Genomic DNA, 56,454 nt, shown 5'->3' on the forward strand with positions numbered 1-56,454 from the left:
CCGCCTTCAAACGGTGACGAGCGCACCGGAACGGAGGTCGCCTGAAACACCCCAATCCACAGGTCTTGACAATTTCTCCTCGCTGCGCACCACGGTTACTTACAACAACGTTCTGCCTAATATTGGCCCGGTTGACAAGAGCCTGGCTGTGAGTAGTGACAATGACTTGCTGAGTTTCGGCAATCCCTTGCAGTACGGCGCGAACTTCGTGCACTGCGCCTGGATGCAGGTGTGATTCGGGTTCTTCGACCGCAACGATCAGTTTTCCCTCGGGCCGACTCCTTGAGCGAGTCCATTCCAACGTTAGCGCCAGAGCAGCCAGGCTCTGTATTCCATCTCCTTTAGTGCCGATCGAGGTACTCACCCCGTCGTCGATCTGAATATCTTCGAGGATGGCGGATCGGGTTAGATCACGGACCTGTAGCGACACGCTCTGAAACGGGTTAGGGTCGCCATTAGTACATCCTCGACTTCCGCCACTGCGGCTTGGTCTAGCTCTCTAATCCGCGCGATCAGGTCTTCATACTCCACACTTCGCAACACTGATCGGCGGCGAGCAGCAAGGATTTCCTCTGCGATTGCCTTTGCGGTTTCGCCTGTGCGAACCGCCGGAATGTGCAAGATGGTAACCCGATCAGCGACGAACGATGCGATCTCTCTAGCTCTCTTGTCGTGGCTTCCTTTGCCTTGCTTCAGGATCGTCAGGGAAGTTTTAGTCCTGCTAAGAGTTACTTGAATCGGAAGGCGCTGATTGGTGGAGATTCCCGTCGCCGTCTTAAACTCCGCCTGTTCCTTCTCATCGAGTTCGAACTCGAGAAGAATGACAGTGCTTTGCGAAGCGCCGCGCCGACCGCGGGCAAACAGCGGATAGTCGCGTTCCCAGTCGTAGTCCAGCCCGCTGCCACGTTCCGGGCCGCGTGCGGCCCGTGCGCGTTGAGTAGACCTTGCCGTTTGGAAATATCGTGTAGGCACGGCCTTGTCTGTGATCAGCAGCTCGGGAATCCTTGACCATGTCTCGATGATGTTCATAGCAAGGACCGCAGCACGCAACAAATTGGACTTGCCCTGATTGTTCGGGCCGATCAAGACTGTAAAATCACCGACAGAGAAGTCTGCGGCCCGATCGATGCTGCGAAACTTCCTGACAGACACCCGACTCAGCTTCAATCTCTCGACCTTTCAGATGAAGAAGCTTCGACGCTCTCCTGCGCGAAGTTGGGTGTGACAGTAGTACGCAATTGGCACAAAGAGTCATTAGTTCATTGCGGCGATCCACCAGTCCCCATTAGCGAGGGCGAGTGTAGTTACCGATCAGCCGGACAAGTGCTCGCCGCTTCCCGCAACACCGGTACCGATGGCTCGTCCACTGCGAGACCGTACCCACGCAGCACCTCGATGAACTGCATCGCATACTGACAGTGAAACGCCGCGTTCGGCGGCATCCACAGGGCCGGCTCGGCATCACCCTTGTCCTGGTTCGTCGGCCCGTCGACTGCCACGAGATTGGCCGGGTCGTTGGCGAACCGGACCCGCATCTCATCGGTCCAGTTACGAGCGCCCTGGTCCCAGGCGTACGCCAACGGAACAATGTGCTCGATCTGGACTGCCGCGCCGGTCTGAGCTCCACGCACAAACGGAATCGTCTTACTCGTGTACGGATCACGCAACACACCAGTCGCGACCGCAGTCGGGCAGCGACTGATCGCCACGTACGTCTTGTCGATCAGGTCGCGATCGAGAATGTCGTTACGGGTGTCGCAACCATTGCGACCACCGGGTGCGCTGTTGTCATCGGTCCACGACTCCCCGAATGCGTCCCGCCGGTAGTCGCCGCTGCGCATCCGGACAGGGACCTGTGCCACCCCAGCGAGAACATCGACGCCCGGCGCGACGGTGGGCACATCCGCCTCGGCCACGTACGCCGCCGTCTGTTCGACCGATGTCGACACCGTCTGGTACGCGACGAGAACCGCGAGCGCCGCAGCGACCGCTGCCCCCACCAGACGTTTCTGCTTCATTGGACGCTGACAGTCAGCGGCATGGCATCGACGCCCAGAACAGGGAAAACATCGAATCTGTGCGTGTGAGTTGCGGATAACGTGTGGTCGATCTGTACTTCGGGTGAGGTATCGGGTCCGCGGCGGAACTTCACGGTCTTCCCGGAGTACGGGTCGTGCAGCGTGCCGGCGAGCACGGCACATCCGTTCGAGCCGGGCTTGAGTTCTACGTCGACCAGATCTCGCCGCAGGATGTCGTTGCGGGTGTCGCAGCCGTTACGTCCTCCGGGGACCGCGACGTCGTCGCTCCACGCTTGCCCGAACAGGCGGCGGTCGTAACCGGTCTTGGGTGCCCGCCCTTTGATCGACAAGCCGGCGAGCTTGGCCAGCGGCTCCGACACCGGCACGTGGGTAGGAACGGATGCACTCGACGTCGGCGACTCAGGCGGTGGTGAGGACGACGACGGAGTTGCCGCCGCCGTCGACGTCGTCGCCACGGCGGACACTCGATCGGGTTCGGTTTCAGCACACGCGACCAGCGACAGCCCGAGGGCCACAACGGCGATCACCATCGAAGTTGCCCTACCTGCGCGAATCATTGCCCCCTCGCTCGCCCTCGAGCGCCCATGGTAGCCACGCTCGCCGCGATACCTGTCACCTGACAGAAACATTCGCGATCCATTGTTAACCGTCGCGCCGCGATCGGTTACGTCGCTGCAACCATCACCGCGGTGAAAAGCCGAAAACTGTCACTCGACAGAAACGCCCACCCCGGGAGAGTCAGTGACCAGCACCGCCACCATGTCCGCCACCGCCACCACCGCCGGCGCACGAGAACACGCCCGCGCCCAACACGGGCGCACGACGGAGTTCATGCGCCACGTCCCGGCGTCGACCTCACCGACAGCGCCCGAGGAGGTACCCGCCGAAAACCTTGTCTGGTCGGAAACCATTGCGCCGGGCGGATATACCACCGCAACCCTGGCGCGTGGGACTCGCATCCGCCTCGCCGACATCACCGGCGACGCATGCGCGCATCTGTTGCTGCATCGGGCCGACGCTCCGCAGGAACGCCTCAACGTCGCCGACACCGTCAAGGTGCCGTGGCAGGCCTACCTGGGCGCCGGTCACCCGCTGCTCAGCGGCTTCGGTCGCGTGCTGGCCACCATCGTCTCCGACACCTCCGGACACCACGACGCGCTGACCGGAACCAGCACCCGCACAGGCAATCTCGAACGGTACGGGGCGGCCGCGCCGGAATCCGGCTCCCCCGCCGGCCGCGAGTTGTTCACACTGGCGGCGTTGAAGCATGGCCTCGACGCCCGCGACCTACCGCCATCGATCTCGTTCTTCAAGGGTGTGCGCGTCAAAGGCGACGGCACCTTCGATTGGCTCGGCAGCGCCGGCCCGGCCACGAGCGTGGACCTGCTGCTGCACGTCGACGCAATTGTCCTGCTGGCCAACACGGCTCATCCGCTTGACCCGCGACCGACGTTCACGTGTTCTCCGCTGCTGATGCACGCCTGGTCCGCGGCGGCCGATCTGGACCGGCTGGGTGATCTCGTCGGCCCGCTGGGACCCGAGCACCGTCAAGCCATCGCCAACACCGACGCCGACCTCGCCGCGAGAGGACAACTGTGAGCACCACCATCGCCGAGCCCCTGGCCACCGGAGCAACCATCCTCGATCAGCACGTGGCCGCCCGTGCCGCCTGGTCGACGGTCGTCGCCGCGGGTGACGTGCTGACCATCGTCGACCTCGACGGCAACCAGGCCGTCGACTGCCTGCTCTACGCCGCCGACGACACCCGCGTCCGCTACAGCGCACCCGAAACCATTCGCCGCCAGGGCCGCATCACGCTGACCACCGGATCGGTGCTGCGCGCCGACACCGGCGACGCCCTGATGACCGTCGTCGCCGACGAGGTCGGCGCACACGACACCCTCGGCGGCGCCTGCTCCAAGGAGTCGAACACGCTGCGCTACGGCCAGCACACGCGCGCCCAGCACGGCTGCATGGAGAACTTCCTACTCGAAGGCTCCCGCTGGGGCCTGGGCGCCCGGGACCTGGCCAGCAACATCAACTGGTTCATGAACGTGCCCGTCGATCCCGATGGCGCGCTGGGCATCGTCGACGGGCTGTCGGCGCCGGGCAAGCGGGTGGCGCTGCGCGCAGAGGTGGACACGCTGGTCCTGGTGTCCAACTGCCCGCAGATCAACAACCCGTGCAACGCTTTCGACCCGACACCGGTCCGCATGATCGTGACCCGGCCGGCGGTGGCGGCATGAGCACCCTGCTGGTCGCCAACCGTGGCGAGATCGCCGTCCGCCTGATCCGCGCCGCCCGCGAACTCGGTCTGCGCACGGTCGCGGTGTTCTCCGACGCCGACCGCGGCGCCCCGCACGTCCACCTCGCCGACGACGCCGTGCGCATCGGCCCGGCCGCACCCCGTGACAGCTATCTGCGCATCGATGCGCTGCTGGCCGCGGCTGCCCAGGCCGGGGCGACCGTGATCCACCCGGGCTACGGATTCCTCTCGGAGGACGCCGAATTCGCCATGGCGGTCGAGGCCGCCGGCATCATGTTCGCCGGACCGACCCCGGAGCAGTTGCGTTGCTTCGGCACCAAACACACCGCCCGCGCCGCCGCCCGCACCGCGGGTGTGCCGATCTTCCCCGGCTCCGAACTCCTCGACAGCGTCGACGAGGCGGTCGCCTGCGCCGAGCACATCGGCTATCCCGTCATGCTCAAGGCGACCGGGGGCGGTGGCGGTATCGGCATGCAGGTCTGCCGCACCGCCGACGATCTGCGGACGGCTTACCAGCGCGTGGTCGCACAGGCCGAACGCAGCTTCGGTTCGGCCGGCGTCTTCCTCGAGCGCTACGTCGATAACGCTCGCCACGTCGAGGTGCAGATCTTCGGTGACGGCACCGGACGCGTGGTCAGCCTCGGCGATCGCGACTGCTCGCTGCAACGCCGCCACCAGAAGGTGCTCGAAGAAGCCCCTGCCCCAGCACTTCCCGACGACGTCCGCGAACAACTGCACTCCTCGTCGCGCGCACTGGCCGCCACCGTCGGCTACCGGTCGGCCGGCACCGTCGAGTTCGTCTACGACCCGGTGCGCGGCGAGGCGTCGTTCCTCGAAGTCAATGCCCGCCTGCAGGTCGAGCACCCCGTCACCGAAGCCGTCACCGGCGTCGACCTGGCCTGCTGGATGCTGCGTCTGGCCACAGGTGACACCTCCATGCTCGACGCCCATCCCGATGGCGTCGTGCCCACCTCCGGGCATGCGGTCGAAGCCCGCGTCTACGCCGAGGATCCGTCCCGCGACTATCGGCCCAGCACCGGCACGCTCACTTCGGTTCGATTCCCCACCGACGTGCGCGTCGACACCTGGGTGGCCGACGGCACGGAGGTCACCGCGTCGTACGACCCGCTGCTGGCCAAGGTCGTCACCGTCGGCACCGACCGTGACGACGCATGGAACCGGCTGCGCGACGCGTTGGCGCAGACCGAGATCCACGGCATCGAGGTCAACACCGGACTACTCTGCGCCGCAACCGAACACGACGATGTGCGGGCGGCGCGGCACAGCACCGCCACCTTGGCCGGCATCACCGACCCGCGCCCGCGGATCACCGTGGAGCGCCCAGGCCTGATGACCACGGTGCAGGACGTGCCCGGGCGGGTCGGGTTGTGGCAGGTCGGGGTGCCGCCCAGCGGTCCGATGGACGACCTGTCGTTCCGGCTCGGCAACCGCGCGCTCGGCAACGCCGAAGACGCCACGGGCCTGGAGTGCACCGCTTCCGGCCCGGCGCTGCGCGTGACGCACCCGACCACCGTGTGCATCACCGGCGCCGAGTGCCTGGTCACCGTCGACGGCGTCCCGGTGCCGATGTGGGAGCCCGTGGAGGTGCCTGCCGGCGCGGTCCTCGACGTCGGTGACGCCGCGGCGGGGCTGCGGACCTACATCCTGTTCGCCGACGGTCTGGATGTGCCGCGCTACCTCGGCAGCGCCTCGACGTTCACGCTGGGCCGCTTCGGCGGCCACGGAGGCCGCGCGCTGGTCACCGGAGATGTGCTGCGCACCAATGTGTCCGACGCCACGACCCGCGCCGGTTCCGGGCCCGTACCGCCCGAGATCCGGCCGGCACTGACCAGCGAGTGGGAACTGGCGGTCACCGAGGGCCCGCACGGCGCACCGGAGTTCTTCACCCGCGACGACATGGACACGCTGTTCGAGGCGCGCTACCGGGTGCACTTCAACTCCGCACGCACCGGGGTACGGCTGGAAGGGCCCCGCCCCGAGTGGGCGCGCCCCGACGGCGGGGAAGCCGGTCTGCATCCGTCCAACATCCACGACAACGCCTACAGCGTGGGCGCGTTGGACTTCACCGGCGACACCCCGATCCTGCTCGGTCCCGACGGCCCGAGCCTGGGTGGGTTCGTCTGTCCGGTCACCGTGATCGCCGCGCAACGCTGGAAGCTGGGTCAGTTGCGCCCAGGCGACACCGTGCGGTTCGTTCCGGTGCGCAGCGCCGATGCCCCGTCCCGCCGTGACCTCGGGCGCAGCCGCGGTGCGGCCGCCGTACACGTGCCGCGATCCGGCGACGGCGACGATGGTGTGCTCGCCCGCCGAGCGGGCATGGACGGCGCCCCGAATGTGACCTACCGGCGCAGCGGCGACGACAACGTGCTCGTCGAATACGGCGACATCGTCTTGGATCTCGCGCTGCGCGCCCGGGTGCATGCGTTGCACACCCGCCTCGACGGTGCGGCGCCGGGCATTCTCGATCTCACGCCGGGCATCCGCTCGCTGCAGGTGCACGTCGACCCGGACGTGTTGCCGATCCCCCGGCTGCTGGGTCTGCTGTCCGACATCGAGGACGAGCTGCCCGCGTCCTCGGAGCTGGTGGTGCCGAGCCGGCTGGTGCGGCTTCCGCTGAGCTGGGACGACCCGGCCACCCGGGAGGCGATCGCCCGCTACACCTCCGGGGTGCGCGACGACGCCCCGTGGTGTCCATCGAACATCGAATTCATCCGGCGTATCAACGGATTGGCGACCGAGCAGGATGTGCAGGACACGGTCTTCGGCGCGCAGTACCTGACACTGGGCCTCGGCGACGTCTACCTCGGCGCTCCGGTGGCCACGCCGCTGGATCCGCGGCATCGGCTGGTCACCACGAAGTACAACCCCGCGCGCACCTGGACGGCGGAGAATTCCGTCGGTATCGGTGGTGCGTACCTGTGCATCTACGGGATGGAAGGCCCCGGCGGCTATCAGTTCGTCGGGCGGACGACCCAGGTGTGGAGTCGTTACCGGCACACGCCGCCGTTCGAACCCGGAAGCCCCTGGCTGCTGAGGTTTTTCGACCGCATCTCGTGGTATCCGGTGTCCGCCGAGGAACTGCTCGAAATGCGCGCCGACATCGCGGCGGGCCGCGGGTCGCTCGACATCACTGACGGCACCTTCTCGCTGGCCGAGCACGAACGGTTCCTGGCCGAGAACGCTGACGACATCGCTGCCTTCCGTGCGCAGCAGAGCGCCGCGTTCGCCGAGGAACGCGCCGCGTGGGCTGCCGCCGGGGAGTTCGACCGCGCTGAGCGGGCCGCATCGAATGCGGTGGCGAGCACCGACGATCTGGTTCTCGACGAGGGCGACCAGCGGGTCGATGCGCCGTTCGCGTCGAGCGTGTGGAAGGTCGACGTCGCGGTGGGTGATCAGGTCGTGGCCGGGCAGCCCCTGTTGGCGTTGGAGGCGATGAAGATGGAAACCGTGCTGCGGGCACCGTCCGACGGTGTGGTGACCCAGATCCTCGTGTCGGCCGGCCACCAGGTCGACCCCGGCACGCCGCTGGTGATCGTCGGAGACCGTTCATGAGCGCCGTCGACCGGGTGCGCGCGGCGTACGCGCGCATCGAGGAGGTCGATCGCCCCGAGATCTGGATCGCGCTGCGGCCGTTGGCCGAGGTGGTCTCCGAGGCCGAGGCGGTCGACGCCGCCGTCGCCTCGGGAGCAGAGCTGCCGCTGGCCGGGCTTCTGGCCGCGGTGAAAAACAACATCGACGTGGCCGGCATCCCGACCACCGCGGGGTGCCCGACCTACGCGACGACTCCCGCAACCGAGGACGCGACCGTGGTCGCGCGACTACGTGCCGCCGGCGCCGTGGTCATCGGCGCCACCAACCTCGACCAGTTCGCCACCGGGCTGGTCGGCACCCGCAGCCCGTACGGTGGGGTGCGGGACGCGCGCCGACCCGACCACATCTCCGGCGGCTCGAGCTCGGGCTCCGCAGTCGCGGTGGCGCTGGAGCTGGTCGACCTCGCCCTGGGCACCGACACCGCCGGCTCCGGCCGGGTCCCGGCCGCCCTGCAGGGCATCGTCGGCATCAAACCCACCGTCGGCGTGGTCCCGACCGACGGAGTGGTACCTGCATGCCGGTCCTACGACTGCGTGACGGTGTTCTCCCGCGACGTCGCCACCGCCGACCTGGCGATGGGCGTCATGGCCGGCGGGGCGCGCCCCTTCCCCGTCGACGCATCGCTGGCCGCACCGGAAACACCGCGCGTCGCGGTACCGCGTGACCTGCCCGCTCTCAACCCGGACTGGGTACCGACGTTCCGGGCCGTCTGTGATCGACTGCGGGACAGTGGAGCTGAGCTGGTCGAGATCGACCTGGGCCCGTTCCTGGCCGCTGCCCGACTTCTCTACGACGGCGGGCTGGTGGCCGAGCGCCACGACGCGGTGGGCGAGTTCATCGATGCGCACCGCGGCGCCGACGACACCTTGGATCCGACCGTGACCGCGATCATCTCCGCGGCCGGCGCCGTGCCCGCAACGCAACTGCTGGCCGACCGCACCCGGCTCGCCGAGCTCACCGACGCGGCGATGGCCGAACTCGGCGACTGCGACGCGCTGCTGATTCCCACGACGACCGAGCATCCGCGCATCGTCGAGGTGGCGGCCGACCCGATCGGGGTGAACTCGCGGCTGGGCACCTACACCAACTTCTGCAACCTGATGGACCTGTGCGCCGTCGCGGTGCCGTGCGGAACTGCCTCCGACGGTGCGCAATTCGGCGTCAGCGTCGTCGCCCGCGCCGGCGCGGATGCGGTGGCGCTCGACGTGGCCCGCACGTTGACCGACGCCGTCGGAGACGGCCTGGCCACCGAACCATGGCCCGTGCGCGCCGGTCTCGCCGCCACCCGTCTGCTCGTCGTCGGTGCACACCTGCGGGGCCAGCCGTTGGCGTGGCAGCTCGAACAACGCGGCGCCCGCTGGTTGGGTGACGCGCAGACCGCTGCGCTGTACCGGATGGTCCACCTGGACACCGATCCGCCGAAGCCTGGACTGGCGCGCGTCGGTACCGAGGTTGGGATGTCCATCCGCGGTGAAATGTGGCTGATCGGTACCGCGATGCTCGGCGACTTCCTGGCCGCGCTGCCGGCGCCGATGTCGCTGGGCCGGGTCACCCTGGCCGACGGCACCGAGGTCGTCGGCTTCGGCTGTGCGCTGGACGCATGGACCGCCGGCACCGACATCTCCCACCACGGCGGCTGGCCCGGCTTCCTGCGCCGGACCTCACCAGGCGTGGGTGTCGGCCGCCCCGAGGTGACGCGGCGGTGCTGGCGGCGCAGCGCGCTGGCGATACCGGGCCGCGCCGTCGACACCGCCACCGACGTCGAATGGCTGCAGGGCGACGAACTGTACGTCGACCTGCGTACACCCGCAGACCTGCCGGCCGTCACGGCGACGTCCCTGTCCACACTCACTCGCAGTGACCTGCTGGCGCTGTGCCGGAACGAGGCGTTCGCCGGACGGCTTCGCGTCGACGGCGACGAGTTCACCTGGATACGCACCGTCGACCTGCATCCCCGCGAGCCACTGCCAGACCGCGGCCGCCTGCACCGCGCCGGCGCCGTCGTCGTCGAAACCGGAATCGGCCGTGAGTATCACGAGGATTGGATCGAGAGCACCGCCTCAACCTCGGACGAGCACTGGGAAGTCACGCTGGGCGACGACACCGGTCGCGTCGCCATCCTGCTACGGGTCGGTGACCGGTTCGCGTATGCCCGCAGTCGCTGTCCGTCAACGCCTTTCGACGGCGGCCCTCTTGCAGACATAGTCACGCACGCCGATCTCGACCACGCCAGGGCGCTGCTCGACGTCGAGGTCTCCCTGGGCACAGTCGAAGCCACCATCTGGCGGATCACGCGCTCGACGCTGCCGTTCCGGGTCGGCGACGACCTCGCACCCGAGCGTGCCGGCGGTGACGTGACCCTCGGCGACCGCACACCGGACGGCCACGCGGTGCGAAGGCACTGGCTCGTTACCCATGACCACTCCGCGCAGTTGTTGGCCCGATAGGAACTCCGATGACCCACTCCCGAGATTTCACCGATGTGCCCGTCCTGGACATCAGTGCGCTGCTCGACGATTCCGACCGGGGGTACGACGACGCCGTCTCTGCGCTCGGCGACGCCGCCCGCAACGTCGGCTTCGCCCAGATCGTCGGGCACGGAATTGATCCCGCGCTGTTCGACACACTGCTCGACCACACGCGTGCGTTCTTCGCTCTCCCCGACGAGGACAAGCAGCGTGTCTACATCGGCCGGTCCACCAACCACCGCGGGTACGTACCGCCCGGCGAGGAGGTGTTCTCCGGCGGCACCGCCGACGCCAAGGAGGCGTTCGACGTGTCCATCGACCTGCCTGCCGATGATCCCCGCTATCTGGCCGGTCACCCGTTGCTCGGACCGAACCAGTGGCCTGATCTGCCGGGGTTCCGCAAGGCTGTGATGGATTGGTACGACGCGGTATTCGCGCTGTCGCGTCGCCTCCTGCGAGCGTTCGCAGTCGCCCTGGGTGAACCCGAGGACCGGTTCGATCGCCACGTCACGACGCCGCCGTCGCAGCTGCGCCTGATCCACTACCCCTACGACCCGGACGCTGTGGACCGGCCCGGGATCGGAGCACACACCGACTACGAGTGCTTCACCCTCCTGCGGCCGACCGCGCCGGGTCTCGAGGTCCTCAACGCCGCGGGCGACTGGGTCGACGTACCACTCATCGATGACGCGTTCGTGCTGAACATCGGTGACCTGCTGGAGATCTGGACCAACGGCGAGTTCGTCGCGACCACTCACCGCGTCCGCAAGGTCACCGCCGAGCGGTTCTCGTTCCCACTGTTCGTCAACGTCGACCACGACACCGAGGTTGCGCCGTTGCCCGCGTTCGTCGCCAACGGCAGTCCGACCAGACCCCCCGTGGTCGCCGGTGAGCACCTGTTCGCCCAGACCGCCCAGAGCTTCCGTTACCTCAAACAACGCGTCGCGCGAGGGGAGGTGAGCCTGCCCGACGGCGCCCAACCCCTGTCCACCTTCGGCCGGAAGCTGGTCGGCAACAGCTGATCTCACCGACCCTCCGGCAACGACGCCGGCACTCCCCCTGTTTCCTTCGTCCTCTGGAGTTCCGCCATGATCCTGACCGGCGTTGCCGTCTTCCTCGTCATCCTCACCGTGAGCGGCCTGATATCGATGCGCCGTGTCCGCGGTGACTCCGCCAACTACCTCGTCGCCGGACGGACCCTGCCCGCGGTGCTGGTCGCCGCGGTGCTGATCGCCCAGCCCGTCGACTCCAACGCCACCATCGGCAACGCCGACCTGTCGGCGGCGTTCGGGTTCTGGGCGGGTGCGGCACTACCCATCGGAATTGCGTTGTGTCTGCTGCTGATGGGGCTGTTCTTCGCCAAACGTCTGCGCGCCACGCACGCAGTCACCCTGCCCGAGTTCTTCCGCAACAGGTTCGGACCGGGTATCGAGGTGGTCTCGTCCTGGCTGACCGTCGGCAGCTTCGTGATCCTGCTGGCCGGCAACCTCGTCGCGATCGGGTTCCTGCTCGAACGCTTCCTCGGGGTGTCCTACACCGTCGGGGTGCTGTTGACGATGCCGCTGGCCCTGCTCTACACGATCACCGGGGGCATGTTCGCCAGCGTCTACACCGGAGTGGCACAGGTCGTGGTCAACGTGATCGCCGTGGCCGCGCTGGTCGCCTGGGTGGCGACGACCCACGGGTTCAGCGCCCCGGAGGGCATGGGTATCGGCAACCTCGAGCAGCTGACCGCGGCCGACTCCGGTGCGGTGATCAACTGGGCGACGATCATCGCGCTCGGGTTGGGCAACCTGGTGGCCATCGACCTGATGCAGCGGGTGTTCTCGGCGTCGAGTCCCGGTGCCGCGCAGCGGGCGTGCTTCGCCGCCGCCGGGGGTGTCCTGCTGCTGTGCCTGCCGTTGTCGTTCGTCGCGTTGGCGGCCGTCGGCATCGTCGGCGACGCCGCCGGTGACGGTCCGATCCTCTACACGCTGCTCGGCGAGTACGCACCGACCTGGCTGGCGATCCTCGTCATCTCCGGTCTTTTGGCCGCCACCCTGACCACCGTCAGCGGGATCCTGCTGTCGACGGCATCGGTGTTGGTGCGCAACGTGTTCCGTGTCGACGAGGGCGCCCCGGTGATGACCCGCCGGATCCTGACCGCCACGCGCTGGGCCACCCTGCCCATCGCGGCCGCGGCGGCGGTGGTGGCGTTGCGCGTTCCGCAGACCGGCATCCTGCTGACCTTGTCGTTCGACCTGCTGCTGGCCAGCCTGGTGGCGCCCTTCGTCCTCGGGCTGTACTGGTCGCGAGGCGGAACCGCGGCCGCCGTCGCGGCGATCGTGGTCGGTATCGGGGTGCGGCTGACCTTCTTCGTGCTGACACCGACGATCTACGGCGTCGACAACACGCTGCTGTATGTGGCCAACGACGTCGTCTCCAGCGCCGTCGACGGCTGGAGCACCTTCGCCGCCGGAGCGGCCTCGCTGCTGGCCTATGTGCTGGTCGCTCTGCGCACCACCCGGGTGCAGACGCCGGCGCCGGCCGCCGATGCGCCGGAAGCCGACCTCGTCCCGGTCCGGCCCTGACGAATCGGAGTCCCGTCGTGGTGGCGCACGTGCCGAAGTCTGCGTGGCAGGATCGGCACGTGCGCACCCCGACCACCGGTCGCCCTCGGCTCGAGCGCCGCAAACGTCCGGGCGCCACCGCTCGCGACGAGGTCCTCGACGCCGCGGCCGAACTGTTCACCACGCTCGGGGTGGCGGCGACGTCGACGCGCCAGATCGCCGAAGCCGTCGGAATACGTCAGGCCTCGCTGTATCACCACTTCCGCACCAAGGACGACATTCTCGCCGCACTGCTCAGCGGTACGGTGCTCTCCTCGTTGGCGGCGGCGCAGCGGCTACGGGAGCGTCCCGAATCGCCCACTGTGCTGCTGCACGCGCTGGCACTGGTGGACTGCCGACTGCTCTGGGACAGCCCCTGGAACCTCGGCATCCTCTACCTGCTGCCGGAGGTGCGGACGCCCCGGTTCGACGAATTCCACCGGCAGCGAGGCGAACTGCGTGAGGTGTACCGCGAGTTGGCCCAGCGCGTCGTTGCCGATCTGGGATCCGCACCGGCTGACACCCTCGACGTCGCGGCCGACCCCGACGTGGTGTTCCGTCTCGTCGAAACGCTGCCGAACCTGCGAGCCGACGGACTCGGCGACGCCGACCAACCACAGCGGACAGCGGACCTGGCGTTGCACGCGCTGGGGTGGCGGGGCGATTGGACAGCGCTACGCGCGTCGTCCGCGGCCCTCGTCGTCGACGGAACTGCCCTCGACCTCGAAGCCGGGCACTGAGTCCTCCGACACCTCGGTCCGGTGCGCTTCGACCCTGCCGACCTGATCGGCGAGTTCCAGACCTGCACCCGCATAGACGTTGAACGCGATGTCGACCCCGTTGTCCCGGGCCCACTGCACCTCGTCGTCGTAACGGGCGACCGCGGCGACCGTTCCGCTGAAACCGGACTCGCGCAGACAATCCAGCGCGCGGACATTGGCTCCGTGGTGCGGCATGGCCAGCACCGCCATCCGCACCGAATCCGAACGCCGCAGTCGGTTCCAGAAGTCCAGATCGGTGGCGTCTCCCTCCACTACCCGCAGTCCCTTGTCGGCATGACGCCGGATCAGCAGTCCGTCGTAGTCGACGCCGACGACCCGTAATCCGTAGAACTCGGTCAACCGCTGGTACGCGGCGGACCCGACACGTCCCATCCCGATCACCACGACCTCGGCGTCCCCGGCGTCGACAGGCCGTTCCTCGGGCTGCAACCGGTTCTCGTTCTGCGCGGGCAACCGCGCTGCGATCTTCTCCACCATCAGGTGGCTGCGGCCGTTGACCAGCGCTGCGGCCACGAAACTCAACGCCACCGCGATCGACATCTCCACCAGCCACGCCTCGGCCAGCAGCCCGACCGACACACCCACCGAGACCACGATCAACCCGAACTCGGAGTAGTTCATCAGGCTCAGGCCCGTGAGGATCGCGGTGCGGTGGCGCAGCCGCATCAGCGACAGCAGCACGACGTACCAGATCGCCTTGAACGGCAACAGCAACAGCATGACCAGAGCGACCGTGACGGTGGGCACGTCGGGCAGCCCCGTCAGCCCGATCGACACGAAGAACCCGACCAGCAACAACTCCTTGATGTGGAACAGCGAGCGGGCGAGCTCGGCCGACGCCGGGTGGGAGGCCAGGAGCACTCCGATGATCAGCGCACCGAGATCGCCCTTGAGACCCACCGCGGAGAACAGCGCATAGCCGGGGACCAACGCCATCACGATGCCGAACAACGACTGCATCTCGCCGTGGCCCAACCGGTTCCAGATCATCCTGACGACCTTCGTCAGCGGCCACACCCCGATGAGTGCGAACGCCCACGGGCTGGGCAGATGACCGCTGGTGGCGGTGAGGAACACCACCGCGACGATGTCCTGCATCACCAGGATGCCGATGGCGAGGCGACCGTAGAGTGCATGCGATTCGCCGCGTTCCTCGAGCAGCTTGACCACGAACACGGTGCTGGAGAACGACAGCGCGAAGGCCAGCAGGGCGATCGTCTGCACGCTCTGGCCGATCAACATGGACAGTCCGGCCACCGCAGCCAGCCACAGCGCGCATCCACCGAGGACGACACTGAGCATCAGGTGGGCCGAGGTGGTCAGCCATACCTCGCGGCGCAGCAGGATCCGGACGTCGAGCTTCAGACCGATCGCGAAAAGTAGCAGCGTGACACCCAGGTCGGCCAGCACGTCGAGTTGCGGCATCTCCTCGACGTTGATCGCGTTGAGGACGAAACCGGCGGCCAGGAACCCGACCAGCGGAGGCAAGCGTAATGCGAGCGCGACGCCACCCAGCCCGAACGTGATGACGAGGTAAATGGCGACGACGGTCGCTGTCATGTGGCCCCCTGTCCCGGGTCCGCTGCCCTCGCGCGTCATTATGCGCGCCGACCGGTCACTACAGTGCGGTCATGAGCCTGGTCACCTACGACTGCACCGATCACATCGCGACGATCACCCTGAACCGACCGGAGGCACGCAACGCCATCAACGGCGCGGTGCGGCAGGAGCTCAACGCGGCGTGGGAGCGCTTTCGCGACGACGAGGACGCGTGGGTCGGGATTCTGACCGCGAACGGCAGCGTGTTCTGTGCCGGTGGCGACCTGCGCGACGGTGAGGGTGTCGTCGGCACGTTCGGCGGTACGTTCTGGGAGAAGCCGACCATCAACAGTTTCGAGAGCGGGATGGAGCTGTTCAAGCCCACCATCGCCGCGGTGCAGGGGCCCTGCATCGGCTACGGATTGACCGGAGTGCTGTTCTGCGACTTCGTGATCGCCAGCACCGAGGCGACGTTCTCCTACCCGGAGGTCAAACTCGGCACGCCCACCATCGTCGGCGCCATCCGCCTGCCTCCGCGAATCGGCTGGGCCAATGCGATGGAGCTGCTGCTCACCGGGCAGCCCATGAGCGCCGAACGCGCGAAGGAAGTGGGGTTGGTGTGGCGCCTGGTCGAGCCGGAGGACCTGTTGCCGGCGGCACGGGAGTGGGCCCGCACTCTCACCGCGGGCGCTCCCCTGGCGCAACGCGCGACCAAGGAGGTGGCGTGGCGGACCGCCGACATGGGCTGGATCGAGTCGGTCCGGTTCGGGGAGACGATGCGCAAAGTGGTCGGCGCGACCGAGGATGTCGCCGAGGGGATTCAGGCGTGGCGGGACAAGCGCGCGCCACACTGGCGGGGCCGCTGAGTCACGGACTTCGGCGTAATCAGCCCCCGCCGCCCGCCGGTGAGGCATCGTGCGGATATGGCCAATCAGAAGATCCCGAACCCGAAAGACATCAAGGCCGCCGCACAGGCCGCGGTCGACTCTGCGCAGGCGGCCGCGAACGCCGCGATGCGGATTCCCCCGGCATCGGTGCAACTGGCCGCTGAACTTCCCGATCTGATCGAGAACCTGGCCGTCGCCACCGAACGCCTCAACGCGGCGATCGACCGCGCTGAGCGCTATTTTGCACTCGCCGACCCGATGATCCGCACCATGGACGCGCTCCTACCGCAGTTGGAGTCGCTGGTCGCGACAGGCAACGAGGTGTTCAAGGTCGCGGCGTCGATGCCCGGGGTGTCGACGTTGGGGCGGCTGGCCGGGCGGGGCGCCCCGCCACCGTCGGAGCCCCCCGCAGCCAAGCCGCGCAGACCGAAACGTTAGTCGCCCTGGCTGCGATTCCACTCCACCCAGCCGACACCGGAGCGTCCGTCGGCCGTCGTGACAGTGCCCCAGGCCCTCGGGAAGCGACTCAAGCGTCCGTCGGGGGATGTCAGCAACACCGGAGCGTGTCCACGCACCTCGAATGTGGCATCGAAATCTCCTGGTGCACAGGCTAGTTGGAGCTGAACCGGCAGCTCTGCGTCGAACGTGGACGCCGGGGTCACCGTCTGCAGCTCGACGAGCGGTTCGCCGCTCTTCTGCAGATAGCCGACCGACAGCGCCGGGATGCCGGGGATCTGGATCTGAACCGCGTGCTCGTGCGTGCCGTCGTCGAGATGCAGGGCGCTCCACACCCAGTCCATCGACCACCAGTCGCGTGACGCCCACGAGTGGTCCCGTTGGCCCACGACCTCGTCGAGGTCGAACCGTTTGCCGTCCACGGTGACGAAACCGGACACCACACAGGGGATTTCGTAGCGCGGAGAGACCCGGTACTGGTACGGGGTGCCGACCGTGCGCCAGGTCAGGTCCATGGTGGCCTCGACGGGTCGCCCCGTTCCGCCACGTAGCAACTCGGCGGGGTCGTCGAACGCCTGACCGCGCCCGGTGACGGTGACCCGGAACGTCTGCAGCGGCTCGGTGACCTCGAAGGTCATGTCGATCGCGTCCCCGCGGGTGCGCGTGTGGTCGGCGGGCAGCGGCGCCTCGAACTCCAGCAGGGCGACGGTCGGCATGTCCGGTCCGCACAGCAGCGCGTTGATCCATGCGTGCCCCTGGTTGGGGATCAGGCCCAGACGGATCCAGCCCCCGAGGTCCTGGCCGGCGTCGACGAAGTCGAAGTACCAGCTCTCGCTCCACAACGGTTCGTCGGTCGGTTCGTGGCGCCCTTCGTCCTCCGGGGTGGGTTGCAGCGGCTCGGGGGTCGACGGTTCGGGGAGGATGGCCAACGCGTCGAGGTCGAGCACCTGCTGACAGTGCCGTTGCAACATCGCCATGAACATCTCGTCGCCGCGTTCGGTGCGCTCGACCAACATCGACGACACGATCGACATCAGGACACCGAAGAAGGTCTGCCGACGGACACCCTCGCGGACGTCGTCGAGGCTCACCCCCGAATCCGGGCCGAGCGCCTCGTGGTAGGCCGCCAGCAGTGAGTCGAACTGCTCGCGGCGGTCTTCGATGCGCAGTGCGCATCCGAGGAAGTACGCGACGTCGCTGAAGGCGGGTCCCCAGGTGACCGTCTGCCAGTCCAGCACCGTCAGCGGCTGGTCGGAGCCCTCGGTGCCGAACAGCATGTTGTCCAGACGGAAGTCTCCGTGGATCAAACCGCGGGGCGCGTCCGGGTCGTCCTGGGCGGCCATGTAGGCGTCGAACACCTCGATGTAGCGCTCGCAGACCATGCGGTGTTCCGGTGCGACCCGGTCCTGGTAGCGGTCGATGAAGCCTGCGTAGAGGGCGGTGATCAGGTCCTGGTTGACCGGTGCCTCGCGGTTGATCCAGTCGGCACCTTCCAACGAGTCGTTACCCAGCAGACGACCGTGGATGAGCCCGAGTTGGGTCAGCGCCAGCCGCGCCTGCTCCGGGCTGGCGCCGCGGATCTCGTCGCCGGTCACCGCCGGGGCGGCGTCGGAGAGCACCAGGTCGAATGCGGCGCTCTCGGCGTCGTAGGCCGCGTGGTAGCAGTGCGCCACCGGACCGTCGAGACCCGGGGCGATGTCGGTGTAGAAGCGCACCTCGCGTTCGTAGAGTCCCATCGACGCACCGGTCTGGCGGCTGGCACCGTCGGCCGCGGCGATCTTGAGGACCACCGAGGCGGGTCCGCTCTCCTGGTCGGCGTACCGCAGCGCCACGCGATAGCACTCGCTCATCTGACCGGTGCCGATGCGGTTGACGGTGTAGTCGGAGACCGTGCCCTGACCGATCACCGCGGTGAGCCACTCGGCGCTCAGGTCGTCGACACGTTGGATGAGAGGGGGACGTAACGAGGAAGACACGCGGCCAACGTATAGCAACGCTGCCCCCGCGCGAGCACGATCCCCGGAAAAAGTTGACGCCCGTCAAAATATGCCCGGGAACGCGCTCCCACCCGGCAGGGTGACGATGCGCCGAAAACCGGGTATGCGGCGACCGGCGCGGCGGCGGACCGCGTCGTCACAGACCGGAGAGGCAGATGAAGGTACTGATCACCGGGGGAACCGGATTCGTCGGCGCGTGGACCGCCAAGGCGGCACAGGACGCCGGACACCAGGTCCGGTTCCTGGTACGCAACGCCGGACGGCTGGAGGCCAGCGCCGGAGATCTCGGGGTCGACATCAGCGACCATGTGATCGGCGACATCGCCGACGCGTCGTCGACGAAGACCGCGCTCGAGGGTTGTGACGGCGTCATCCACTGCGCCGCCATGGTGTCCACGGATCCGAATCGTGCCGACGAGATGCTGTACACCAACCTCGAGGGCGCCCGCAACGTGCTCGGCGGCGCCGTGGCCGCGGGACTGGACCCGATCGTGCACGTCTCCAGCTTCACCGCGCTGTTCCGGCCCGACCTCGACACCCTGCATGCGGACCTTCCCGTCGTCGGCGGCAGCGACGGGTACGGACGATCCAAGGCCGCCGTCGAGGCCTACGCCCGCGGCTTGCAGGACGCCGGTGCCCCCGTGACGATCACCTATCCGGGCATGGTCCTCGGCCCGCCGGCCGGCGAGCAGTTCGGGGAGGCCGCCGAGGGCGTCGAGGCGTCGGTGAAGATGCGTGGGGTCCCGGGTCGCAGCGCCGCGTGGATCGTCATCGACGTCCGCGACCTGGCCGACTTGCACGTCGCGCTGCTCGAACCGGGCCGCGGACCGCGCCGATACATGGCCGGCGGGCAACGGGTCACGGTGGACGAACTCGCCAAGATCATCGGCGCGGCCGCGGGGCACACGCTGTGGCCGATCCCCGTGCCTGACTCCGCGCTGCGTAGCGCCGGCCGGCTGATGGATGTCGTGGGCGGCTACCTGCCGTTCGACACCCCCATCGACTCGGCTGCGATGCAGTACTACACCCAGATGCCGGCATCGGACGACTCACCCAGTCGACGCGACCTGGGTGTCACCCAGCGCGACCCGGCCGAGACCATCGCCGACACCGTCGAGGGGCTGCGGCGCGTCGGGCGGCTCTGACACGTTTTGACCCCCACCACCCCGGGTAAGGGGTCTGACGATGACGACGCAACCAGAAGAAAAGCACAACTCGCTGACCGTGGAGCGGGAGACCTCGGCTCCGCGGCAGCGGGTCTGGGACGTGATCGCCGACGGCTGGACCTATTCGCAGTGGGTCGTCGGCAACAGCCGCATGCGTGCCGTCGACCCGAAATGGCCGGAGCCGGGCAGCACCATCCATCACTCCATCGGAGTGTGGCCGGCGGTCATCAACGACAGCACGGTGGTGGATTCCTGCACGCCGGGAAGCGAAATCGTGCTGATCGCCAACGGCCGGCCGTTCGGCAAAGCCCGCATCACCCTACGGTTGCACGATCTGCCCGACGGGGGCTGCCGCATCGAGATGTCGGAGATCCCGATCACCCCGCCGATGAGCTGGCTACCCCACTCGGCGTCGTTGGCACTCGTGTTTCCCCGCAACCGGGAGACCACCTGGCGACTGGCGGCGATGGCCGAAAAGCGCCCGGACGCGCCCGTCTAGAACATCACGGCAACCCGCGGTTCGGTGTCTGGTTGGCCACACCGTGCCGTAAGGGCGTATTCGATTGCGCCGCAGTCGATTCCTGGACCCGCGAGCCGCCAGGAGTGGATTGCACGCCGGGCGCCCGTTGCGGGTCACCGCCGGAGGGTTCGGCACCAGCCTCCAACTCGCGCTGCCGGGCCTCGAGGATCTCGAGCACCGGGACGCGCGCGGCATGGCCGGCCTCGTGGGTCAGTACCGCCGTGAGCTGCTCCTCGGTCAGCGCTCTGATGCGATGTTGCAGATCGCCGAGCGTGAGTTGGTCGTAATCGGGGATCGGCAGTTCCTGGGATTCCGTCATGTCTGCGCTTTCTATTCCACGACCTGGTAGAAGGGTTCACCGTCTTCCGGAGTGCCACCGACCTGTCCGCGATGGACACCCGGATCCTGCGCTGCAGCGTCGGCGCCGACGGCCGGGTCATCGGTGGCTTCGGGTGTCACGTCCGGAACCTCCTCGGCAAGGCGTTCGTCGAGCGTCTCGCCCTGCCGCTGTTCCTGCGAGGACATGCCGTACTTGTCTGCGCCGCTCCAGTCCTCCGGCGGGTCGACGACCTCGTCCCCGTCAGCGTGCCGTACGTCGTCGGGATCGGTCGATTCCATGGGGCTGAGCATGTCGTCGGCGCCCCCCAGATCGTTGGCGGTGGTGTCACCGGCATCATCGGTACTCATCGCGTCCTCTCCTCGGGTCTCGATAGGAAGCCATAGCCGTCTCGGCCATGACCGAAACGCGGGTGTGAGCTCATCGGCGACGGCTGCGCCACAGCCGCACAGCGACACCGGCCACCAGCACCCACGGCGCGAAGACGACGAGCGGATCCATCCACGTGTGTTTGACGTCGGTACGACCCCGACCCATCCGCGACGACACCCCGCTGCGGCTGATCTCCGCTTTGACCCCTGTCTCGGAGATCAGGTTGTCGGGCCTGCCCTTCGCCAAGGCCATGACCCGTTGTTCGGTGACGTCGACACGATCGGCGTAGAGCAGGATCAGCCAGTGCGCGGCCCGCCCCTCACTGAAACGACGGTAGGCCAGCCGACGGATCAGACCCGACAGGCCGCGCAGCGGCTGAGCCGTCCCGAAAGCCGGCGTCAGGAAGCGGTGCTCGATCGAACGCTCCCGTGGCCGCGACTCCGGTTGCCGCTCAGGGAAATCCCAGTGCGCGCCGGACTCCAGGTCGTGCCGGAGCTTGGGAACCGAGGGACGGTCGGCGGGGTCGAGGTCGGCGCCCCAGCCGGGGATCGTCGCCCGCAGGTGTTCGCGGTCGGGTACCGGAGGACGCATGGCGGTGTAGGTGGGGACGTTGGCCGACGGTGTGCTCATGGGAAGCCCTCCTGTGACTCAGTTCGGGTCGACGACGATGACCGGCTTGATGCAGTTGTCCAGCTTGGCCGAGAACATGTGGTAGCCCTCGGCGACCTCGTCGAGTGGAATATGGTGGGTGACAATGTCACTCGGTGTGAGATAGCCCTGCTGGATGTGGGTCAGCAGACGCGGCCACTGGCGCTTCACCGGGCACTGGTTCATGTTGATGGTCAGGCCCTTGTTCATCGCGTCGCCGAACTTGACCGCGCTGAACATCGGACCGTAGGCGCCGACCACCGAGATCGTGCCGCCTTTGCGGGCCGAATCGATCGCCCAGTTCAGCGCAATCGGCGAGCCGCCCTGCAACTTGAGTTTGGTCGAGGTGACGTGCATCAGCAGGTTGCCGTCGGCCTCCGCGCCCACCGCGTCGATGACCACATCGGCGCCCAGGTATCCGGTCGCCTTCTTCATCTCCACCACGATGTCGTCGCATTCGGTGAAGTTGTAGGTCTCGGCATGCGCGAACGACGCCGCCTTCTCCAGCCGGAAGTCGATGTGGTCGATCACGATCACCCGCCCGGCACCCATCAGCCAGGCCGACTTCGCCGCGTAGAGCCCCACCGGCCCGGCGCCGAAGACGACCACGGTGTCTCCTTCGACGATGTCACCCAGCTGTGCCCCGAAGTAGCCGGTGGGCAACGCGTCGGTGAGCATCAGCGCGTCGTCGTCGTCGAGCCAGTCTGGGATCGGCACAGGGCCGACGTCGGCGAACGGCACCCGTACGAACTCGGCCTGGCCACCGTCGTACCCGCCGCAGGTGTGCGAGTAGCCGTAGATCCCGCCCACGGCTGTGGCGTTGGGATTGACGTTGTGACAGTTGGAGTACAGGCCCCGCGCACAGAAGTAGCACGATCCGCAGAAGATGTTGAACGGCACCATGACCCGATCACCCGGTTGCAGCTTCTGCACCGACGGGCCGACCTCGTGCACCACACCGATGAACTCGTGACCAAAGGTGTGGCCGACCCGGGTGTCGGGCATGAGCCCGTGATACAGGTGCAGATCCGAGCCGCAGATCGCGGCGCGCTGGACCCGCACGATCGCATCATTGGGATGCTCGATGTGCGGAATGTCTTTCTCTTCGAGCCGGATCCGATACGGACCGCGGTAGGTCATCGCCTTCATGGCCGTCCTCCTTTACCCACCGACGGGGCGGGGCGCCGTGCCGCCCCCAGCCGGCGTCCCGCCCCTCGCAGTGGTTGGTCAGGTCTTGTCCGGGTCGATGGCGTCCTTGAGCTTGCCCATGACGCCCTTCTCGGTGCCGAACGCCGGCGGGCGGGGTTCGCCCATGTTGCCGTCGTAGGTCACGTACAGCTTCGGGTCCGGCGGCGGACCCGACTGCAGATCACCCAAGGGCTGGGGGTCGGCCAGGAACTTGCCGGTGTGCCGGCCGTCCTTCAGCGGGCCGTGCGCCCAACGCCCCTTGTCGGCGTCCGTTCCGTCGGACAGGTGCCACAGTGTGCTGGCGTGCTCCTCGAACTCCTCGTCGAAGAGGTCGTCGGGTGCCACCACGCCCTCCAGGCCGTCGGCCTGCAGTTCCTCGATCGCGGCCAGCCACATGTTCTGGTGGTAGGTGTCGCGCGCAAGGTTGAACTTCAGCATCGCCTTCACACCGGGGTCGTCGGTCATGTGCCACAGCCGTGCGGTCTGCACCCGGCCCTGCGCTTCCGCGGCGACGTTGGCATAGAAGTCGGCGAGCAGATTGCCGGAGGCCACAACGAATTTGCCGTTCCAGGGCGAACCCTGGCTGTCCGACAGCGTCGGTGCGCCACCGGAGATGATCGCCTGCTGCGGGTCCATCCCGCCCATGACCGCCGCGACGACCGGGTCGCCGAGTGCGTTCTCGGTGGCGTCGGTGGCCGGCGCGCCCTCGAGCAGCTGCGCGATCATCGTCGCGATCATCTCCACGTGGCCCATCTCCTCGGTGGCCACGTCCATGATGAGGTCCTTGTACTTGCCCTTCATCCGACAGTTCCAGCCCTGCATCAGGTACTGCATCGTGACGGTCATCTCGCCGAACGCGCCGCCGAGCAACTCCTGCAACTTGCGGGCGTAGACGGGGTCGGGCTTTTCGGGCTTGACGTCGAATTGCATGTAATCGGTGTGACGGAACATCGAAACTCCAGATCGCTGGCTTAATTGTTGGACAGGCCGGCCGTTCCCGGTGGCATCTGCTCAGCGCACCGGCACGGTCGGAGGTACCCACAGGAGAACGCTTAAACCGGAATGCCTCAGGTTTTCTGACAAGGTCATTTCGCGTTTCGACCCTCCGCACGCGGGTATCGCCGCCGCACCTGTCACTGCGACGAGACGAGACCGATGAACGTGACCACACCTGCTGCCCCACCGGTCGCACTTGTGACCACCGAACTGCGCGACGCCGCGGATGCGGGCGGCGCATCACCTCGGCGGCCACCGATCCGACCGCTGAGCGCCTCAACGCCCTCTATGACGAATATCGGGAGAACCCTTGCACCGCAGCATGGTTCAACGGTCAGGTGATCGCTGCCGATCTGTCGCGGCCGCACACCACGCTGTGGGCGATGAGGGCGGCCGAACTCGGGGTCCGGTCCATCCTGACGACTGCGCTGCGCACAGCCGACCACCTGCTGGGGACCGTGCTGGTGTACTCGACCGGCAGCGCGGTCTACGGTCCGGACGACGCGGACACGTTACAGATGTTCGCGCAGTCCACGGCCCTGCGCATCGATCGGTGCATGCTACGGGGTCTCACTCGTAGTTGATCATGCCCGGCCCGAAGTTGCGGGCGGAGAATTCGATCTGCGCGGCGGGATTGGCGACCGCGGTCGTCATCCCGGAACCGAACGCCCCGCGACTGTCGTACAGCGTCGAGGTGCCTACGGCGATGCCGTCGGCGGCATGGTGACTGTCGGCCTGGATCCCGATCCACTCGTCGACCGGGAGCCTCGAGAAGGCCACGGTGAGATCTCCGTTGATGTAGCCCACTCCGCCGGTACCGAGGTTGGTGACCAGGCTGGTCGCCTCCGCGAGCATCGCCGCCCTCACGAAGGCCGAGTTCCTCTGTCCGGCAACCACTTCGATGCTGTCGTTGAAGAATCGTTTGCGGGAGACGTTCTGATGCTCGCCGGGTGAGCGCGTCCACCCCACGGCGTCGCTGCCGACGAACGGCAGCACCGAGTCGTCGGGTTCCGGCGCCGGCGGGAAGCGCTCGTCGTTGCGCCACAACTCCCCCGGCGGCGCGGCCGACCGGCGGTACCGGAGCAGCGTGGCCCGCGCGACCAGCGTCCCGCGCTGCACGATGTCGCACTGGGTGGACCGCACCCGTCGACCGTCCCGGACCTGGACGACCTCGACGGTGGTGTGCGCGTTGCGGGCGGCCCGCAACAGATCCACCGTCAGTCGCGCGGGATGGAATTCAGGGCTGTCGCCCTCGGACTCCAGTACGCGCGCCGCCAGGCCCACCACCGCGGGACCGTTGAGATGATCTGAGCCCCAGTGACTCTGCGCGTAGGCCGTGGGCATGAACCCGTCGTCGACGGAGGTGAAGTGCGCCACGCTCTCCATGTGCAATCCGTCCGCCGATCCGATTCCCGCCCGATCGTAAGATACGCAGAAGGCCGGTCGGCGAGCCGGGTGACCGTACGGTACGGCTCAGCGGTTGAGCTGCCAGATGCGGGTGGACAGCGCCGTTGCGAAGGCGCACCACAGCGGGTAGGGCGCCAGCGCCGCCCCGGCGGCGGGGTTGACCGCCGCGGCGCGGCGCGCGAGATCGGCGCTGCTGGCCGCGAGGACACCGGCCGCCACCGCCGACGTCCCGAGTCGGCGCCGATTGAAGAACAGCCACGACCAGCTCGCGTTGAGCACGAGGTTGAGGATCAGGGCGCGCCGATAGGACGTCGCCTCCTCGGCTCGGCCGCGCTCCTCGAGCGTGGACGCCGACACCACGGCGATGTCGGTGTAGAGGATCGGCCACACGATCGGGAACGCCTGCCTGGGCGGTTGGAAACTCGGCTTGCGCAGTCTGGCATACCAGAGCGACTGCGAGTCCTTGCTGGCCAGGCCACCTGCCACGGAGGTCGCGAGGGCAGCGAGGCCGGTCTTGGCCAGGGTCGACGAGCGCATGAGACGTCCTTACTCCGAACTACGTTGTCCGCGCACCCGCTGCCATACCCTGATCCGCGCCGCGTGAACCGGCCCCGCTGCGTCGTCCCACTGAGAAGCACCACCAAAATGGTTGTCGGACAATCGTGTTCACCTACGGTGTCGCGCAGGCCACATCGGCTGGTCGCTGCGGGTGAGGTCTCCCGATTTCCGCGCCGGGACCGCCCGGACGCATAATCGGACAGAACGGAAGACAAGCTAAGGATTGGGGTGGGAGTGCGCGACACCACGACCGCTCCTGTCGACGACGCCCCGGTTGCCACGGGCGCGCGCAGCCGGCTCCTGGTGATCGGGCTGAGCATCGTCGTCCTGACGGTCGCTGTGCTGCAGACCGCCGTGGTACCGGTGCTCGGGGTGATCGCCGATCAGATCGGGACCTCGATGGTCGCGGTCAGTTGGGCGGTCACGGCGAACCTGCTGGCCGCCGCAGCGGCGACCCCGTTGATCGGTCGGCTGGCCGACCTGTACCGCAAGAAATATGTGCTGCTGGGCGTGCTGCTCGTGGTGCTCATCGGTTCGGTGCTGGCCGCCACCACCACGTCGCTCCCGCTGCTGATCTTCGCCCGGGTGCTGCAAGCCGCGTCGTTCGCCCTCTATCCGATCGGCATCGCGATCCTGCGCGAGGAGTTGAGTCCGGATCGGATCGTGTCAGCCATGGCGGTCCTGTCCGGCACCCTCGGGTTCGGCGGCGGGACCGGCCTGGTGGTGGTGGGGTTGCTCATGGCCGACGGGGCCGACTATCACCGGGTGTTCTGGCTGACCACGGTGTTCACGTTGGTGGTCATCGCGATCGTGGTGTTCCTCGTGCCGAACCGGCCCCGCACGGCGCGCGGGACCATCGACTGGCTGGGCGCGGTGGGTCTGGCGGTCGGGCTGTCGTCGGTACTGCTGGCGGTGAGTCAGGGCACCACATGGGGCTGGGACTCACCCCGCACCCTGCTCAGCTTCTTCGGCGGCGTGCTCGTCCTGGTCGGCTGGTGGCAATGGGAGCGACGCTGCGCACGTCCGCTGGTGTCCACCCGAATGCTGACCCGGCGCACCATGCTGTTCACCAACCTCGCGACCATCTTCGTGGGCATGGGGCTGTACTTCGCGTTCCTGGGGCTGACCCAGTTCGTGCAGATGGCCCCGGAGACCGCCGGATACGGTTTCGGCGCGTCCGTTCTGCAGGCCAGCGTCATCTACCTGTTGCCCGGTGCGGTCACCGGGTTCCTCATCGCGTTGGTCAGCGGGAGGTTCATCGACCGCTTCGGTGCCCGGCCGGTGCTGATCGTGGCCGCGTTCACCGGGATGGCAGGCTTCCTGCTGATCGCGTTCGTGCACGCCGCCCCGTGGCAGGTGATCCTGGCCAACGTCCTGGCCAACGCTTACATCAGCCTCGGATACGGGGCGTTGCCCGCGCTGGTCGTCGCCGACAGCGACCCGGGCGAGACCGGCGTGGCAACCGGGATGAACGCGATCGCCCGGACGGTGGGCAGCTCGACCGCCGCCGCGGTGGTCGCGCTGCTACTGGGTCGCACGACCGCCGCAGGAACCCCGCCGCAGAGCAGCTTCGTGCTGATCTTCGGCCTCGGTGCGGTCACCGCGGTGTTCGTGATCGGCCTCATCGCCGCGTCGAAACCGCGCCCCGGAACGCCTCGTCCCGCACCGTCGGATGAGGCTCGCTACGAGTCCCGCGCGATGAACCACGAGTGGGGCTGACGCACACCTTCAGGACAAAGAGGCGAGATTGCGCACCGAACGCTCGACATCGCCGCGGATGACCCGCGCGACCACCCCGCCGACCGGGGTCGACAGCAGACCCCCGGTGAGCTCGGCGATCACCCGGAACGACGATCCGTCCTCACCGGAGGGCTCCACCTGCATGGTCAACGCGATGCAGACCCCGCCGCGACCGTTGCCGACCAGTTCGATCTCCTTGGGTTCGTCGTAGCGCGTGACGCGCCAGTGGATGACGTTGCGGAACCCCTTGACCTTGATCAGCGACGCGACCTGGGTGTCGACGTCGATCTCGTCGGGCACCTGACTCTTCCACCCACCGAAGATCGTCAGCCACTCGTCGAAGCGCTTCAGATCCGAGGCGAGCGCCCACGCGCGTTCCGGGCTCAGAGACGACGACACCGAGACATCAACTGTGGCCATGGGTGTCCACTACCCCACTGACTCGCCGCCGTAAACGACCCGCGAAAAGACCGTCGGGTTGTCGCGCGCGATCGCGCATGACAGCGCACAATAGGCGAACGATTCCATCGTTGAAATCTGAATTCGTCACGGAATCGCTTGCGCGAGCCGGCGTGATCCGCGAAGGTTTAGCCACAGCCATGACGGCTGCACCCGAGGAGGCCCCGCCCTGACCGGCACACGAACCACCGCTGTAGACCACACGGCGGATGCGGAGACCACCCGCGCCCAGGGCGGTCCGGTGATCGAGATCGACCACGTCACCAAACGGTTCGGAGATTACGTCGCGGTGGCCGACGCCGACTTCACGATCGGCTCCGGTGAGTTCTTCTCCATGCTGGGACCGTCCGGGTGCGGCAAGACCACGACGCTGCGGATGATCGCCGGGTTCGAAACACCGACCGAGGGCGCGATCCGCCTCGAGGGCGTCGACGTGTCCAAGACCCCGCCGAACAAGCGCAACGTCAACACCGTCTTCCAGCACTACGCGCTGTTCCCGCACATGACGGTGTGGGACAACGTCGCCTACGGTCCGCGCAGCAGGAAGAAGTCGTCCCGCCTCGATGCCGGCACGATCCGCAAGCGGGTCGACGAACTGCTCGAGATCGTGCGCCTGACCGACTTCGCCGAACGCAAACCGGCTCAGCTCTCAGGCGGTCAGCAACAACGGGTCGCGCTGGCACGGGCGTTGGTGAACTACCCGAGCGCACTACTGCTGGACGAGCCGCTCGGCGCCCTCGACCTGAAACTGCGCCACCTCATGCAGTTCGAGCTCAAACGCATCCAGCGCGAGATCGGCATCACCTTCATCTACGTCACCCACGACCAAGAAGAAGCCCTCACGATGAGCGACCGCATCGCGGTCATGAACGCCGGCAACGTCGAACAGATCGGCAGCCCCACCGAGATCTACGACCGGCCGTCCACCGTGTTCGTCGCCGGCTTCATCGGCCAGGCCAACCTGTGGCCGGGCCGCCAGACCGGACGTGCCAACCGCGACTTCGTCGAGGTGGAGGTGCTCGGTACGACATTGAAGGCGCGTCCCGGCGACACCACGATCGAACCGGGTGGGCACGCCACGTTGATGGTCCGCCCGGAGCGGGTGTTCGTGTCGATGGACGCACCGACCGGCGATCGCGTCGCCGTGCGGGCGACGGTCACCGACCTGACCTTCCAGGGTCCGGTGGTGCGGCTGTCGCTGGCCGCGCCGGACGACTCGACGGTGATCGCCCACATCGGGCCGGAGGAGGACCTGCCGTTGCTGCGGCCCGGGGACGAGGTGCACGTCAGCTGGTCGCCCGACGCCTCTCTGGTATTGCCCGGCGCCGACATCCCCACCACCGAGGACCTCGAAGAGATGCTCGACGACGCGTGACCATCTCGCTGCCGCCCACTTCCCGGAGCCGACGAAAGGCACAGCCGCATGTCCCCTGAATTCGATCCCCGCCTGCTGGCGCGCCTGACCGCCAACCGCACCTCGCGCCGCCGCTTCCTGGGCGGGAGCGTCGCAGCCGCCGCCGGGCTGACACTCGGATCGACGATGCTCAGCGCCTGCGCATCCGACAGCGGGACATCGGAATCCACGACGTCGGAGGGCGGACCGGCCGACGGGACGCTGCGGGTGTCGAACTGGCCGCTGTACATGGCCGAGGGATTCGTCGCCGCGTTCCAGACCGCCTCCGGGATCACGGTGGATTACAAGGAGGATTTCAACGACAACGAACAGTGGTTCGCCAAGGCCAAAGAACCACTGTCGCGTCGGCAGGACATCGGCGCGGACCTGGTGGTGCCGACGGAGTTCATGGCGGTGCGCCTGCACCAGCTGGGCTGGCTCAACGAGATCAGCGACGACCGTGTGCCGAACAAGAAGAACCTGCGTCCGGATCTGCTCGACGCCGGAGTGGATCCCGGCCGGAAATTCAGCGCGCCGTACCTGTCCGGACTGGTCGGCCTCGCGTACAACCGGGCCGCGACGGGCCGCGACATCACCAGCATCGACGATCTGTGGGATCCCGCCTTCAAGGGTCGGGTCAGCCTGCTGTCCGACACCCAGGACGGTCTGGGGATGGTCATGCTGTCTCAGGGCAACTCTCCGGAGGACCCGACCAGCGAGACGGTGGCCCGAGCCGTCGACCTGATTCGGGAGCAGAACGACCGGGGCCAGATCCGCCGGTTCACCGGCAACGACTACGCCGACGATCTGGCGGCGGGCAACATCGCTGTGGCGCAGGCATATTCGGGTGATGTCGTGCAGCTGCAGGCCGACAACCCGGATCTGCAGTTCATCGTTCCGCAGTCGGGTGGGACGTGGTTCCTCGACACCATGGTCATCCCGTACACCACCGAGAACCAGAAGGCCGCCGAAGCCTGGATGGACTACGTGTACGACCGTGCCAACTACGCGAAACTGGTGGCCTTCACCCAGTTCGTGCCGGTGCTGTCGGAGATGACCGACGAGCTGGCGAAGATCGACCCGGCCGCGGCGGGCAACCCGCTGATCAACCCGCCCGCCGACGTGCTGGACCGCACCAAGAGTTGGGCGGCGCTGACCGACGAGCAGACGCAGGAGTACAACACCGCGTACGCCGCCGTCACGGGCGGCTGACGCAGATGGCGGGGGTGGCCGGCAGCAGCCGTCGGCGCAGCAGGATCGCTCCGTACCTGATGGTCCTGCCCGCGCTGATCTATCTGACGGTCTTCTTCGTCGTGCCGTTCGTCACGCTCGCGCGCACGTCACTGTCGGAGGCCGCCGGGTCGGTGTACATGCCGACGTTGACCTTCGCCTGGGACTTCGGCAACTACCTCGACGCGTTCAGCACCTACCGCGACCAGATCCTGCGGTCGTTCGGCTATGCCTTCGCCGCGACGGTGCTGTGCCTGCTGCTCGCGTTCCCGCTGGCCTACGTGATCGCGTTCAAGGCCGGGCGCTTCAAGAACCTGATCCTCGGCCTGGTCATCCTGCCGTTCTTCGTGACGTTCCTGATCCGCACCATCGCCTGGAAGACGATCCTGGCCGACGAGGGCTGGCTGGTCGGCGCGCTGGGCACCGTCGGTCTGCTGCCCGAGGAAGGACGGTTGTTGTCCACGAGTTGGGCGGTGATCGGCGGGCTGACCTACAACTGGATCATCTTCATGATCCTGCCGCTCTACGTGAGCCTGGAGAAGATCGACCCACGGCTGCTCGACGCCTCCAGAGATCTGTACTCGTCGTCGCCGCGCGCGTTCGGGAAGGTGGTCCTGCCGCTGGCGATGCCCGGGGTGCTGGCGGGCAGCCTGCTGGTGTTCATCCCGGCGGTCGGCGACTTCATCAACGCCGACTATCTGGGCAGCACGCAGACCACGATGATCGGCAACGTCATCCAGAAGCAGTTCCTGGTGGTCAAGGACTATCCCGCGGCGGCCGCGCTGAGCCTGGTGCTGATGTTGACGATTCTCGCCGGGGTGCTGCTCTACACGCGCGCGCTCGGGACGGAGGAACTGGTATGACCACCCAGGCCGGCGCCGCGATTGCTTCTGCCACCGCCGGAAGCCCTTCAAAGGTGCGGGCGCGCCGCAACTGGGGAGATCTCCTGCTGTGGGTGGTGGCGATCCTGGTCCTGATCTACCTGTTCCTACCGATCTTCGTCATCGTGCTTTTTTCCTTCAACAAGCCGGCCGGAAAGTTCAACTACACCTGGCAGGGCTTCACCCTGGACAACTGGGCCGACCCGTTCAAGTACCCGGCGCTGACCGAGGCGCTCGAGCTCAGCCTGAACGTCGCCGCGGTGTCGACGGCCGTCGCGCTGGTGCTCGGAACTCTTGTCGCGATCGCCCTGGTGCGGCAGCGCTGGCGGGGGCGCCGCGCGGTCGACACGTTCCTGATCCTGCCGCTGACCGCGCCCGAGGTGGTGATGGGCGCAGCGCTGCTGACCCTCTTCCTGGACTTCGGGTGGCCCGCGGGCTACACCACGATCCTGTTGGCGCACATCGCCTTCGAGGTCAGCTTCATCGCGATGACGGTGCGCGCACGGGTCCGCGGATTCGACTGGACCCTCGAGGACGCCTCGCTGGACCTCGGCGCCGGCCCGGTGCGCACCTTCTTCAAGGTCACCTTGCCTCTGATCGTGCCCGGCATCGTGGCCGCGGCGATGTTGTCGTTCGCTCTGTCGCTCGACGACTTCATCATCACCTATTTCGTCAGCGGGTCGACCGTGACGTATCCGCTGTACGTCAACGCGGCGGTCAAGGCGGCGGTGCCGCCCCAGATCAACGTGCTTGCGACCGCGATCCTGGTCGTCAGCCTCGTCCTGCTCGCCCTCGGGACGTTGTGGCGCCGGAAACGCTTCGCCGCCTGAGCGCCAGGCGTGCAGGTCACTCGATGTTTGAAAATTGGAACCGGTGGTATTCGCCGCCGCATGCTGGTCAAGTCGAAATACCTCACCTCATTCCTGTTCGGTGGCGCGGTCGCTGCCGCGGTCGCGCTGTCCCCCGCCGCGGCCGCCGGCGGCCCGCCCGGTTGTCATGACCCGTACGGCACCGGATGTGCCGCTCCTCCCCCGCCCCCACCGCCCGGTGTCGCCGGTGCGGTCCCCGGTGGCCCGGCGGGCGTCGCCGGCCCGGGTGGTGTGGCCGGTGCAGTCCCCGGCGGCCCGGCGGGCGTTGCCGGTCCGGGTGGGGCCGCAGGCGCGATCCCGGGTGGCCCGGCGGGCGTCGCCGGCCCGGGTGGAGCCGCAGGCGCCATCCCCGGCGGACCGCAGGGAGTCGCCGGACCGCAAGGTGCCGCAGGGTCGATTCCCGGCGGACCCGCGGGTGCTGCGGGACCGGGTGGAGCCGCGGGCGCCATCCCCGGCGGACCGCAAGGCGTCGCCGGACCCCAGGGCGCCGCAGGATCGATCCCCGGCGGACCCTCGGGCGCGGCCGGACCGGGTGGAGCCGCGGGCTGCATCCCCGGCGTGGGTTGCGCCAGCGTCCCTGCACCCTGATTTGATAGAGCGCATCGCCGCTGGGACGGGTCACCACCCGTCCCAGCGGCTTGTCGTTGCCGCGGGAAACTTATGAGATCGGCGGAGTGACAACCGAATTGACCGACCGGAGCAAGTCGCGGGTTTGCGCCCCGGTGAGCGTGGGAACACAGCCGCCATGTTGATCAGACGTGTTGCGCGCCCCATGCTGTCAGCAGTATTCATCTCGCGTGGTGTCGAGGCACTTCGCAGCCCGAAACCGGCTGCCGACGCCACCCGTCAGACCCTGGAGGGGCTCAGCAAGCTCCCCGACCCGGTCGGGACGAATGTTCCGTCGAACGCCGAGACGGTGGCCAAGGTCAACGCGGCCGTGCAGATCGGTGGCGGTCTGCTGCTGGCGACCGGCAAGCTGCCCCGTGTCGCGTCGGCGGCGCTGGCGCTGACGGTCGTTCCGGGTTCCCTGGGCGGCCATGCCTTCTGGAACATCAACGACCCGGCCCGCAAAGCCGAGGAACGCCGAGCGTTCATCACCGACATCAGCCTGATCGGTGGTCTGATCATCGCCGCGGTTGACACCGAGGGCCGCCCGTCGCTGGGCTGGCGCGGACGGCGCGCCGCCCGCAAGGTCACCGGAGCCGTCTCCGCTGCTCTGCCGGCCGGTGCCGGCGCCGCGGGCGGACTGACCGACAGCCAGTTCGCGGAGAAGCTCAACCAGGGGTTGCACGTCGGGGCCGAGCGCGGCCGCGAACTGGCTCACCTCGCGCGGGAACGCGGAGAGGAATGGGCGGAGATCGCGCGGGAGCGCGGCCACGAGCTCGCCGAGGTCGCCCGCGACCGTGGCCCCGAGCTGGCCGATATCGCGCGCGAGCGCGGCGGGAAGTGGGCACACCTCGCGCGCGAGCGCGGCCACGAGCTGGCCGACGTCGCGCGCGACCGGGCTCCCGAACTGGCCGACGTGGCCCGTGACCGCAGCGGCGAGCTTGCCGAGCTGGCACGGGCGCGCGCCGAGCAGGCCCGCTCGCGGGCCGCAGAGCTGGCGGACACGGCCAACGTCGAGGTCAAGAAGCGCCGCCTCCGGCGCTGAGCGGGGCTATCCGTCGCCGCCCAGCGCGGCGACGGCCGCCTCGACGATGTCGTCGATGCTCTGGTCGACGTCGACCGCGTACCCGCTCTCGTCGGCGGCGAGGGGTTCGAGCGTCGCAAACTGAGAGTCCAACAGCGACGCCGGCATGAAGTGGCCGGGGCGGCTGGCCTGACGGCGGCCGATCACGTCCCGCGTCCCGGTCAGATGCAGGAACCAGACCTCGGGGCAGTGGCCGCGCAGTTGCTCGCGGTAACGGTGCTTGAGAGCCGAACAGCTGATGACGCCCCCGCTGGTGCCGCGCTGGGCCAACCATTCTCCGATGGACTCCAGCCACGGATGACGGTCGTCGTCGTTCAGTGGTTCGCCGGCGCTCATCTTCTCGATGTTGGCCGGCGGATGGAAGTCGTCGGCGTCGGCGAACGGTACCCGTAGTCGCTGCGCCAACGCCGCGCCGACTGTCGACTTGCCCGAACCGGACACGCCCATCACCACAACGGGTACCACTGCGACCTCCTCAGGACGTTGGCTCTCACTGTTTGGCAGCGTAGGTGTAGTCGATCCTGTCGCCGTCGACCGTGGTCACGGTCAGGGTGAAGGTCGCCGTCTCCGGACCGGCGACCACAACGCAGTCGACGGTGTTGCCCGGCTTGCCCTGCAGGTCGGCCGCGCAGTCCGCCGAGTCGGGGCGACTACCCAGGTGGGTTGCCAGCTCGTCGAGCAGCGACCCCTCCACCTCGGACTCGGTCAGCAGTGGCAGCAGGTCGAAATTCATCATCAGGCCGTCGACATCGGTGACCTCGGCGGTGCGGGTCAACGTCGTTCCCGCGGTGGTGACGGCGCAGACCGTGCTGGCCCCCAACTCCCCGACCAGACCCGAACGGCACGCCACGTCGCTCGACGGTCCGGGTCCGGCCCCGTCGACCAGTCGCGCGACCCCGCGTTCGAGTTGCGCCTGCGACAGCGCGGGCTGCATCTCGTAGTTGATCGTCGACCCGGCCACGGAGGTGACGGTCACGATCGGCGCGAAACTGTTGGTCTCACTGAGCACCACCTCGCAACGCGCGACCTGACCGACCTCGCCGGCCAGCGGCTCCTCGCAGACCACCGATTGCGGTTCCTGACCGGCCTCGGCCAACCGCGCGGAGATGTCGCGCTCCAGGTCGTCGGGCGCGACCGCGGGGATTCCTTCGGGGACGGACACCGTGCACGCGCTCAGTACGGCGGCGAAGCACGCAACCCGCATCGCCCCATGGACTTTCCGCATGGTCTGTCCCGTCACAGTAGGCACGTTTGAACCGGACCCTAGCAGGCCGACGCAGAGATGATTGACTACGACGGTGCGACGTCAACCCTCCCTCGCCCGACGCCTCTTCGACCGCTTCGAGCCCGTCCACGCGGTCACCTATTTCGCCCCGGAGGCCCGTGCCGCCCTCGACGGACTGGGCTTCCGCGGATTCTGGATGGGGTACTTCGCCGCCCGGTCTGCGCCCTTCGGGAAGGTGCCACCGGAGGTGGTGACCGCCGCGTTCTACAGCTTCACCCCGGAACGGGTGGCCAAGGCGCTGCCCGCGGTGTGGGACATCGCCTCCCCCGCCGACGCGCTGCGGGCGCGGGAATCGTCGGCGGTGGCCGCCCTTCGCCGCGCAGGCGTCACCGACGACGAGGCGACCGCCGCCGCGGACGCGGCCTACCGCGCGGCAGCGTCCGCAGAAGTCGGCGGACGGACCCTCTACGCCGCCAACAAGGCGCTGCCGTGGCCCGAGGAACCGCTGGCGCGCCTGTGGCACGCGACGACGTTGTTGCGGGAACACCGCGGCGACGGGCACGTGGCCGTCCTGACCGCCGAGCGGCTGTCCGGCCGCGACGCCAACGTGTTGCACGCGGCCGCCGGTCGCGTCCCCGAGGCGATGATCAAACGCGGTCGGGACTACGACGACGAGCAGTGGGCGGACTGCCAGAGCCGGCTGCGAGAACGCGGACTGCTCGACGAGGCCGGGGCGCTGTCCTCGGCCGGCCGAGAACTCAAGCAGCACATCGAAGACGCCACCGACGCCGCGGCACTGACGGCTCTGGACGTTCTCGACGATGCCGAGGTGGAGTCGCTGTTCCGCGCCCTCACCCCGATCACCCGGAAGGTCGTCGCCGCCGGGGACGTGCCGGACGGCACCCCGATGGGGCTGCGTCGCGACGACCTCGACGACGACAGCGCACATCTGGGCTGAGGGGTCAGCGCGGTGCGTACATGATCAGGCCGACGCCGATCAGCGCGACCGCTGCGCCGAGGAGATCCCACCGGTCGGGGCGGAAGCCGTCGGCGACCATCCCCCAGGCCAACGAACCCGCGATGAACACTCCGCCGTAGGCCGCCAGCACCCGCCCGAAATGTGCGTCGGGTTGGAAGGCGGCCACAAATCCGTAGGCGCCCAACGCCAGAACGCCGCACCCGGCCCACAGCCAGCCCCGGTGTTCGCGGACGCCCTGCCACACCAACCAGGCGCCGCCGATCTCGAGGACGGCGGCAAGAAGAAACAGTGCAACCGATCTGGCAACCATGGCGAGAGCGTCAGACGGCCAGCGAGAAGCCCTGCCACGCCTGACGTCGGTCGGCGTGCGGGTCGTGCTCCACGCGGCGGTGGCGGTCGAGCACCAGAACCGGCCGCTCGTCGGCTCGGTATCGAGGCCAGTCCTCGCCGGGTAGACCCTCGCGCGCGAACGACAACCATCGCCGCTGCACATCCCTGGTGACCTTGCGGGTGGCCGCGGTGTCCAGACCGGCGGTCAGCAGCTTGCCGAGGGCGGTGCGGTAGACCCCGAACACCGCGAACAACTCGGTGGCGTGAGTGGCACCCATCCCCGACCACCGGAAGGTGCGGGGTGCGTAGTCGAAGCGGTACACGTAGGTGGGCGCGTGTCGGCTGTGCGCCTGCGCGATCTCCCAGGTCGCCGAACCGAAGATGCAGTCACCACCCAGGCGCACGCACACCGTCGGGTCTGGGTAACCGGGATAGGCCGCCAGAACCCGTTCGCGCACATCGGGATCCACCTGGGTGAACATCTTCTCGATCGCCTGCTCGGTGGTCGGCAACAACTTCAGGAAGCGGGTGAACAGCCGCCCTTCCTCCGCGTTGTTCCCGACGATCAGCGGGACCCGTGCCGCGGCGCCGCGGCGCATCGCCTCGAACGGCTCCAACGGCAGATACTCGGTGTCGAAGGTGGGGCCGATCGCGAAGGCCCCGGTCATTTCGTCCTGCCCGTCGACGATGAGCCGCTCCAGGTTGTTGACCAGATCGGCGGGACGCGCCGCCATGAGTGCCTCGGCCGCATTACGGCGATCGGCGCCGAGCAGCCGCGCGAACCGCTCGGCGTACTGCGCCGCAGCTCCCGATGAGCGGCTCAATCCGGTGGCCGGGCTCTGCGAAATCGCCTGCGCGAAAAGGCCTTCGGCTTCCGGTGTGGCCAACAGTGTCGAGACCGCGTGTGCGCCTGCGCTTTCCCCGAAGATGGTGACGTTGTCGGGATTCCCGCCGAACGCGGCGATGTTGTCGCGTACCCAACGCAGGGCCATCACCAGGTCACGGAGGAAGAGGTTGTCGTCGATACGGATATCGGGCGTGGACAACGACGACAGGTCCAGACAGCCCAGCGCTCCGAGCCGGTAGTTCACCGAGACGAAGACGCAACCCTTGCGGGCCAGGGACGCACCGTCGTAGATCGGGGTGGCCGAACTGCCCAGCAGATAGCCACCGCCGTGGATGAAGACCATCACCGGCAGTACCGCGTTGGCGTGATTCGGGGTCACGTCGGCGGGCATGACGACGTTGAGGGTCAGACAGTCCTCGCTCTGCGGTTGATACCGACCCGGAGCCAGCATGGTGTACATGCGTTGCTGCGGTGCACAGTTACCCAACCCGTGGCAGTAACGCACACCGGGCCAGGGCTGGACCGGCTGTGGGGCGCGGTACCGCAGCGGACCGACGGGCGGTTTGGCGTACGGGACCGCGCGCCAGCGGTGCACGCCGTCGCGGGTGAACCCCTCGATGGTTCCGGAGGCGATCTTCGCCCGGATGGTGTGTTCGTGCATGATTCCGACGGTAGCGAACGTTGCTGCACCGCGTACCGGCGGCCGACCGTGTGTCGGCCGGTTAACCTTGGCCGCATGCGCATTGCGGTCGTGGCGGCACTGGCCGCGCTGACGGCCGCCTGCTCGCAGTCCGTCGGAGGCCAGGCCGAGTTGTCCGTCCCGCCGTCGTCGTCACCCCAGCCGTCGGCATCGACCGCGGCGCCGACGTCTTCCCCGTCCGCGCCCACGCCGTCGGCGCTGCCGCAGGAGAACGCGCCGATCGGCGCGGTGATCGACTGGGTCGAGGATGCGGCGCCGGCGGATCCCGCGGGATTCGGGGTCGCGTTCCGCGACGGTGTCACCACCCGTCTCGACGGTGAGATCGCGTTCACCGCATCGGCAGGCGCACCGTTGACCACGACGCAGTGCATCACCTCCGGCGAATTGATGTGTCTGGTCGAGCTCGACGATCCGCCGCCGCGTCCGCAGGGCGCGGAGGGCGCGTGGAAGCCGGGTTGGGTCACCTTCTCCGGCACCTCGGTGCAGGTCGGGTCGCTGCGCGGCGACCCGGGACCGTTCGGCAGCGGCAGCGGACCCGAACTGGCCGACGGTCAGTCACTGGCGTTCGGGGACAGCAGGTGCCGCGCCGACGCCGAAGCGCTGATCTGCGTGAACTACGCACACCGCAGCGCGGTCCGGATCAGCACCGCCGGGGTGACGCCGTACGGCTGCCTGCAACCGGCGCCGACGCCGCCGGACGCGGCCGCACTATTCGAGTGCTGAGCGCTCCCCGACTACCGCCAACCGTCGGCCGCACGGGCGGCCTGCATCACCGCATCGCACAGTTCCCGCAACTCCGCCGGGGCAGCACCCTCGGCCAGGGCGGTGGCCATGTCTTCGGCGGCGCAGCGCACCTGGTAGACGCGGTCGGACAGTTCGGCGGCCTCCTCGGCGGTGAGCACCACCGAATCGGGCGGCACCGAAGTCCCCTTGACCAGAGCCCGCTGCTCGTAGGCGCGCTGACGGCACGATTGCCGGCAATACTGCCGGCGCCGACCCAGGCCGCTGTCGGCGACTTCGCGGCCACACCAGCGGCAGTTCTGCGGGCGGGTGCGAGTGCGGGACCGGGTGGCCTGAGGCGTCACAGCCAGACTCTAAACCCGGACCCACGGCAATCCCGGTATCATCGGATGCCGAGTCGGGGCATCCCGAGGAACTCGTGGCGGCCCGTGCGCGTTGAACATCCCGGGACACAAAGCGCTGACAAGAGGAGACGACGATGGCTGATCGTGTATTGAGGGGCAGCCGGCTCGGCGCGGTGAGCTACGAGACCGACCGCAACCATGACCTGGCGCCGCGGCAGGTGGCGCGCTACCGCACCGACAACGGTGAAGAGTTCGACGTTCCGTTCGCCGACGACGCCGAGATCCCCGGCACGTGGCTGTGCCGCAACGGCATGGAGGGCACCCTGATCGAGGGTGAGGTGCCCGAGCCGAAGAAGGTCAAGCCGCCGCGCACCCACTGGGACATGCTGCTGGAGCGTCGGTCCATCGAGGAGCTCGACGAGTTGCTCAAGGAGCGTCTCGAGATCATCAAGACCCGTCGACGCGGCAGCTGACCCCGCCGCTCAGCGTGCGGTGCCGCGCGCCCGGTCGATGCGGGCGCGCAGGCCCCACTGGGCGACCTTGACGATCGCCTCCCGAATCGTGGAGCCGTCCATCTTCGATTCGCCGTGCTCCCGCTCGGTGAACGTGATCGGAACCTCGACGACGGTGAATCCGGCATTGATGGTCCGCCACGTCAGGTCCACCTGGAAGCCGTAGCCCTTCGAGTCGACCGCTGACAGGTCGATCTTCTCCAGCACCTCGCGCCGGTAGGCCCGGTATCCGGCGGTGATGTCGTGGATGTCCACGCCGAGCAGGATGCGGGAGTAGCCGTTGGCGGTCCGGGACAGCACCAACCGGCGCCGCGGCCAGTTGCGCACCTCCCCGCCCGGGACGTACCGCGACCCGATCACCAGGTCGGCGCCGTTGTCGATCTCCCGGAGCAACCGGTGCAGCTGCTCGGGCGCGTGGCTGCCGTCGGCGTCCATCTCGACCAGCACCGTGTATCCGCGCTTCAGACCCCATGCGAACCCGGCCAGGTAGGCCGCTCCGAGGCCGTCCTTCGACGTGCGATGCATGACGTGCACGCGGTCCGGATCGGCCAGGGCCAGCTCGTCAGCCAGCTGGCCGGTGCCGTCGGGGCTGCCGTCGTCGACGATGAGGATGTCGACCTCAGGCTCGGCCGTGTGCACCCGGGACACGATCTTCAACAGGTTGTCGCGCTCGTTGTAGGTCGGGATGATCACCAGGGTGCGGTCGCTGGGCCGCGCCGAGGGGCGGTCGCCGTTCAAGCCACCGGGGACGCTCATGCGGCTCCTTCATCGTCTTCACGGTCATCGGGCGTGGGTCGCCGGGCCCGTAGTCTTGCCGGCACAAGAAAACCATTGTGCAGCATCGCGGCGATCACCCCCGCGGCGCCGAGGGCGATCAGCGCCGCCTCGACGAACGGACCGAACCGCGTCGCAGGGGTCAACGACGACTTCAGCCGCAACTGCTGGTCCAGGTAGGCCGGTTCGAAGAAGGCGGTCCTGCTCAGCTCGTGTCCGTCGGGGCTGATCATCGCACTGATTCCGGTGGTGCCTGCCACGACGACGTAGCGGTCGTGTTCGACCGCGCGCAACCGCGCGAACGCCAACTGCTGCTCGCTCATCGACTCGTCGAAGGTCGCGTTGTTCGTCGGGACGGCCAGCAGTTGGGCTCCGTTGCGCACCGATTCCCGGGCCGCCCGGTCGAAGATGACCTCCCAACAGGTGGTCACCCCGACGGGCACACCCGCGGCCTGCACGACGCCGTCGCCGTCTCCCGGGACGAAATACCCGGCGCGATCGGCATAGGGCGACAGCCGACTGAAGAAGCTGCGCCACGGCAGGTACTCGCCGAAGGGCTGCACGATCCGCTTGTCGTGCCGGTCGGCGGGCCCGGTGCCCGGGTTCCACACGATCACCGAGTTCGTCGACTCCGGATTGTCGCGGCTGTACCCGGGTGCGGCCACCACACCGCCCACCAGGATGGGCGCGTCGATCGCATCGGCGGCGGCAGAGATCTGCTGCGCCGCGTCATCGTTGGCCAGCGGGTCGATGTCGGAGGAGTTCTCCGGCCAGATCACCATCATGGGTCGCGGCACCCGCCCGGCCCGTACATCCCGCGCCAGTCGATGGGTCTCCTGCACATGGTTGTCGAGCACCGCTCGCCGTTGCGCGTTGAACTCCAGTCCCAGACGCGGGACGTTGCCCTGTACGGCGGCCACCGTGATCGGCGGATCGTCGCCGGCGCCCGCACCGGACTTGCGCACCTGCGGTGACACCAACGCGGTGGCGACCAGCACGAGCGCGATGCACAACCCGGGCACGACGACCGCCGGAGGCGCCGCCGCCCGAGCGGTCGCCTCGCGTCGCCACCAGGCGACGACCTCCATCGTCATCGCCGCGACCGCGAAGCCGACCAGCACCGTCGCGAACGACACCAGCGGGGCCCCGCCGACATGGGCCAACGGCAGCAACGGACTCTCGGTCTGGGAGAAGCCGACGACGCCCCACGGGAACCCGCCGAACGGCACGGTCGACTTCAGCCACTCCTGCGCCGACCACAAGCCCGCGAACCACACCGGCCACCCGGGAACGCGGCGCACCAGAACCGCGGCGAGGCCGAACAACGCCGGGAACAGGGCTTCGGCGAAGCTCAGGGCGATCCACGGCAACGCGCCCACGAGACCGCTGATCCACGGCAACAGCGGCAGGTAGAACGCCAGGCCGAACAGCAGGCCGTATCCGAATCCGCCGATAGCGGTCGTGGTCGGTCGGGTCAGCACCCAGCTCAACCCGGCGAACGCGGCGAGCGCGGCGAACCACCAGCCGACCGGCGGGAAGCTCGCGTACAGCGCGAGCCCGGCGGCGATGCTCACCGTCAGCTGAGGCGCACGGCTCGCCACTGCCGCGCCGAACCGCCGCGGCCAGGTGTCAGCCATGCAGGACGTCACCTCGGTGCACGGTCTGCCGGCAGCGCGGCAGCACTCCGTCGAGGGCGGGCAGCACCGGGACACGCGACCGGGGGTCGGTCGACCATCGCTGCACAGCGTCGGCGGGCGCCGTCACGTCGAACTCGTCGGCATCCCATATCGCGTAGGTGGCGGGCGCACCGGGTACCAGCGTTCCGCTGACGCCGTCGCGCACCCCTCCGGCCCGCCATGCCCCGCGGGTGGCCGCCGCGAACGCCGCGCGCGCCGAGATCGCGCTGCCCGGCGTGCGATGGGTGGTGGCAGCGCGGATGCCGGTCCACGGGTTCAGGTCGGTCACGGGCGAATCCGAACCGAGCGCCAGCGGCACACCGTGGGACGCCAGTTGCGCGAACGGGTTGAGACCGCGGGCGCGGGCAGGCCCGAGCCGGCGGGCGTACATTCCCTCGTCGCCGCCCCACAGCGCGTCGAAGTTGGGTTGGACACTGGCGATCACGCCCCAGCTGCCAAGTTGCGCGGCCTGTTCCTCGGTGACCATCTCCAGATGCTCGAGGCGGTGGCCGCAGCGCGCGACGGCGACGCTGCCGAACCGGTCGACGACCCGTTGCACCGCGGTCACGACGGTGGTGACGGCGGCATCGCCGATGACGTGAAAGCCGGCGGTGATCCCGGCTTCGGTGCAGGCCCCGAGGTGGGCCGTGACGGCGTCGACGTCGAGGTAACTGTTGCCGGTGACCGCGGGGGCGTCGGCATACGGTTCGTGCAACCAGGCGGTACGCGACCCCAGTGCGCCATCGACGAACAAATCCCCCGCGAGGCCGTGCGCCTGGGTGCTGCGCAGCAGGTCGCGGGCCTGGTCGGCGCTGGTCACGGGTTCACCCCAGTAGCCGACGACTTCGACGCCGTGGTCGAGGCTGCGCAGCTCCTGCCAGTCGTCGAGACCGGAGATGTCGGGGCCGGCGCATTCGTGCACCACAGCGATGCCGGCGGCGGCCGCGGCGTCGAGCGCGGCACGCCGGGCGTGGTCACGCTGCGTGGCGGTAAGGGCTTCGCGGGCGGCGAGTCGCGCCCGGTGGTGGTCGTCGGCGCTCGCCGGCGACTGCGGGTCGGCGGTCAGCAGACCCGCGCGGCGGCGCAGCGCGGTGGAAGCCACCGCGGAGTGCACGTCGACGCGGGTCAGATAGGCGGGGCGGTCGCCGACAACGGCGTCGACGTCGGCGGTGGTCGGTGCCGTACCTTCCGGCCACGCCGTCTCGTCCCAGCCGTGACCCCAGATGACCCCGTCGGGCTGATCGCGCGCGTAATCGGCGACCATCTGCAGACAGTCACGCAAGGACTGCGCTACCCGCAGGTCGAGCCCGGTCAACGCCAGGCCGGTGGCCGTCGTGTGGAAGTGACAATCGACGAAGGCGGGCGCGACGAAACCGCCTGCCAGGTCGGTGACCTCGGCGTCCGGAAACTGCGCGCGGCCGACGTCGTCGCGACCGATCCATGCGACCACGCCGTCCCGGACGGCCATGGCGGTCGCGTCCGGCATGAGGGGGTTGTGGATGCGCCCGTTGAGCAGCAGCGCAGTGGCGCTCACTCCGGCAGGCGCGGCTGGTGCACCGGGTGGTCGACGGTGTCGACCACCTCGCCGTCGATGTAGTCACCGTGACGAGCGCGTCCGGCGGCAGAACCCATGGTGCTGACACCGACGATCAGAGGCGCGCGGCGGGCAGCCAGCGCCGTGACCAGCGGGCGCGCGGCGGCGCGGGTCGGTGGCAGGAGCAGTACGGCGCCGAGGACGGAGCTGGCGAGTCCGGGGATCACGACCAGCACGGTACCGAGTGCGACGAGCAGGCTGTCGGTGACTGCCCCCTGGGCTTCGGTGAGCGTGACACCGCCGCGCAGGCGCCGAATCTGGCGGCGGGCCTGCGAACCGGCCAGGGCGAGGCCGAGCATGAAGGTGGCGGCGAGCAGCAGCACGGTCCAGCCGAAGCCGATCGTCGAAGCCAGGGCAACCACCACGGCAATCTCGACCAGCACGTAGATCAGGAACAGCCTCATCGCCATAGTGTGCCAACGATCCGCAGCGGCCGCGGGTTCCTCAGGTCGCGGGCGTGATCTCGATCGAGACGTTCTTCTCCATGCCGCCGCGCAGCTTCGAGAAGAAGTTGAACGTCTTGCCGAGTAGGCCGTACCGCTTGCCCAACGCGTCGTAGGTGGCGCTGTTGGCCGACTTGTCCAGGATGCGGGCGGTCGCCTCCACGGCGTCACCCTTGGGTTTACCGGCGCGGTCGCACGGCGCGATCGTGACGCGCGACGTGTTACGCAGACGCTTGACCTTCCACGACTTCTCCTGCGTGATGGCGATCAACCCGTCACCCGACGGGGCCGCCCAGATCGCCGTCGGCTTGGGACGACCGTCCTTGGTGAACGTGGTCAGCAGGATGTACTCGGACTTGGCGACGTCAGCAAAGGTGGCGGTCATGGTCGCCAATCTAACGGCCAGCTCAGGCGGCGTCGAAGGTAACGAGGTCGATGCTGAGTCGGCCTTCCATCAGGCTGACTTTCCGACGTATGGGTGGGCCGGGTAGCGGTGGGGCGGTGGAGTGGTACACCGCGCCGGTGGGGGTGCGGAACTGCGCCCGGTGTTGGCCTTCGACGGTGTCGGTGGTGACGCGCCAGCCGGGGGCTTCCTTGGCGTAGTTGCAGGCCTCGCACTCGCCGAGCCCGTTGACCGCGCTGGTCGCCCCGCCCTCGCGGGCCGGTGTGGCGTGGTCGTGATGGCGGATCGGGGCGTTGCAGTACGGGGTACGGCAGGTCCGGTCGCGCAGATCGAGCAGCCGCGCCAGTCCTTTCGGGAAGATCCTCGCCTTGGATTCCATGGCGACCAGCTGCCCCGAGCTCGGGTGGCGGTAGAGCCGGCGCAGGGTGGCTTTGGTGTCGGCATCAGCGACCGCATCACCGGTCAACGCCCGACAGAACCCGGCCGGCACCGGGCCGTAGCCGTCGAGCCAGCCCAGTTCGTCGTCATCACCGGCCAGGGTGGTGTCGGCCATCACCAGGTTCAACGCGACCGGCACCGGCTTGTCGGCGGGACGGCCGATGACCCGCTCATAGACGGTTTCGGCCATCACCCGTCCGCGCGCACGGCCGTCGAAGGTCATATCGGCTTCGCGTTTGCAGGCGGCGTAGATTCCGACACTTTGGGACATGGGTAGTCGCACGGTGACGTCGGCCATGGTGTCGGAGACCGGGCGTACCCATACGCCGGGATCTTTGACCGCCCGGCGGCCACGTTCGACCACCGCGGCGGCGTCCAGGCGTGCGGTGATCTTTTTGGCCTCCGCAGCTACCCGCGCATCACCCCACCCGATCAGCTGAGACGGATCAGCGCATAACTCGAGATCGAGTTGGCGGCGGTGTTCGACGCTCAGACACGCCGACTCCCGCACGATCAACGTGGCCCGCCACTCCGAGAGCACCCCGGACTCCAACGCCGCCAACGTGTACGGCATCTCGTGCACCAGCGCTTTGGCGAACCCGAGGTGCTGGCCGCCGCGCACCGGCGCTTCGCGCCGGGCCAACGCCACCTCCGACGCGAACCCCTTACCTCGCCGCGCCTTCGGCACACCGTCGGCTTCCTCGCGGGCGGCGCGTTTGGCCGCCCACAACGCCGTCGCCCGCGCCTGCACCGCCGCAGCCTGCGCCTTCAACCGCTCACAGCGCTCGACCACCGCACGCAACTCAGCCTCACCGGCCGCATCGGAGAACTCGCACACACGTTCGAACACAACCCCGACACTAGCCAAGCAGTCTGACAAAATCGTCAGCCTTCGAGGTCACCTTCGGTTTCGAGGAGAACCTGCTTGAGGCCGTCAAGCGTGGCGGGCTCGGGTGCCGCCCACATACCGCGGCCGGCGGCCTCCAGGAGCCGCTCGGCCATGCCGTGCAGCGCCCACGGGTTGGACTCGGCCATGAACTTGCGGTTCTCCTCATCGAGGACGTAGCTCTGCGACAACTGTTCGTACATCCAGTCGGCCATCACGCCTGCTGTGGCGTCGTAACCGAACAGATAGTCGACGGTCGCGGCCATCTCGAACGCGCCCTTGTAGCCGTGACGGCGCATCGCGTTGATCCAGCGCGGGTTGACCACCCGGGCCCGGAACACGCGCGTGGTCTCCTCGGACAGCGTGCGGGTGCGCACGGCGTCCGGACGGGTGTTGTCGCCGATGTAGGCGGCCGGATCCTTACCGGTCAGCGCGCGCACCGTGGCGACCATGCCGCCGTGGTACTGGAAGTAGTCGTCGGAGTCGGCGATGTCATGTTCGCGGGTGTCGGTGTTCTTGGCTGCCACGGCAATTCGGCGGTATGCCCGGGTCATGTCGTCGGTGGCCGCAACGCCGTCCAGCCCGCGGCCGTAGGCAAATCCGCCCCAGGCCGTGTACACCGCGGCGAGGTCGGCGTCGTCGCGCCAGTTGCGGCTGTCGATCAGTTGCAGCAGGCCCGCGCCGTAAGTCCCCGGTTTGGAACCGAAAATCCTCGTGGTGGCTCGTCTTTGATCTCCGTGCTCGGCCAGGTCAGTCTGGGTGTGGGCACGTACGTAGTTGTCCTCGGCCGGCTCGTCGAGTCCGGCGACCAGTTGCACGGCGTCGTCGAGCAATGCGACGACGTGCGGGAAGGCGTCGCGGAAGAACCCCGAGATGCGCACGGTGACGTCGATGCGGGGCCGGCCCAATTCGTCCAGCGGGATCGGCTCGAGATCGACGACGCGGCGCGACGCGTCGTCCCAGACCGGCCGAACTCCCAGGAGCGCAAAGACTTCGGCGATGTCGTCGCCGGCGGTCCGCATGGCGGAGGTGCCCCACACCGAGAGCCCGACCGACTCCGGCCAGCGTCCGTAGTCGCTGCGGTACCGCTCGAGCAGCGAATCCGCCATCGCCACACCGGTTTCCCATGCCAGTCGGGAGGGCACGGCCTTCGGGTCGACCGAGTAGAAGTTGCGGCCGGTGGGGAGGACGTTGACCAGACCGCGCAGCGGCGAACCCGAGGGTCCCGCCGGGATGAACCGGCCGTCGAGGGCGCGCAGGATCTGGTCGATCTCGCCGGCGGTTCCGGCCAGTCTCGGCACCACCTCGGTCGCGGCGAAGCGCAGGATCGCCGCCACGTCGGGGTTGTCGGTCAGCGAGTCGACGACGGCCGGGTCCCAACCGCTGTCCTGCAGCGCCGCCACGAGTTCGCGGGCGCGGGTCTCGGCGGCGTCGACGGCGGCGCGTTCGTCGCTGCCGTCCTCGGCCAAACCGAGCGCCTGCCGCAGCCCGGGCACGGTCTGTTCGCCGCCGAACAGCTGGCGGGCGCGAAGGATCGCCAGCACCAGGTCGACCTCGTCCTCCCCCTGCGGCGCCTGCCCGAGGATGTGCAGGCCGTCGCGGATCTGCACGTCCTTGATCTCGCAGAGCCAGCCGTCGACGTGCAGCAGCATGTCGTCGAAGGAGTCCTCGTCGGGCCGGTCCTCCAGGCCGAGGTCGTGGTCCATCTTGGCCGCGCGCATCAACGTCCAGATCTGCTGACGGATGGCCGGCAGCTTGCCGGGGTCGAGCGCCGAGACCGTCGCGTGCTCGTCGAGCAGTTGCTCCAAACGGGCGATGTCGCCGTAGGTTTCGGCCCGGGCCATCGGCGGGATCAGGTGATCGACCAACGTCGCGTGCGCCCGCCGCTTGGCCTGGGAGCCTTCGCCGGGGTCGTTGACGAGGAACGGGTAGATCAGCGGCAGATCGCCGAGCGCGGCGTCGGTGCCGCAGGACGCCGACATCCCGAGTGTCTTACCCGGCAGCCATTCGAGGTTGCCGTGCTTGCCGAGGTGCACCACGACGTCGGCGTCGAAGGAACCGGCGAAGCTGTCGCCGAGCCAGCGGTAGGCCGCCAGATAGTGGTGGCTGGGCGGCAGGTCGGGGTCGTGGTAGATGGCCACCGGATTCTCACCGAATCCGCGCGGCGGCTGGACCAGGATCACGATGTTCCCGGAAACCATTGCCGCGATCACGATCTCGCCCTCGGGGTCGCGGCTGCGGTCGACGAACAACTCGCCCGGTGGCGGACCCCAGTGTTCGACGATCGCGTCGGCCAACTCACGGGGCAACGTCGCGAACCACTCCCGATACTCCTTGGCGGGCACCCTGATCGGGTTGCCGGCCAGTTGCCCCTCGGTGAGCCAAGCGGGATCCTGGCCGCCGCGCTCGATCAGCGCGTGGATCAGTGCGTCCCCGTCCTCGGCTGCGAGGCCGGGCACCTCGCCGAGGTCGTAACCGGCTTCGCGCATGGCCTGCAGCAGCCGGATGGCGCTGGCCGGGGTGTCGAGGCCGACGGCATTGCCGATACGCGCGTGCTTGGTGGGATACGCCGAGAACACCAGTGCCACACGCTTGTCGGCCGCGGCGATCGAGCGCAGCCGGGCATAACTCACGGCGAGCCCGGCGACACGGGCACACCGCTCGGGGTCGGCGACGTAGGAGATCAGTCCCTCGTCGTCGATCTCCTTGAACGAGAACGGAACCGTGACGATGCGGCCGTCGAACTCGGGTACCGCCACCTGAGTGGCGACGTCGAGCGGCGACATGCCGTCGTCGTTGGCCTCCCACTGCGCCCGCGAGCTGGTCAGGCACAGGCCCTGCAGGATCGGCACGTCGAGTTCAGCGAGGTGGGCGACGTTCCACGTGTCGTCGGCTCCGCCGGCCCCGACGGCGGCCGGGGTCGCACCGCCGGCAGCGAGCACGGTGGTGATCAGCGTGTCGGCGGTGCCCAGCAGCGCCAGCAGGTCGGCGTCGGCGGTACGCAGCGAGGCACAGAAGACCGGAAGCGGCTTGCCCCCGGCGTTTTCGATCGCGTCGCACAGCGCTTCGACATAGGCGGTGTTGCCCGCCAGATGTTGCGCGCGGTAGTACAGCACGGCCACCGTCGGGCCGTCCCCGACGGCAGCCTCACGCTCGAGCAGACCCCAGGTCGGGGTGGCGACGGGTTCGGCGAAGCCGAAGCCGGTCATCAGCAGGGTGTCCGACAGGAACGCGTGCAGGTTCGCCAGGTTGGGCACCCCACCCTGGGCGAGGTAGATGTGCGCCTGCAGGGCGACGCCGGCCGGCGTGGTGGAGTGTTCCATCAAGTCGGCGTCGGGGGTCTGTTCGCCGCTGACCACGACGGTCGGGAGGCCGCTCGCGACCACCGCGTCGATACCGTCCTGCCAGGACCGGTAGCCGCCCAGGATGCGGATCACCACGACGTCGGCGCCGACGAGCAACTCGTCGAGTTCTCCCTCGATCAGGCGGGACGGATTCGCCCAGCGGTAGCTCGCGCCACTGGCGCGGGCCGTGATCAGGTCGGTGTCCGACGTGGAGAGCAACAGGACGGTGGGCGCGTGGTCGGCGGTAGAGGCAGGCTCGGTCACCCCCCATTCGTACCGCACCGGCCCGGCGCCGGGAGACCGCCCGTCAGCGGTGCGGGTTCCAGCGCGCGTACCAGGTCTGCCCGTAGGGCATCCCGATGGCGGCGACGAGCGCGAAGATGACCGCGGCGAAAACGACGATCGACAACATGACAGGTCCTTTCGGGCGTCCCGCACGAGGCGGGTCAACACGTGAGACGGTACCGCCGGTACCGGGTTCTGTGAACGCATTGTGTGAGGCGGAACTATGCCCGGGACGCAGTGTCCGATGTCACACTCCGGCGGCTTTCACCTCGAAATCGGCGACCTGCCGGTCGCGCATCAGTTCGACGTACCGATCAGGCGTCCACGGGAACAGTTCCGGCAGCCCGTCCTTGCCCAGATACCAGCTGCTGCAGCCGGAGGCCCATATCGTTTGCGGCATCGCGGCTTTCATCTGCTCGTGGTAGCGCGCGGTGGCGGCTTCGGTAGGCGCGGTCTCGAGCATACGATCGGCGCGCAATTGCTCGATCCACCACATGATGTAGTCGGTCTGTTGTTCTGCGACGTGGATCAGCGAGTTGTTCCCCAGCGGGGAATACGGCCCCATCAGCATGAACATGTTCGGGAACCCGGGAACGGCCACCGAGCGGTACGCCGTAGGGCCGTCCGCCCACGCCTCGGCTAGTGTGCGGCCGTCCGGTCCGGTGATCGTCAGCGGCGCCACGTACGCGTGCGCGTGAAAACCTGTCGCCAGCACCAGCAGGTCGACCTCGTGCAGCGAGCCGTCGGCCGTGCGCACGCCGCGCGGTTCGACGCGCACGATTGCGTCGGTCACGAGTTCGACACCCGGTTTCTGCACCGCCTGGTAGTAGTGACCGGCGAAGATCATCCGCCGGCACATCGGCTGGTCTTTCGGGGTCAACTTCTTCTTCAACTCAGGATCGCGCACCGAGAACTTGAGGTTCAGGTGGCACTGGGTGGTGTAGAGCCAGCGCTGCCAGCCCGGCCGCACCGGCGCTACACCGAACAGCCGGCGAACGAAGTTGCCCCAGAACCAGTAGCTGAACGAATTGAGCCACCGCCATCGGCGCATCGCGGCTTTGGTGCGCTCCGACATCCGGAGGTTCGGCCACGGACAGATCCACTGTGCGGTGCGCTGAAACACTTTGAGTTGTTTCACGTTTCCCCCGAGTTCGGCGGTGATCTGCACACCGGTCGAACCCGTTCCGATCAGACCGATGCGCTTGTCACCCAACGTCACCGAGTGGTCCCACCGCGCGGAGTGGAACATCGGCCCGGCGAAGGTATCGAGACCTTCGATGGCCGGATAGCGGGGAATGCGCAGAACGCCGGTCGCGGTGACCAAGACGTCGAATCTCTCCGTTCCGCCCTCGGTCGTCAGCCACCAGCCGCCGTCGCGGTACATCGCGTCGGTGACCTCGGCGCCAAACCTGATGTGCGACCGGATTCCGCGCTCGTCGGCGACCCGCCGGAAGTACTCCTGGATCTCCGCGCCCGGCGCCAGCAACCGCGACCACTCCGGGTTTGGACGGAACGAGTAGGCGTAGTAGCGCGAGGGCACATCGCAGGTCAGGCCGGGGTAGGTGTTGTCGCGCCAGGTGCCGCCGACCTCGTCGGCCTTTTCATAGAGCGTGAAGTCGTGGATGCCGGCGTCCTGGAGTTTCATGGCCATGCACAGCCCGGACATCCCCGCACCGATGATGGCGACTTTGATCCGCATGGCAACTCCCCAGGCCTCGCCTTGAAAGCACCCTAACCGCTCAACCACCTGGAAGGCGCAGATTCAGCGAATTCCTAGTCGACCGAGACGAAGCCTTCCGACACCATCCAGTCGCGCGCCACCACTGCCGGTTCACGGCCTTCGACGTCGACCTGTTTGTTCATCTCCGTGATCGCCTCGTTGGTGAGCGCGGCGGTCACCGGCGCGGTCACCTCCGCGATCTGCGGATGTGCTTCGAAGAAGTCCCGTTTCATCGTGACCGACGGGTTGTAGTGCGCGAAGAACTGCTTGTCGTCGACGAGGACGGTCTGGTCGAGGGCGGAGATGCGGCCGTCGGTGGTGAACACCTCACCGAAGTCACATTCGGCACCGTCGGCGGTCGCCTGGTAGATGATGCCGACCTGCAAGATCGGGGTCTGCGCGCGCCCGGGGTCGAAACCGTAGGCGGCAGCCATCCCGGGATATCCGTCTTGGCGGGCCCGGAATTCGGTGTCGACGCAGGTGCGCGCCGCGGCAGGATCTCGCCGGACCAGGTCGGCATAGTCCGACAGCGTTCGAACGCCCGTGCGCTGCACTGTTTCCAAGCTGGCCGCCAACGCGTAGGTGTCGTCCATCGGACCGGGCTCCAGCCAGACCATGTCGTTGCGCGCGAGGTCCTCGTCGCGCACGGCCTCGTATTGGGCGCGGGTGTCCGGTATCGGCTTCTCGTGGCCGAGATAGTTGATCCAGGCGTTGCCTGTGAATTCGTAGGCGACATCGACCTGTCCGGAAAGTTGCGCCTCTCGCGTGGAGCGGGAGCCCACGATGCCGGTCAGGTCGCGCACATCGGCACCGGCGGCGGCCAACGTGAACTGCAGGATGTAGCCCATGATCACCTGTTCGGTGTACTCCTTGGAACCGACGGTGATCGGCACACCCTCCAGATCAGCGTTCGATTCGATCGAACCGGGACCTACGCGGAGGGGCACCGTGCTGCCCGCGCCCAACCCGCACCCTGCGAGCATCCAGCCGCAGATGAGCGCCAGGACCGCCACTGCCGACCGAGTCAACGTAACCCCTTGGGACTCAGAAGGAATTCAGCCAGTCCTCCGACCCAGTCCACCAACAGCGCCAGGCACACCGCCAGCACGCTGCCCAGGATCAGGGTCACGTTGTCCTGCAGCTTGTAGCCGGTGTCGATCAGGATGCCGAGTCCACCCGCGTTGACCAGGAAGGATAATGTCGCGGTGCCCACAGCGATGACCAGCGACGTCCGCAGACCCGCCAGGATGTAGGGCACCGCCAACGGCAGTTCAACCCTGGCCAGCAGTGCGGTACGTGACATCCCCTGTCCCAGACCGGCATCGATGGTCGATCTGTCGACCTGATCGAGTCCGAGGATGGTGCTCGACAGCACTGGTAGCAGCGAATACAGCGCAATCGGCAATACGCCGATCCAGAATCCGGTCTGCGCGGTGATCAGGAAAAGCAGCACCAGCAGACCGATCGCCGGTGCAGCCTGCCCCACATTGGCGATCCCGATGAACAACGGCCGCAACATTTTTGCCCGCGGACGCGTCACGAAGATTCCGAGCGGGACGCCGACCGTCACCACGATCACGGTGACCGCCAGTGTGATCAACAGGTGCTGCCAGACCAACGTGGCGACATTGGCGGCGTTGATGTTCTCCCGCTGGGTGGCGGTGAGATCCCGAGCGAAGGCCCAGAACAGGACGCCGGCGGTGGCGATCACAACCAGGACCGGTTGAACCAGCAGGCGAAGCCGCTCCGCGGCGGTCATCGAGGTGCTCGACGACTGCACCGCGCTGGTCATGACTCCTCGGCTTCGGCGCGCAACCTGGTGATGGTGTCGATGAGCGTGTCCAAGGTGACCACGCCGGCGTAGCGACCGCCGGCCCCGACCACCACCGCCGAGGCGTGCTGTTCGGCCAGGATTGCCTCGAGCGCATCCTCCAACGTGGACTGCGTGCTGACCACGCTGAGATCCTCGGATGCGTCCGCCAACGTGCGCGCGTGCGCCAGTCGGTGCCCTCGCACCCAGGACGCCGGACGCTCCCGGTCGTCGAGGATCACCGCCCAGTCGAACGGACTCTCGGCCAGCGTCTTTCGCACCTCCCCGATGTCGTCGTCGCGGTGCACGGCGATGTGATCGCGCAGCTCGATTTCCTTGATGCGCACCAGGCCCAGCTGGCGCAGTGAGGCACCGGAACCGACGAAGCCCGCGACGGTGTCGTCTGCCGGGCTGGCGAGGATCGTCTGCGGCGTGTCGTACTGCAGCACCTTGGATCGGGGCCCGAGAACGGCGATACGGTCGCCGATCTTGACCGCCTCGCCGAAATCGTGGGTGACGAACACGATGGTCTTGCGCAGTTCGTCCTGCAGTTGGAGCAGTTCGTCCTGCAGCGAGCTGCGGGTGATCGGGTCCACCGCGCCGAACGGCTCGTCCATCAGCAGCACGGGCGGGTCAGCGGCGAGCGCACGCGCCACGCCGACCCGCTGCTGCTGGCCGCCGGAGAGTTGTCGCGGGTAACGGTCAGCGTATTGGCGCGGCTCGAGGCCCACCATGTCGAGCAGTTGATCGACACGGTCGTCGATACGTTTCCGATCCCACTTCAGCAGCCCGGGAACCAGTCCCACGTTCTGCCGGATGGTCATGTGCGGGAAGAGACCGGCCTGCTGGATCGAGTATCCGATCGAGCGGCGCAGTTCGGTGGGCTTGATGCTCAACGCATCCCGGTCACCGATCATGATCCGGCCGGAGGTGGGCTCGGACAGCCGGTTGATCATCCGCATCATCGTGGTCTTGCCGCACCCCGACGGTCCGACGAACACCACGATCTCCCCGGCCGGAATTTCCAGGCACACGTCGTCGACGGCGGGCTGGTCGCTGCCCGGATAGACCTTCGTGACGTGGTCGAGTTCGATGCGGACACCGGATTGCTCTGTCATCGAATACCTTTCGACGTCGTCAGTCGCCCGATCAGAACCAGGACGGCATCGAGCAACAGCGCCAGGATCACGATGAGTAGGGTCCCGGTCAGGGCCATCGGCACCGCCGTCGGGCTCCCGACCCGCGCCAGCCCGGCGAAGATGAGGTTGCCCAGTCCCGGCCCCTTGACATACGCAGCGATGGCCAGAACCCCCATCGCCATCTGGGTGCTGACCCGCATCGCCGACAGGATGGAGGGCCACACCAGCCGCAATTCGACGCGACGCATCGTGTCGAGCCGGCTCATCCCGATACCGCGTGCTGCGTCCGTCAGCGCCGGATCCACGGCGTTGAGTCCGACGATCGTGTTTCGGACGATCGGCAGAAGCGAGTAGAGCACCAGTGCCGCGATACTGGGAATCACCCCGAGACCGAACAGCGGGATCAGCAAGCCCAGCAGCGCGAAGGCCGGCACCGTCAGGATCACACTCGACGTCGCGGTGGCCAGGTTCGCCGCCGCCGGATTCCGATAGGTGAGCACCCCGACCACGACCCCGATGAGCGTGGCGATCAGCACACTCTGCACGACCGCGCTGACGTGCTGGTAGGAGTCGAAAATGAGCTGAGGGTAGTGCGCGGTGACGTAGTCCCACAGCCCACCCACCCGGTCGCTGTTCCCGATCTTGACCCGGTCGAAACGGGAGCAGGTTGCGTTCGCGCTGAATCAAAGGGTGGGCGTGGTTGCCCACGACGGACAGGGTGACACCGACTGTTCTTAGGAGGTACTCGGTGTCATCGCTACGTGTGGTCAAGCTCGGCGCCGTCATCGGTGCCCGCATCGAGGGCGTGAATCTGGCGCGCGGGGTGGATCCCGCGACCGCGGCCCAGATCAACGCCGCGCTACTCGAGCACAAGGTGATCTTCTTCCGGGACCAGCGCGAGCTCGACGACGACGGCCAGCTGGCCTTCGCGCGTGCGCTGGGCAGCCCGACCCTGGCCCATCCGACGGTGACCTCGCGCGGTGCGACCGTGTTGCCGATCGACTCGCGCTACGACAAGGCCAACAGCTGGCATACCGACGTCACGTTCGTCGACCGCATCCCCAAGGCCTCGCTGTTGCGGGCGGTCACGCTCCCGGCGTACGGCGGGACCACCACGTGGGCGTCCACGGAGGCGGCCTACGACCAGCTGCCGGCACCGTTGCGGGCGCTGGCCGAGAACCTGTGGGCGGTGCACACCAACGTCTACGACTACGCCGGCGACGCCGACGCGCGTGTGCAGCAGCTCGCCGCCACCGAGCGCCAGTATCGCGACGAGTTCGTCTCCGAGTACTACGAGACCGAGCATCCGGTGGTCCGTGTGCACCCGGAGACGGGCCGACCGGTGCTGCTGCTCGGGCACTTCGTCAAACAGTTCGTCGGTCTCGGTCAGGCCGAGTCGAACGCGTTGTTCACCCTGCTGCAGAACCGGATCACGAAGCTGGAGAACACGATCCGCTGGAGCTGGGAGCTCGGCGACCTCGCGGTGTGGGACAACCGCGCCACCCAGCATTACGCGGTGTCGGACTACGACAACCAGTTCCGCCGGCTGAGTCGGGTGACGCTGGCCGGTGACATTCCGGTCGACACCCGCGGTAGGACCAGCCGCGTCGTCGCCGGCGACGCGTCCGGGTATTCGCAGGTCGTCGCGCCGGTGGCACTGGCCGGCTGAGCATCCCGAGTACCGTGGTCGGGTGGCCAGAACGCGGGACAACGACGCCTGCCCCGGCGCACTGCAGACCCACACCGCAGCCGACGGCGAGTTGGCGCGGGTGCGGCTGCCCGGCGGCATGGTGACCGCTGCTCAACTGGAAGCGATCGCGTTGGCCGCGATCGACCACGGCTCCTCGACCCTGGAACTGACCTCGCGTGGCAACCTGCAGATCCGCGGTGTCCGCGACACCGCCGCCATCGCCGACTGCCTCGCCGCGGCCGGGCTGCTGCCGTCTCCGACCCACGAACGGGTCCGCAACATCGTGGCCTCGCCGTTGTCCGGGCGCGCGGGCGGAGTCGGCGACATCCGGTACGCCGTCGCCGCGCTGGACGCGGCGATCCGGGCCGATGCGCGGTTGGCGCAGCTGCCGGGACGGTTCCTGTTCGGTCTCGACGACGGTCGCGGCGACGTCTCCGGTCTGGCCCCCGATGTCGGTGTGCACGTCCTCGACGACACCACCGCCGC

At 68.1% G+C, this 56,454-nt stretch carries 55 protein-coding genes (1 of these 55 only partly in view); 24 read left to right on the forward strand and 31 right to left on the reverse strand.

The window, feature by feature from the left end; genetic code table 11:
• The 4 genes from ACAG25_RS19475 to ACAG25_RS19490 all read right to left on the reverse strand — a co-directional run.
• Positions 1–430, reverse strand: a 430-nt coding sequence (locus ACAG25_RS19475) for an ATP-dependent endonuclease (RefSeq protein WP_370490120.1), incomplete at its 3' end; no start/stop codon positions are given.
• Positions 406–1,152: a hypothetical protein gene (locus tag ACAG25_RS19480; RefSeq protein ID WP_370490121.1), complete on the reverse strand. Its 747-nt coding sequence runs from the start codon at positions 1,150–1,152 to the stop codon at positions 406–408. The genes ACAG25_RS19475 and ACAG25_RS19480, both read right to left, overlap by 25 nt.
• Positions 1,153–1,304: 152 nt before the next feature.
• A complete protein-coding gene (locus tag ACAG25_RS19485) occupies positions 1,305–2,018 on the reverse strand; it encodes an HNH endonuclease family protein (protein ID WP_370490122.1) in 714 nt (237 codons plus the stop codon).
• Entirely contained in the window at positions 2,015–2,569 is a 555-nt protein-coding gene (locus tag ACAG25_RS19490; RefSeq protein WP_370490123.1) for a hypothetical protein, read from the reverse strand. Before ACAG25_RS19490 ends, ACAG25_RS19485 begins: the two co-directional genes overlap by 4 nt.
• 229 nt (positions 2,570–2,798) lie before the next feature.
• Here ACAG25_RS19490 and ACAG25_RS19495 point away from each other — a divergent pair, with 229 nt between their 5' ends.
• The 7 genes from ACAG25_RS19495 to ACAG25_RS19525 all read left to right on the forward strand — a co-directional run bounded on the left by ACAG25_RS19495 (position 2,799) and on the right by ACAG25_RS19525 (position 13,713).
• The gene (locus tag ACAG25_RS19495) at positions 2,799–3,638 is read left to right on the forward strand and encodes an urea amidolyase associated protein UAAP1 (RefSeq protein WP_370490226.1); all 840 of its coding nucleotides are present in this window, start codon (positions 2,799–2,801) and stop codon (positions 3,636–3,638) included.
• The gene (locus ACAG25_RS19500) at positions 3,635–4,285 is read left to right on the forward strand and encodes an urea amidolyase associated protein UAAP2 (protein WP_370490124.1); all 651 of its coding nucleotides are present in this window, start codon (positions 3,635–3,637) and stop codon (positions 4,283–4,285) included. The genes ACAG25_RS19495 and ACAG25_RS19500 overlap by 4 nt, the downstream gene beginning before the upstream one ends.
• Positions 4,282–7,878 (forward strand): urea carboxylase, encoded by a 3,597-nt coding sequence (gene uca / locus ACAG25_RS19505; protein WP_370490125.1) that lies wholly within the window; start codon positions 4,282–4,284, stop codon positions 7,876–7,878. Before ACAG25_RS19500 ends, uca begins: the two co-directional genes overlap by 4 nt.
• The gene (gene atzF / locus ACAG25_RS19510) at positions 7,875–10,364 is read left to right on the forward strand and encodes an allophanate hydrolase (protein ID WP_370490126.1); all 2,490 of its coding nucleotides are present in this window, start codon (positions 7,875–7,877) and stop codon (positions 10,362–10,364) included. Before uca ends, atzF begins: the two co-directional genes overlap by 4 nt.
• Positions 10,365–10,372: 8 nt before the next feature.
• Positions 10,373–11,407, forward strand: coding sequence for an isopenicillin N synthase family dioxygenase (locus ACAG25_RS19515; protein ID WP_370490127.1), 1,035 nt, complete (start codon positions 10,373–10,375; stop codon positions 11,405–11,407).
• Between the two features lie 66 nt (positions 11,408–11,473).
• Positions 11,474–12,955: a sodium:solute symporter gene (locus ACAG25_RS19520; RefSeq protein ID WP_370490128.1), complete on the forward strand. Its 1,482-nt coding sequence runs from the start codon at positions 11,474–11,476 to the stop codon at positions 12,953–12,955.
• Positions 12,956–12,984: 29 nt separating this feature from the next.
• On the forward strand, positions 12,985–13,713 hold the full coding sequence (locus tag ACAG25_RS19525; protein WP_370490129.1) for a TetR/AcrR family transcriptional regulator: 729 nt from the start codon (positions 12,985–12,987) through the stop codon (positions 13,711–13,713).
• Here ACAG25_RS19525 and ACAG25_RS19530 read toward each other — a convergent pair.
• On the reverse strand, positions 13,648–15,315 hold the full coding sequence (locus tag ACAG25_RS19530; protein ID WP_370490130.1) for a cation:proton antiporter: 1,668 nt from the start codon (positions 15,313–15,315) through the stop codon (positions 13,648–13,650). The genes ACAG25_RS19525 and ACAG25_RS19530 overlap by 66 nt on opposite strands.
• Positions 15,316–15,386: 71 nt before the next feature.
• Between ACAG25_RS19530 and ACAG25_RS19535 the strand changes: the two genes are divergently transcribed.
• A complete protein-coding gene (locus ACAG25_RS19535) occupies positions 15,387–16,160 on the forward strand; it encodes an enoyl-CoA hydratase/isomerase family protein (protein ID WP_370490131.1) in 774 nt (257 codons plus the stop codon).
• Positions 16,161–16,217: 57 nt separating this feature from the next.
• Complete coding sequence (locus tag ACAG25_RS19540) at positions 16,218–16,619, forward strand: hypothetical protein (RefSeq protein WP_370490132.1); 402 nt, start codon at positions 16,218–16,220, stop codon at positions 16,617–16,619.
• Here the strand turns inward: ACAG25_RS19540 and ACAG25_RS19545 are convergent.
• The gene (locus ACAG25_RS19545; RefSeq protein WP_370490133.1) at positions 16,616–18,613 is read right to left on the reverse strand and encodes a phosphotransferase; all 1,998 of its coding nucleotides are present in this window, start codon (positions 18,611–18,613) and stop codon (positions 16,616–16,618) included. The genes ACAG25_RS19540 and ACAG25_RS19545 overlap by 4 nt on opposite strands.
• A 176-nt stretch (positions 18,614–18,789) precedes the next feature.
• Between ACAG25_RS19545 and ACAG25_RS19550 the strand changes: the two genes are divergently transcribed.
• Positions 18,790–19,779, forward strand: a complete 990-nt coding sequence (locus tag ACAG25_RS19550; RefSeq protein ID WP_370490134.1) for an NAD-dependent epimerase/dehydratase family protein — start codon at positions 18,790–18,792, stop codon at positions 19,777–19,779.
• Positions 19,780–19,819: 40 nt separating this feature from the next.
• Complete coding sequence (locus ACAG25_RS19555) at positions 19,820–20,299, forward strand: SRPBCC family protein (protein WP_370490135.1); 480 nt, start codon at positions 19,820–19,822, stop codon at positions 20,297–20,299.
• A gap of 4 nt (positions 20,300–20,303) precedes the next feature.
• On the opposite strand, the gene ACAG25_RS19560 is transcribed toward ACAG25_RS19555, so the two are convergent.
• The 5 genes from ACAG25_RS19560 to ACAG25_RS19580 form a co-directional block, all read right to left on the reverse strand.
• Positions 20,304–20,639, reverse strand: coding sequence for a hypothetical protein (locus ACAG25_RS19560; RefSeq protein WP_370490136.1), 336 nt, complete (start codon positions 20,637–20,639; stop codon positions 20,304–20,306).
• An 11-nt stretch (positions 20,640–20,650) separates the two neighbouring features.
• Positions 20,651–21,007: a hypothetical protein gene (locus ACAG25_RS19565; protein ID WP_370490137.1), complete on the reverse strand. Its 357-nt coding sequence runs from the start codon at positions 21,005–21,007 to the stop codon at positions 20,651–20,653.
• Between the two features lie 70 nt (positions 21,008–21,077).
• Positions 21,078–21,659: a hypothetical protein gene (locus ACAG25_RS19570; RefSeq protein ID WP_370490138.1), complete on the reverse strand. Its 582-nt coding sequence runs from the start codon at positions 21,657–21,659 to the stop codon at positions 21,078–21,080.
• An 18-nt stretch (positions 21,660–21,677) separates the two neighbouring features.
• The gene (locus tag ACAG25_RS19575) at positions 21,678–22,826 is read right to left on the reverse strand and encodes a zinc-dependent alcohol dehydrogenase (RefSeq protein WP_370490139.1); all 1,149 of its coding nucleotides are present in this window, start codon (positions 22,824–22,826) and stop codon (positions 21,678–21,680) included.
• Between the two features lie 78 nt (positions 22,827–22,904).
• On the reverse strand, positions 22,905–23,816 hold the full coding sequence (locus ACAG25_RS19580) for a manganese catalase family protein (RefSeq protein WP_370490140.1): 912 nt from the start codon (positions 23,814–23,816) through the stop codon (positions 22,905–22,907).
• 284 nt (positions 23,817–24,100) lie between these two features.
• Between ACAG25_RS19580 and ACAG25_RS19585 the strand changes: the two genes are divergently transcribed.
• On the forward strand, positions 24,101–24,445 hold the full coding sequence (locus ACAG25_RS19585; RefSeq protein ID WP_370490227.1) for a GAF domain-containing protein: 345 nt from the start codon (positions 24,101–24,103) through the stop codon (positions 24,443–24,445).
• Here ACAG25_RS19585 and ACAG25_RS19590 read toward each other — a convergent pair.
• Both ACAG25_RS19590 and ACAG25_RS19595 read right to left on the reverse strand, forming a co-directional pair.
• Positions 24,432–25,247, reverse strand: a complete 816-nt coding sequence (locus ACAG25_RS19590; protein WP_370490141.1) for an acyl-CoA thioesterase domain-containing protein — start codon at positions 25,245–25,247, stop codon at positions 24,432–24,434. The genes ACAG25_RS19585 and ACAG25_RS19590 overlap by 14 nt on opposite strands.
• An 87-nt stretch (positions 25,248–25,334) precedes the next feature.
• Positions 25,335–25,805 (reverse strand): TspO/MBR family protein, encoded by a 471-nt coding sequence (locus ACAG25_RS19595; RefSeq protein ID WP_370490142.1) that lies wholly within the window; start codon positions 25,803–25,805, stop codon positions 25,335–25,337.
• A 255-nt stretch (positions 25,806–26,060) separates the two neighbouring features.
• On the opposite strand from ACAG25_RS19595, the gene ACAG25_RS19600 reads away from it, so the two are divergent.
• On the forward strand, positions 26,061–27,545 hold the full coding sequence (locus tag ACAG25_RS19600; protein WP_370490143.1) for an MFS transporter: 1,485 nt from the start codon (positions 26,061–26,063) through the stop codon (positions 27,543–27,545).
• A gap of 9 nt (positions 27,546–27,554) precedes the next feature.
• Here the strand turns inward: ACAG25_RS19600 and ACAG25_RS19605 are convergent, their stop codons facing one another.
• The gene (locus tag ACAG25_RS19605) at positions 27,555–27,986 is read right to left on the reverse strand and encodes an SRPBCC family protein (protein WP_370490144.1); all 432 of its coding nucleotides are present in this window, start codon (positions 27,984–27,986) and stop codon (positions 27,555–27,557) included.
• A 280-nt stretch (positions 27,987–28,266) separates the two neighbouring features.
• Between ACAG25_RS19605 and ACAG25_RS19610 the strand changes: the two genes are divergently transcribed.
• The 6 genes from ACAG25_RS19610 (at position 28,267) to ACAG25_RS19635 (ending at position 34,049) form a co-directional block, all read left to right on the forward strand.
• Positions 28,267–29,400 (forward strand): ABC transporter ATP-binding protein, encoded by a 1,134-nt coding sequence (locus tag ACAG25_RS19610; RefSeq protein WP_370490145.1) that lies wholly within the window; start codon positions 28,267–28,269, stop codon positions 29,398–29,400.
• Between the two features lie 48 nt (positions 29,401–29,448).
• The gene (locus ACAG25_RS19615) at positions 29,449–30,630 is read left to right on the forward strand and encodes an extracellular solute-binding protein (RefSeq protein ID WP_370490146.1); all 1,182 of its coding nucleotides are present in this window, start codon (positions 29,449–29,451) and stop codon (positions 30,628–30,630) included.
• Positions 30,631–30,635: 5 nt separating this feature from the next.
• On the forward strand, positions 30,636–31,511 hold the full coding sequence (locus tag ACAG25_RS19620; protein WP_370490147.1) for an ABC transporter permease: 876 nt from the start codon (positions 30,636–30,638) through the stop codon (positions 31,509–31,511).
• On the forward strand, positions 31,508–32,359 hold the full coding sequence (locus tag ACAG25_RS19625; protein WP_370490148.1) for an ABC transporter permease: 852 nt from the start codon (positions 31,508–31,510) through the stop codon (positions 32,357–32,359). Before ACAG25_RS19620 ends, ACAG25_RS19625 begins: the two co-directional genes overlap by 4 nt.
• Before the next feature lie 60 nt (positions 32,360–32,419).
• Complete coding sequence (locus tag ACAG25_RS19630; RefSeq protein WP_370490149.1) at positions 32,420–32,986, forward strand: hypothetical protein; 567 nt, start codon at positions 32,420–32,422, stop codon at positions 32,984–32,986.
• A 157-nt stretch (positions 32,987–33,143) separates the two neighbouring features.
• On the forward strand, positions 33,144–34,049 hold the full coding sequence (locus tag ACAG25_RS19635) for a DoxX family membrane protein (RefSeq protein ID WP_370490150.1): 906 nt from the start codon (positions 33,144–33,146) through the stop codon (positions 34,047–34,049).
• A 6-nt stretch (positions 34,050–34,055) separates the two neighbouring features.
• On the opposite strand, the gene ACAG25_RS19640 is transcribed toward ACAG25_RS19635, so the two are convergent.
• Entirely contained in the window at positions 34,056–34,535 is a 480-nt protein-coding gene (locus ACAG25_RS19640; RefSeq protein ID WP_370490228.1) for a gluconokinase, read from the reverse strand.
• A 43-nt stretch (positions 34,536–34,578) separates the two neighbouring features.
• Complete coding sequence (locus ACAG25_RS19645; protein WP_370490151.1) at positions 34,579–35,328, reverse strand: DUF4333 domain-containing protein; 750 nt, start codon at positions 35,326–35,328, stop codon at positions 34,579–34,581.
• Positions 35,329–35,386: 58 nt separating this feature from the next.
• Here ACAG25_RS19645 and ACAG25_RS19650 point away from each other — a divergent pair, with 58 nt between their 5' ends.
• Positions 35,387–36,271, forward strand: a complete 885-nt coding sequence (locus ACAG25_RS19650) for a hypothetical protein (RefSeq protein ID WP_370490152.1) — start codon at positions 35,387–35,389, stop codon at positions 36,269–36,271.
• A gap of 4 nt (positions 36,272–36,275) precedes the next feature.
• Here the strand turns inward: ACAG25_RS19650 and ACAG25_RS19655 are convergent, their stop codons facing one another.
• Positions 36,276–36,602, reverse strand: a complete 327-nt coding sequence (locus ACAG25_RS19655) for a YnfA family protein (protein WP_370490153.1) — start codon at positions 36,600–36,602, stop codon at positions 36,276–36,278.
• A gap of 10 nt (positions 36,603–36,612) precedes the next feature.
• Positions 36,613–38,130, reverse strand: a complete 1,518-nt coding sequence (locus tag ACAG25_RS19660; RefSeq protein ID WP_370490154.1) for a carboxylesterase/lipase family protein — start codon at positions 38,128–38,130, stop codon at positions 36,613–36,615.
• A gap of 75 nt (positions 38,131–38,205) precedes the next feature.
• Between ACAG25_RS19660 and ACAG25_RS19665 the strand changes: the two genes are divergently transcribed.
• On the forward strand, positions 38,206–38,892 hold the full coding sequence (locus ACAG25_RS19665) for a hypothetical protein (protein WP_370490155.1): 687 nt from the start codon (positions 38,206–38,208) through the stop codon (positions 38,890–38,892).
• Between the two features lie 11 nt (positions 38,893–38,903).
• Here the strand turns inward: ACAG25_RS19665 and ACAG25_RS19670 are convergent, their stop codons facing one another.
• Positions 38,904–39,254, reverse strand: coding sequence for a hypothetical protein (locus tag ACAG25_RS19670; RefSeq protein WP_370490156.1), 351 nt, complete (start codon positions 39,252–39,254; stop codon positions 38,904–38,906).
• A gap of 134 nt (positions 39,255–39,388) precedes the next feature.
• On the opposite strand from ACAG25_RS19670, the gene ACAG25_RS19675 reads away from it, so the two are divergent.
• Positions 39,389–39,727 (forward strand): RNA polymerase-binding protein RbpA, encoded by a 339-nt coding sequence (locus ACAG25_RS19675; protein ID WP_370490157.1) that lies wholly within the window; start codon positions 39,389–39,391, stop codon positions 39,725–39,727.
• 9 nt (positions 39,728–39,736) lie between these two features.
• Here the strand turns inward: ACAG25_RS19675 and ACAG25_RS19680 are convergent, their stop codons facing one another.
• The 12 genes from ACAG25_RS19680 to ACAG25_RS19735 all read right to left on the reverse strand — a co-directional run bounded on the left by ACAG25_RS19680 (position 39,737) and on the right by ACAG25_RS19735 (position 54,901).
• Positions 39,737–40,522 (reverse strand): polyprenol monophosphomannose synthase, encoded by a 786-nt coding sequence (locus tag ACAG25_RS19680; protein WP_370490158.1) that lies wholly within the window; start codon positions 40,520–40,522, stop codon positions 39,737–39,739.
• Positions 40,519–42,177 carry an apolipoprotein N-acyltransferase gene (gene lnt, locus ACAG25_RS19685; protein ID WP_370490159.1) on the reverse strand — a complete coding sequence of 553 codons (1,659 nt, stop codon included), beginning with the start codon at positions 42,175–42,177 and terminating at the stop codon, positions 40,519–40,521. The genes ACAG25_RS19680 and lnt overlap by 4 nt, the downstream gene beginning before the upstream one ends.
• Positions 42,170–43,702 carry an amidohydrolase gene (locus ACAG25_RS19690; protein WP_370490229.1) on the reverse strand — a complete coding sequence of 511 codons (1,533 nt, stop codon included), beginning with the start codon at positions 43,700–43,702 and terminating at the stop codon, positions 42,170–42,172. The genes lnt and ACAG25_RS19690 overlap by 8 nt, the downstream gene beginning before the upstream one ends.
• A 44-nt stretch (positions 43,703–43,746) precedes the next feature.
• On the reverse strand, positions 43,747–44,220 hold the full coding sequence (locus ACAG25_RS19695; protein WP_370490160.1) for an FxsA family protein: 474 nt from the start codon (positions 44,218–44,220) through the stop codon (positions 43,747–43,749).
• A 34-nt stretch (positions 44,221–44,254) separates the two neighbouring features.
• On the reverse strand, positions 44,255–44,638 hold the full coding sequence (locus ACAG25_RS19700) for a PPOX class F420-dependent oxidoreductase (RefSeq protein WP_370490161.1): 384 nt from the start codon (positions 44,636–44,638) through the stop codon (positions 44,255–44,257).
• A 22-nt stretch (positions 44,639–44,660) separates the two neighbouring features.
• Complete coding sequence (locus ACAG25_RS19705) at positions 44,661–45,944, reverse strand: HNH endonuclease (RefSeq protein ID WP_370490162.1); 1,284 nt, start codon at positions 45,942–45,944, stop codon at positions 44,661–44,663.
• A gap of 35 nt (positions 45,945–45,979) precedes the next feature.
• A complete protein-coding gene (gene cobN / locus ACAG25_RS19710) occupies positions 45,980–49,588 on the reverse strand; it encodes a cobaltochelatase subunit CobN (protein WP_370490163.1) in 3,609 nt (1,202 codons plus the stop codon).
• Between the two features lie 268 nt (positions 49,589–49,856).
• Complete coding sequence (locus tag ACAG25_RS19715; protein ID WP_370490164.1) at positions 49,857–51,308, reverse strand: flavin-containing monooxygenase; 1,452 nt, start codon at positions 51,306–51,308, stop codon at positions 49,857–49,859.
• Between the two features lie 74 nt (positions 51,309–51,382).
• Positions 51,383–52,312, reverse strand: a complete 930-nt coding sequence (locus ACAG25_RS19720) for a glycine betaine ABC transporter substrate-binding protein (RefSeq protein ID WP_370490230.1) — start codon at positions 52,310–52,312, stop codon at positions 51,383–51,385.
• 41 nt (positions 52,313–52,353) lie between these two features.
• Positions 52,354–53,121, reverse strand: a complete 768-nt coding sequence (locus ACAG25_RS19725) for an ABC transporter permease (RefSeq protein WP_370490165.1) — start codon at positions 53,119–53,121, stop codon at positions 52,354–52,356.
• Positions 53,118–54,257 carry an ATP-binding cassette domain-containing protein gene (locus ACAG25_RS19730; protein ID WP_370490166.1) on the reverse strand — a complete coding sequence of 380 codons (1,140 nt, stop codon included), beginning with the start codon at positions 54,255–54,257 and terminating at the stop codon, positions 53,118–53,120. Before ACAG25_RS19730 ends, ACAG25_RS19725 begins: the two co-directional genes overlap by 4 nt.
• Entirely contained in the window at positions 54,254–54,901 is a 648-nt protein-coding gene (locus ACAG25_RS19735) for an ABC transporter permease (RefSeq protein WP_370490167.1), read from the reverse strand. The genes ACAG25_RS19730 and ACAG25_RS19735 overlap by 4 nt, the downstream gene beginning before the upstream one ends.
• Before the next feature lie 125 nt (positions 54,902–55,026).
• Between ACAG25_RS19735 and ACAG25_RS19740 the strand changes: the two genes are divergently transcribed.
• Together ACAG25_RS19740 and cobG are read left to right on the forward strand one after the other, a co-directional pair.
• Positions 55,027–55,947 (forward strand): TauD/TfdA dioxygenase family protein, encoded by a 921-nt coding sequence (locus ACAG25_RS19740; RefSeq protein ID WP_370490168.1) that lies wholly within the window; start codon positions 55,027–55,029, stop codon positions 55,945–55,947.
• Positions 55,948–55,969: 22 nt separating this feature from the next.
• On the forward strand, positions 55,970–56,454 hold the beginning of the coding sequence (cobG, locus tag ACAG25_RS19745) for a precorrin-3B synthase (RefSeq protein WP_370490169.1). It continues 643 nt past the right edge of the window; the window shows 485 of its 1,128 coding nt (coding positions 1–485); its start codon is at positions 55,970–55,972; its stop codon lies off the right edge, out of view.

The sequence above is a fragment of the Mycobacterium sp. pV006 genome (genome assembly GCF_041287115.1).
GTDB lineage: Bacteria > Actinomycetota > Actinomycetes > Mycobacteriales > Mycobacteriaceae > Mycobacterium.

Bases quoted from the DNA above. Each gene is read 5' to 3' on its own strand.
- ACAG25_RS19485 (WP_370490122.1), bottom strand. From the start codon at position 2,018: ATGAAGCAGAAACGTCTGGTGGGGGCAGCGGTCGCTGCGGCGCTCGCG.
- ACAG25_RS19490 (WP_370490123.1), bottom strand. From the start codon at position 2,569: ATGGTGATCGCCGTTGTGGCCCTCGGGCTGTCGCTGGTCGCGTGTGCT.
- ACAG25_RS19495 (WP_370490226.1), top strand. From the start codon at position 2,799: ATGTCCGCCACCGCCACCACCGCCGGCGCACGAGAACACGCCCGCGCC.
- uca (WP_370490125.1), top strand. From the start codon at position 4,282: ATGAGCACCCTGCTGGTCGCCAACCGTGGCGAGATCGCCGTCCGCCTG.
- atzF (WP_370490126.1), top strand. From the start codon at position 7,875: ATGAGCGCCGTCGACCGGGTGCGCGCGGCGTACGCGCGCATCGAGGAG.
- ACAG25_RS19515 (WP_370490127.1), top strand. From the start codon at position 10,373: ATGACCCACTCCCGAGATTTCACCGATGTGCCCGTCCTGGACATCAGT.
- ACAG25_RS19520 (WP_370490128.1), top strand. From the start codon at position 11,474: ATGATCCTGACCGGCGTTGCCGTCTTCCTCGTCATCCTCACCGTGAGC.
- ACAG25_RS19530 (WP_370490130.1), bottom strand. From the start codon at position 15,315: ATGACAGCGACCGTCGTCGCCATTTACCTCGTCATCACGTTCGGGCTG.
- ACAG25_RS19535 (WP_370490131.1), top strand. From the start codon at position 15,387: ATGAGCCTGGTCACCTACGACTGCACCGATCACATCGCGACGATCACC.
- ACAG25_RS19540 (WP_370490132.1), top strand. From the start codon at position 16,218: ATGGCCAATCAGAAGATCCCGAACCCGAAAGACATCAAGGCCGCCGCA.
- ACAG25_RS19550 (WP_370490134.1), top strand. From the start codon at position 18,790: ATGAAGGTACTGATCACCGGGGGAACCGGATTCGTCGGCGCGTGGACC.
- ACAG25_RS19555 (WP_370490135.1), top strand. From the start codon at position 19,820: ATGACGACGCAACCAGAAGAAAAGCACAACTCGCTGACCGTGGAGCGG.
- ACAG25_RS19560 (WP_370490136.1), bottom strand. From the start codon at position 20,639: ATGACGGAATCCCAGGAACTGCCGATCCCCGATTACGACCAACTCACG.
- ACAG25_RS19565 (WP_370490137.1), bottom strand. From the start codon at position 21,007: ATGAGTACCGATGATGCCGGTGACACCACCGCCAACGATCTGGGGGGC.
- ACAG25_RS19570 (WP_370490138.1), bottom strand. From the start codon at position 21,659: ATGAGCACACCGTCGGCCAACGTCCCCACCTACACCGCCATGCGTCCT.
- ACAG25_RS19575 (WP_370490139.1), bottom strand. From the start codon at position 22,826: ATGAAGGCGATGACCTACCGCGGTCCGTATCGGATCCGGCTCGAAGAG.
- ACAG25_RS19580 (WP_370490140.1), bottom strand. From the start codon at position 23,816: ATGTTCCGTCACACCGATTACATGCAATTCGACGTCAAGCCCGAAAAG.
- ACAG25_RS19590 (WP_370490141.1), bottom strand. From the start codon at position 25,247: ATGGAGAGCGTGGCGCACTTCACCTCCGTCGACGACGGGTTCATGCCC.
- ACAG25_RS19595 (WP_370490142.1), bottom strand. From the start codon at position 25,805: ATGCGCTCGTCGACCCTGGCCAAGACCGGCCTCGCTGCCCTCGCGACC.
- ACAG25_RS19605 (WP_370490144.1), bottom strand. From the start codon at position 27,986: ATGGCCACAGTTGATGTCTCGGTGTCGTCGTCTCTGAGCCCGGAACGC.
- ACAG25_RS19615 (WP_370490146.1), top strand. From the start codon at position 29,449: ATGTCCCCTGAATTCGATCCCCGCCTGCTGGCGCGCCTGACCGCCAAC.
- ACAG25_RS19620 (WP_370490147.1), top strand. From the start codon at position 30,636: ATGGCGGGGGTGGCCGGCAGCAGCCGTCGGCGCAGCAGGATCGCTCCG.
- ACAG25_RS19625 (WP_370490148.1), top strand. From the start codon at position 31,508: ATGACCACCCAGGCCGGCGCCGCGATTGCTTCTGCCACCGCCGGAAGC.
- ACAG25_RS19630 (WP_370490149.1), top strand. From the start codon at position 32,420: ATGCTGGTCAAGTCGAAATACCTCACCTCATTCCTGTTCGGTGGCGCG.
- ACAG25_RS19635 (WP_370490150.1), top strand. From the start codon at position 33,144: ATGTTGATCAGACGTGTTGCGCGCCCCATGCTGTCAGCAGTATTCATC.
- ACAG25_RS19640 (WP_370490228.1), bottom strand. From the start codon at position 34,535: ATGGGCGTGTCCGGTTCGGGCAAGTCGACAGTCGGCGCGGCGTTGGCG.
- ACAG25_RS19655 (WP_370490153.1), bottom strand. From the start codon at position 36,602: ATGGTTGCCAGATCGGTTGCACTGTTTCTTCTTGCCGCCGTCCTCGAG.
- ACAG25_RS19660 (WP_370490154.1), bottom strand. From the start codon at position 38,130: ATGCACGAACACACCATCCGGGCGAAGATCGCCTCCGGAACCATCGAG.
- ACAG25_RS19665 (WP_370490155.1), top strand. From the start codon at position 38,206: ATGCGCATTGCGGTCGTGGCGGCACTGGCCGCGCTGACGGCCGCCTGC.
- ACAG25_RS19675 (WP_370490157.1), top strand. From the start codon at position 39,389: ATGGCTGATCGTGTATTGAGGGGCAGCCGGCTCGGCGCGGTGAGCTAC.
- ACAG25_RS19680 (WP_370490158.1), bottom strand. From the start codon at position 40,522: ATGAGCGTCCCCGGTGGCTTGAACGGCGACCGCCCCTCGGCGCGGCCC.
- lnt (WP_370490159.1), bottom strand. From the start codon at position 42,177: ATGGCTGACACCTGGCCGCGGCGGTTCGGCGCGGCAGTGGCGAGCCGT.
- ACAG25_RS19690 (WP_370490229.1), bottom strand. From the start codon at position 43,702: ATGCCGGACGCGACCGCCATGGCCGTCCGGGACGGCGTGGTCGCATGG.
- ACAG25_RS19695 (WP_370490160.1), bottom strand. From the start codon at position 44,220: ATGGCGATGAGGCTGTTCCTGATCTACGTGCTGGTCGAGATTGCCGTG.
- ACAG25_RS19700 (WP_370490161.1), bottom strand. From the start codon at position 44,638: ATGACCGCCACCTTTGCTGACGTCGCCAAGTCCGAGTACATCCTGCTG.
- ACAG25_RS19715 (WP_370490164.1), bottom strand. From the start codon at position 51,308: ATGCGGATCAAAGTCGCCATCATCGGTGCGGGGATGTCCGGGCTGTGC.
- ACAG25_RS19720 (WP_370490230.1), bottom strand. From the start codon at position 52,312: ATGCTCGCAGGGTGCGGGTTGGGCGCGGGCAGCACGGTGCCCCTCCGC.
- ACAG25_RS19725 (WP_370490165.1), bottom strand. From the start codon at position 53,121: ATGACCAGCGCGGTGCAGTCGTCGAGCACCTCGATGACCGCCGCGGAG.
- ACAG25_RS19730 (WP_370490166.1), bottom strand. From the start codon at position 54,257: ATGACAGAGCAATCCGGTGTCCGCATCGAACTCGACCACGTCACGAAG.